The following is a 57277-nucleotide window of genomic DNA, read 5'->3' as shown; positions in this document are numbered from 1 at the left end:
GCAACGGTGGTTCACGGCCGAGTACCTCGAACAGAATCCCGAGTCGCGGAAGTACCACGAGGACATGGTCGCGTCGACGCCGGCGGAAGGCTACGCCTCCTGCTGCGAGGTGCTGGCCGACATGGACCTGCGCGCCGACCTGCCCGCGATCACGTCGCTGGTCCTCGCGATCGCGGGCGCCGACGACCCGGCCACCCCACCCGCCCGGCTCGAGGAGATCGCCACCTCTGTGCCGAACGGACGGTTGCTCGTCGTCGAGCACTCGGCCCACCTCGCGAATCACGAACAGCCACAGATCATCACGCCCGCCCTCATCGAACACCTGGAGCAATCATGACCCTCGACAAACTCGTCGGATCGGCCGCAGAGGCCGTGGCCGACATCCCGGACGGTGCCAGCCTCGCGGTCGGCGGCTTCGGCCTGGCCGGTATTCCGTGGTTCCTGATCGAGGCCCTCCTCGACCAGGGGGCCGGCGGCCTGACCATCGTCTCGAACAACTGTGGTGTCGACGGCGCCGGACTCGGACTCCTGTTGGAGGCGCGCAAGATCGACAAGGTGATCGCCTCCTACATCGGTGAGAACAAGGAGTTCGGCCGTCAGTTCCTGGCCGGCGAGGTGACCGTCGAGCTCACCCCGCAGGGCACCCTCGCCGAGCGGATGCGCGCCGGTGGCAGCGGTATCGGCGCGTTCTTCACGCCGACCGGTGTCGGCACGCTCGTCTCCGACGGCGGACTCCCGTGGCGGTACAACACCGATGGCACGGTCGCGATCTCGTCGCCCCCGAAGGAGGTCCGCGAGTTCAACGGACAGGACATGGTGCTCGAAGAGTCGATCGTCACCGATTTCGCACTCATCCGGGCGGCCGTCGTCGACAAGGCGGGCAACTGCCGATTCCATGCCGCCGCACGCAATTTCAATCCGCCGGCGGCGATGTCCGGGCGTGTGACCATCGTGGAGGCGGAGAAGGTCGTCGAGGTCGGCGAGCTCGACCCCGAGGACATCCACCTGCCCGGGATCTTCGTCAAACGCATCGTCGCACTGACACCGGAACAGGCTGCGCGCAAGGAAATCGAGCAGCGCACCACCCGCCCCCGTCCCGGCGAAGCCGCCGAATAACCCGACACCAGAACCACAGGAGAAGATCATGACCTGGACCCGCAAGGAGATGGCAGCTCGGGCCGCACGCGAGCTCAAGCCGGGCGACTACGTGAATCTCGGCATCGGACTGCCGACGTTGATCCCCGACTACATGCCCGCCGACTCGAACATCATGCTGCACGCCGAGAACGGCATCCTCGGCGTCGGCCCGTTCCCGTACGACGACGAGGTGGATCCCGACCTCATCAACGCCGGCAAGCAGACCGTGTCGGTGCTGCCTGGTGCGTCCTACTTCGATTCCGCCACCAGTTTCGCGATGATCCGCGGCGGCCACGTCGACGTCGCGGTCCTCGGTGGCATGCAGGTTGCCGGCAACGGAGACCTCGCCAACTGGATGGTCCCCGGCGCTCTGGTCAAGGGCATCGGTGGCGCAATGGATCTCGTCAACGGCGCCGGACAGGTGATCGTGCTGATGGAGCATGTCACCAAGAAGGGCGATCCCAAGCTGGTCGCCGAGTGCTCACTGCCGCTCACCGGCCTCAAGGTGGTCAGCCGGATCATCACCGACCTCGGTGTCTTCGACGTCAATGGCACAGGGTTCGACGTCGTGGAGCTCGCCCCGGGTGTGGACTTTGCGACCGCCGAGGCGAAGACCGGTGCACCGCTGGTGGATCGGACGTCGGAGACGGTGCCCGCTCGCTGAGCAGGTGCCCCTGCCGGTCGAGACCACACCCATTCGGCGACGGGTGTGGTCTCGATGCGCCTCGGGCTCGCTACGCTCGCACGAGGCTTACTCGACCAGCGGAAGAGCGTCGGGTTCGCTCCGCTCGCACGAGGCTTACTCGACCAGCGGAAGAGCGTCGGGTTCGCTCCGCTCGCACGTGGCGTACTCGACCAGCGGAAGCGCCTCGGGTTCGCTCCGCTCGCACGTGTCTGATCGGAAGAGTCCCCACGCCGCTGATCGAGTAAGCGAGCGAGCTTGCGAGCCCGCGCATCGAGATCTCCCGTCCGGCCGGCAGCGCTTCCTCAGCGCCGGAGCGCGGCCAACTCGGATCGCGAGCGGACGCCGAGCTTCGCGTAGATCCGGGTCAGGTGGTACTGCACGGTTTTCGGTGAGATGAAAAGCTCAGCGGCCACTTCGCGATTCGAGAGTCCCCGGGCGACGAGGGCGGTGACCGCCTCCTCCTGCGGGGTCAGGTCGACGGTGTCGCGGTCGGCGCGTGGGAGGTTGATGCCGCCTGCCTTGAGTTCGCGTTCGCAGCGCTCGACATACGTGGATGCCCCGAGCGAGAGGTAGATCTCGCGGGCGGTGTCGATGACGGAGTCGGCGGCGCGTCGCTTGCCCGCGCGACGCAATGTCTGCCCGTAGGCGAAGTTGACGCGTGCCACGTCGTATCGCAGGGACAGTCCGTCGAGCAGGTCGATCGCCTCGTCGAAAGTTCTTCGCGCCGGATTGATCTCGCCGATGGCGCCGAGGTATCGACCGCGGGCGTATTTCAGTCGGGCAGCCGCCGATCGGTGGCCGCGGTCGGCGGCACGTTTCTCGAACCGGGTCAACAGCTGGTCGGCGGCCTCGAGTTGCCCGTCGATGACCTGGGCGTTGGCGAGCATGTCCACCCACGGCCACCACCCGGGTTCGGTGAGCGCGGGCACGTCGGGCGCCATCCGCTCCAACGGCTCGAGGATGCGCCGCACCTTACCGTAATCGGCAGCGGCTTCGGCGATCTGGGCTCTGGCGAGGAGCGCCGGGATGCGCATGATCTCGTAGTCACCAGCATCGGTGCCCGATGCGGCGACCGCGCGTTCTGCCTCGTCCCACTCGCTGCGCAGCGAATGGATCTGCGCGGCAGTCCAGTTCAGGAGCGGCGTCGCGAGGGCGATGCCGCTGGAGCGAGCCAGCGTGCGCCCCTGCTCGACCGACTGCAACGCCAGTTCCCAGTCACCGGTGAGGAACTGGGTGCGGGCCAGCCATCCCAACGCCCACAGGGAGATCCGGGTGGAGCCTCCCAACTGGGCCATCGACACCGCCGTCTCCAGATTGCTGCGGGCGCCACCGATGTCGTCGAGACCGAGCTCGAGCCAGCCGCGACCCATGGTCGCCCGCTGGGCCTGTGCACCGAAGCGTATTCGTTCGGTCAATGCCGCGTACTCGGCGCTGGCCTCCGCCGGTCGACCCGACCACGCCAGACCCAGACCACGGATCACCGCGGCTTCGACGCCGGCCGGTGAATCGTTGCCGGCCATACCGATTGCCCGATCCGCCCACTCGACGAGTTCGTCTCCCTGGCACCGGACCAGGTTGTGCAGCACATACCGCTGCGCGATGAGCGCGGCGATGTCCGGCTCCCGGTCGAGGTTCACGATCGACCAGGCGCGGTCCAAACGGAGCCGAGCCTCCCCGGAACGTCCGCGCAGGATCGCCAGATAGGCGAGAGTGGCATTGCGCAAGGGTGTTTCGCGCAGACTCTCGACGATGGGCACCAGCGCGCCGGCGCCCACGCAGTCGCCGGCCGCGAGCAGCGCGTCGACGGCCAGCGTCACCCGGGTATCGCGGAGCAGAGGGTCGGCGGTCAGGCGGCTCGACTGACGGAACAGGCCCGCCGCCTCGGCCCAGGCGCCGTCGGCACCCCGGCTGCGTGCCAGTCGATCGAGATCGTCGGCCAGGTCCGGATCGGCGGTCGGCGTCGCCGCGACCCGATGATGGAGTCGCCGGGCCGGGTCGGTGACGATGTCGGCGGCACGGCGGTGCGCGTCGGCCACCGCGCTCATACCCATCACCTCGAGGACGCCCGCCCGAATCATCGGATCGGCCAGGCGCGGTTGGGCTTCCGACGGGGTGAGGGCGGCCGGTGAGGTCACCAGCCCACTCGCGCGGGCCGCGTCGATCGCCGGCAGCGGGTCACCGGCGATACCCGCGAGTTCGACGGCGACGTCGAGGGGTTCGTCGTCGTCGAGGACGGCAAGCGCTTCGATCAGCGCACGTTCGTCCATACCCGCCACCGCGAGCCGCATCCGGACGTCGTCGACGACCTCGGTCGGCGCCGGGATCGCGACATCGCTGCGCGACCACACTCGTGCAGGCACTTCGTCGAAGAGCGCCAGGACATCTCGCGGATTCCCGCGTGTGTGGCGCACAAGCGCCTCGACCATCGTGGGGTGCAACAGCAGGCCGCGGCGGGCGGCCAACTCGGCGACGGCCGGGGCGTCGAGTCCGTCGAGCCGGACCTCGTCGGTCAGCAGTCCGGGCAGGAGCGGGCCGCTCCGGGTCACCGAGGCGACGATGAGGACCGGTATCTCCCGATCGGTGCGGGTCATCGTCACCAGCGTCTGCAGTGATTCGGCGTCGGCCAGGTCGGCGTCATCGATCACGATCAGCGTCGGATGGGTGCGATCGAGTCTGTCGATCAGTGTTCCGTCCGCGTCGCCGAGCTGTCGCAGGACACCGCCGGGCGTGTGCGTTTCCCAGGAGGCTGCTTCGGCCCACAGCGTGTGGTCGTCGGCACCTGCCCGCACGCGGTGGGCATCGGTGAGGTGCGACAGAAACGTGCTCTTGCCGATCCCCGGTGCACCCCGCACGACGATGAACGTCGGACCGGTGGCGTCATGGCAGGCGGCGAGGATCTCCTCGGTCTCCGAATCCCGTCCGACGCTCGCGGTCACGACCTTCACTGTTTCATCGTAGGTGTTTGTTCAGCCCAAATCTCCACCCGCGACCGGCAGGACGGTGCCGGTGATGTAGGAGGCCTCGTCGGAGGCGAGGAAGCAGATCGCGGCCGCCTGCTCGTCGAGGGTTCCGTAGCGATGCAGGAACGACGACGAGATCGTCTGATCGATGTGGGCCTGGAACCAGTCCTGCTCGGTGGCGTTCGTGGGTTCCGGTGTGCCCCGGGAGATCCGGCGTGGCGGTGCCTCGGTCCCGCCGGGTGCGGTGGCGACCACCCGGATGCCGGCGTCGGCGTACTCCATCGCCAGCGACGCGGTGATCGCGTTGATACCGCCCTTGGCCGCCGAGTAGGGAATCCGGTTGATGCCGCGGGTGGCGGCCGACGACACGTTCACGATGACGCCGTGTCCGTTGTCGACCATCGACGGCAACGCGGCGCGGCAGGCGAACAGCGTGGTCATCAGCGACCGGTCGATTTCGGCGCGGATCTGCTGATCGCTGAACTCGGTGAACGGCTTGAAATTGATTGCTCCGCCGACATTGTTGACCAGCACGTCGACGCGCCCATAGGCGGTGATCGCCGCCTGCACCACCGATGCCGCGCCGTCGAAGCTCTCGAGGTCGGCGACCGCCGCCGTCGCCCCGGGCCCCGACTTGTCGAGCTCGTCGGCCAGATCGGTGACGAGTTCGGAGCGGTCGGCGAGGACGAGCCTGCCACCCTCGGCGCTGATGCGGCGTGCGGTCTGTTCCCCGATGCCCTGCGCGGCCCCGGTAACCACCACCACCTTGCCGGCGAAGCGGCCCGGTGTCACGAAACGCGGACGGCGAGAAGCCATCTCGTCGGCCATCGCCCGTCGCATGGTCTGCTTGGAGCGGTCCGCGTGCGCCGAGATCAACGCCCTGGCCGCATCCCGGTCGCCGGTCTCGAATGCGGCCACGATGTCGACATGGTCCTGGGCGCACAACGGGTGGCACCAGGTCGCGTTCCGCAGCACCTCCGACATCCGGCCCTTCACTCCGAGAGCGCCGTAGGCCTCGAGAAGGTGGCTGTTGCCGGTCAACGTGAACAGGTAGTCGTGGAAGTTCGCGTTGGTCTCCGTGTATTGCGCGGCGTCGGTGAACCGATCGTCCTCGACATAGGGGAGCGTCGTCTCTGCGAGTAGGCGGTAGCCGGCGAGTTGCTGGCTGGTGAGCCGTCCGAAAGTCAGCTCCAGGGCACCGAGTTCCAGCGCGGCCCGGGCCTCGAACAGGGCGTCGGACTCGTATACCCCCGGGTGTTCCTCGCCGATCTGGTAGCCCTGCGAGCCCACGGTGGCGTCGTCGGGGACCGGCTGCACGGCAGGCGTTTCCACGGATGCTACGGCCGCGACAGGCTCCGGTGCATGCAGCGGTTCGAGGTCACGGGTGCCGAACATCTCCTGCCCGGCAATCGCGCGAGCCTCGGACGAGGGCAACAGGCCGCTGTCGGCATCGAGCGCTGGTCGGGCGCCGGTCGACGACCACATCTGCTGCCCGGCGATGCGGATCGCCGAGTCGTCGTCGGCGGTGGTGCCGCTCGGCGTTGGCCACGGTGTGATCTCGCTGGGCGGCAACGTGATCTGTCCGGCGATCGACCGCGCATCGGCCGCGGGAATGATCGCTTCACCGACAGCCACGTCCGCCGCGGCCGCTGCCGATGCGGGTGCGGAGGTCGCCGTCGGAGGGGCCGCTTCGGTAGCGGTGTCGGCGACCTCGGGTTCGGGCGCGGCGACCGACTCGGACTTGGCGGGCACGGCAAGGGCGAACTTCTCGTAATAGAACCCGGTCGGTTCGATCCCCGCGTCCGCGACGTGCTTGCGGACCGACTCCACCATCGGCGGCGGGCCACAGAGATAGATGGCGACATCGCCGTCGTAGAGATGACGGGGCTCGATGAGACTCATCACGTAGCCCTTGTTGGCGGCGGTGCTGTTCGGGTCGGAAACGCAGTGATTCCAACTGAATCCGGGAAGCTCCCGGGCGAAGTACTCGATCTCGTCCAGTGCCACGAGGTCGGTGTCGGTGGACACCCCGTAGATGAGGTGGACCTTGCGGCGGCTGTTGTCGTCGTGCAGCTTTCGCAGCATCGACAGGATCGGTGCCAGCCCGGTGCCGCCGGCCAACAGCATCACCGGTCGCGTCGCCTCGCGCAGGAAGAACGAGCCGTGCGGGCCGGTGAAGGTGATCGACTCGCCCTTGTGCGCCCGCTCGGTGAGGTAGGTCGACATCGCGCCGCCGGTGGTCAGTTTGACCAGGAAGACGAGCTGCTCCTCGTGTGGACCATTGGCGAACGAGTAGGACCGGGTCAACAATCCGCCGGGTCGACTTGGCCCGCTCGCTTCGCTCCCGGCGCCGGCACCGTCATCGGTTCCCGGCACCTCGATGTTGACGTACTGACCGGGCAGAAACGCCAGATCGCCGCGATTGGGGATCTTCACACCCAGGCGCATCGTCGATTCCGACAGCCGGTCCAGCGCCACGATGGTGCCGGTGAACGTCGCCGCCTGGGTCTTGGCGATGTCGGAGGTGGCCGAGATCTGCAGGACCAGATCCGATTTCGGCTTCATACAGCACGGTAGGGCGTAACCCGCGGCGGATTCGTCGTCGGAGAGCGCATCCTCGATGTAGGTGCCGCCGTCATAGTCGCCGGATTCGCAGAACGCCTTGCACGTGCCGCAAGCGCCGTCTCGGCAGTCGAGTGGGATGTTGATCCGTTGGCGGTAGGACGCGTCGGCGACCGTCTGGTCTTCGCGGCAGGTGATGAATCTGGTGACACCGTCTTCGAATGCCAGTGCGACCTGATGGGTCTGGGCGTCGGCGCCGGCGGGTGCCGACGCGCCCCGATCTGTGGTGACAGTCATCTGCCGCCTCCTCAGAAGTGATAGATGTCGACGACGTGGTGGATGTAGTCGTTCTTGAGCACCACGGTCTTTCGGCGGATCAGCGGTTGGTCGCCGGAGAAGTCGATCGTGTAGAACGAGGTGCCGTAGTACGGGTCGACGGTGTTGTAGCGGAAATACATGGTGTGCCAGTTGAATCGGACGTCCACGAGATCGCCGCGGCGTTCGATGACCTCGACGTTGGAGATGTTGTGGCTGGTGCGGGGCTCCGGAAGTGACGTGGCCGAGGATCGTTCGGTACGGATGCGGAACACCCGATCCTCCAGGCCGCCCTTGTTGCCGTAGTAGATCAGCGAGATCTCGCGTTGCGGGTCCTCGGTGAGCCGGTCGCGGTCGTCCCACGACGGCATCCAGTAGATGACGTCGTCGGCGTAGCACTCGAGCCACTTCTCGAACTCGCGGTCGTCGAGGTAGCGGGCCTCGCGGTAGAGGAACTGCTCGATCGTGTTCTGGGTGATGAGTTTTGAGCCGGTGGTGGGGGTTGATTCGGTGGTGGTCATGGGGTGAATCCTTGTCTCGAGGTGGAAGGGGGTCTCGATACGCCCTCGGCTGGCGCCTCGGGCTACTCGACCAGCGGAAGTCGGCTAGCGCCTCGGGCTACTCGACCGGCGAGGGGCCCTCGGCTGGCGCCTTTCCCCGTGGATCGAGTAAACGAGGAGCTTGCGACGAGTGCATCGAGATCGACCGGCGAGGGGAACTCGCCTGGGGCCTTTCCCCGTGGATCGAGTAAGCGAGGAGCTTGCGACGAGTGCATCGAGATCGACCTACGACGTGGCTTGTTCGGCCAGTGTCTCCTCGGCCTCGGCGGCCTTGCGCATGACCTCCAGCCAATAGCCGTGCTGGATGGGGTAGAGACCCTCGTCCTCGTTCTTCACGCCGGCCGAGATGACACCGGGCATGTCAAGGCTTTTCGCGACGGGGTCGGGTCCGGTGAGCCAGTGCTCGGCGCCGCGGCTCATGTCGTTCCACGGGGCGGCCTCGGCGCGGAAGGTCAGTTGGCAGGACCGGAACTCCTCGAGATCGTCCGGCGTGGCCATCCCCGACGCGTTGAAGAAGTCCTCGTACTGCCGGATGCGATGTGCGCGCGCGGCATCGCTTTCCCCCTTGGGTGCGATGCAGTAGATGGTGACCTCGGTCTTGTCCGGGGCGATCGGACGGAAGTGACGGATCTGGGTCGAGAACTGGTCCATCAGATAGACATTCGGGTAGAGGCACAGGTTGCGTGAGCCCTTCACCATGAATTCGCCCTTGGCGTCGCCGAACTTCTCCTTGAGCTCATCCATCTTGTCCCACAGCGGGCGATCCTGCGGATTGGCGGCCCAGGTCCACAGGCACAGATGACCGTTGGGGTATGACCAGTAGCCGCCGCCGGACTTGCCCCAGCCGCCGGCGTCGAGTGCCTTCGTGTCGTTCCTGGACTCACCGGTGCTGCGCCGCGAGGTGGTGGCCGCGTAGTTCCAGTGGGTGGCGGTGACGTGGTAGCCGTCGGCGCCGTTCTCCGCCTGCACTTTCCAGTTACCGTCGTAGGTGTAGGTCGATGCACCGCGCAGCACCTCGAGCCCGTCGGGGGACTGGTCGACGAGCATGTCGATCACCTTGGTCGTGTCGCCGAGGTGATCCTCGAGTGACTGCACATCCGGGTTGAGGCTGCCGAAGAGGAATCCCCGATAGTTGCCGAACTGCGCGACCTTGGTCAGGTTGTGAGAACCGTTGACGTTGAACGTGTCCGGATAGCCGGCGTCGTCGGGATCCTTCACCTTCAGCAGGGTGCCGTCGTTGCGGAACGTCCAACCGTGGAACGGGCAGGTGAGCGTCATGCGGTTGTCGGTCTTGCGGCGGCAGATCATCGCTCCGCGGTGCGCGCACGCGTTGATGAGGCAGTGCAGTTCGCCGTCCTTGTCGCGGGTGATGACGACGGGCTGGCGGCCGATGTAGGTGGTGAAGTAGTCGCCCGGGTTGGCGATCTGGCTTTCGTGCGCGAGGTAGATCCAGTTGCCCTCGAAGATGTAGCGCATCTCGAGTTCGAAGATCTCCTCGTCGGTGAAGATCCGTCGGTTGGCCCGATAGACCCCGGCTTCTCGATCGTCGATGACGGCATCCGCCAAGACCGTGTTGACGTGGTGCAGGTTGTCGCTGATCGACGCGGTCATTCTCTACCTCCTGGATGTGGGCTGTACTTGAACTCTGTCACTGCGTGGTGGCGATCACACCCGGGCAATTGCTAGTCCTGACCAAGCATCAAATTGATCGATCAAATCAATCAATCATGGGAATCCATGTCCTTGTCTCGTATGTATCGAGCGCTTACGGTGGTTTCAGGCGTGGTGCCGGTCACAGGGGTGCACCATGAGTGAGACAGACAGGAAAGCGTGCTGACATGGAGTTACGGCATCTGCGGTACTTTGCAGCCGTTGCCGACACTTGTCATTTCGGGCAGGCGGCGGCCCTGCTGCACGTGGCGCAGCCAGCCCTGTCCTACGCGATCCGCCAGCTCGAATCCGAACTCGACGTCACGCTGTTCACCCGCACCACGCGCCAGGTCACGCTCACGCCGGCCGGCGAGTACCTGAAGATCGAGGCCGAACGAATTCTGGGCGATGTCGACACGGCCGTCACGGGTGTCCGACGTATTGCGGCCGGCCGAAGTGGCTTCATCCGACTCGGGCTCACCGGGATCGCTGCCTTCTCGCATCTTCCGCGCATCGCCCGGGTGGTGAAGCGGGAACTGCCGGACGTGGACCTGCAAGTGCAGTCCGACATGCTCACGCCCCAGCAATGCGACGGCCTGCGCAACATGACCCTCGACCTCGGCGTGCTTCGTCCGCCGCTGATCGGTGAGGGCATCGAGATGCGCACCATCGAGGTCGAGCAGCTGGTCCTCGCGGTGGCCGTCGACCATCGTCTGGCCGTCGAGCCGGTGGTCTCGGTCGACGACCTCCGCAACGAATCGTTCGTCATGTACAACACGCGGGACTCGGCGGTCAACGACGCCGCGATCCGGAGCTGCCGCGCAGCCGGATTCGTGCCGGACCGCGCACACGACGCCTCCGGTACCGCAGTCCTGCTCGCCCTGGTCGCCGCCGGTCTCGGCGTCGCGGTGCTACCCGCGTCGGTGCGATCACTACCTCTCGACGGCCTCGTCATCCGCGACCTCGTGGACGCCGAGACCATCGAAATCGCCCTGGCCTGGAGGTCGGGCGACGACAACCCCGTCGTCGACGCGGTCGCCGACGTCGTCGCCACCACCTTCGCACTCACAAACGTGGGAGAACATCTGTGAAGATCACTGCGATCGAAGCGATTCCATTCGCCATTCCGTACACCAAGCCGCTGAAATTCGCGTCCGGCGAAGTCCATGCGGCAGAACATGTCCTGGTGCGCGTGCACACCGACGACGGCATCGTCGGAGTCGCCGAGGCGCCGCCGCGCCCGTTCACCTACGGCGAGACCCAGGACGGCATCATCGCGGTCGTCACGAAGGTGTTCGCCCCGCAGGTGATCGGGCTGACCTTGCTCGAGCGTGAGGTGGTGACCGGACGGCTGGCGCGCACCGTCGGCAATCCGACCGCGAAAGCCGCGGTGGACATGGCGATCTGGGATGCACTCGGAAAGACGCTCGGCTTGCCGGTGAGCGACCTGCTGGGCGGTTTCACCGACCGGATGCGGGTCAGCCACATGCTCGGATTCGACGAGCCGGCCACGATGGTCGCCGAGGCCGAGAAGATGGTCGACACCTACGGAATCCGGACCTTCAAGGTGAAGGTGGGCCGTCGTCCGGTGAACCTGGACACCGCGGTGGTGCGGGCGTTGCGCGAGCGCTTCGGCGACGAGATCGAACTCTACGTCGACGGCAACCGCGGATGGACCGCCGCCGAATCGTTGCGCGCCATGAAGGAAATGGCCGACCTGGATCTCCTGTTCGCCGAAGAGCTCTGTCCCGCGGACGATGTGCTGGGTCGGCGGTGGCTCGTCGAGCAACTCGACGTGCCGTTCATCGCCGACGAGTCGGTGCCGACGCCGGCGGATGTGACCCGGGAGATCCTGGGCGGATCGGCCACCGCGCTGAGTATCAAGACCGCCCGCACCGGCTTCACCGGATCGCGGCGCGTCCACCACCTAGCCGAGGGTCTGGGCCTGGAGTTGGTGATGGGCAACCAGATCGACGGTCAGGTCGGCACCGCCTGCACCCTCGCCTTCGGGACCGCGTTCGAGTCGACATCGCGCAACGCCGGTGAACTCTCGAACTTCCTCGACATGAGCGACGACCTGCTGGCACACCCCTTGCAGATCCACGATGGACACCTCCATCGCTCGTCGAGTGCGGGGATCGGCATCGAGATCGACCCAGAGAAATTGTCCCGCTACCGAATTGATCTGTGACAGCCGGATAGGAGTACGACACGACCATGCTCTTCCACGTACGGATGGACGTCAACATCCCCGACGATCTCGACCCGGACACCCGCGCCGAGACCGTGGCCCGGGAGAAGGCGTACTCACAGGAGCTCCAACGGTCCGGCAAGTGGCCACACATCTGGCGGATCGTCGGCGAGTACTCCAACTACTCCATCTTCGATGTCGACGACAACGACGAGTTGCACGGAATCCTCTCCGGGCTACCGCTTTTCCCGTACATGACCATCAAGGTGACCGCCCTGGCCACCCACCCATCGGATATCGCTGCGGGCTGACCGGCCCTCACCCACAGCGTCAGCCCCTCCGGCCAATCACAAGAAGGAGTTCCCACCATGACCAACACCACGAGCTTCGATGCCGAAGTCACCGCGAAGGCCGCCGAATCCGGTGCCAACGCCTCGGCCCAGTTCGCCGAGCGCATGGCTGCGGCCGGCGGTCGCTCCGGCGTCATCGACACCGCCCGCGTGAATTACCTTGCCTCCAAGGTGATCAAGAGCCTCAACGACATCGTCCTCGAGGACAAGGTCAGCTACGAGGAGTACAACGCACTCAAGGCGTGGCTCATCAAGGTCGGCACCGACGGCGAATGGCCGCTGTTCCTCGACGTCTGGCTCGAGCACTCGGTGGAAGAGGTCGCCAACGCCGATCGCGAAGGCAGCAAGGGCACCATCGAGGGTCCGTACTACATCCCCGATTCGCCCGAATTGTCGTGGAACGGCACGATTCCGATGCGCGACGACGAGCCGGGCGACCCGCTGGTGTTCTCCGGTCAGGTTCGCGCGGTCGACGGCACACCGCTTCCCGGTGCCAAGCTCGAACTGTGGCACGCCGACGATCTCGGCTTCTACTCGCAGTTCGCCCCCGGCCTGCCGGAATGGAACCTGCGTGGAACCTGGATTGCCAACGAGGACGGCAACTTCGAGATCCACACCCTGCGGCCTGCGCCTTACATGATCCCGACCGACGGTGCCTGCGGGCAGCTCATCGCGGCGGCCGGCTGGCACGCCTGGCGTCCGGCTCACCTGCACTTCAAGATCAGCGCGCCCGGCCACCAGCTGATCACCTCGCAGCTCTACTTCCCGGGTGATCCGCACAACGGCGACGACATCGCCTCGGCCGTGAAGCCGGAACTGATGCTCGACGTCAAGGACAACCCGAACGGCGAGGGCTTCGTCACCGAATACGACTTCGTGCTCGATCCGGAAGCCTGAGCGCGACCTGAAACAACCGAGGACCCGTCCCAAAGTGGCGGGTCCTCGGTTGTCGTTTGCGTTCTTCCTCCCGAATTGTGTTCCTCCCCTGCATGCTTTGAGGGGAGGAACAGAAATCGGGGGGAGGAAGTGGTCCTACCGTCGCTCGGACGGGGCCACGTAGTGCAGCCCACGGAAACGCGCGCTCGCGGCGAACACCGCGGGGTCGGGTTCGGTGCCGCGGTGCTTGGCCATCCGGAGCGCCAGGCGCAGAAGCATTTTGATGTCGCGCGGGGTGATGTCGGGGAATCCGCCGACCAGGTCGTCGAGCAGGTCCTCGTCGAGCGTGACGTCGTTGCCGGCGGCGAGGATCTGCCAGACCTGACGCGCATCCTCGGGCCCCGGCGGCTGATATTCGATGACGGCGGCGCAGCGGGCCAGGATCGCCTCGTCCACGCCGTCGATCCGGTTGGTGGTCAGGAACAGCAGGCCGTCGAAATATTCGAGGGTGCGCAGGAATTCGGCGACGATCGCGTTCTGCCCGAGGTCCAGGCCGCGTTCCATGACGAAGACGTCGGCCTCGTCGAGGAGCAGTACCGCGTCCCACCGCTTTGCCCGATCGAAGATGACCTCGAGGTTCTTGCGGACCAATTCCGCTGTGATGCCCAGGGATCCGGAGTGGATGGAGTACAGGGGACGCCCGGTCACCTCGGCATAGACCTCGGCGGTCAGGGTCTTGCCGACGCCGGGCCGTCCCTTGGCGAGGATGACGTTTCCCGCGGACTTGCCGTCGATGATGTCCCCGGTGAACACCGAGATGTCGGTGGTGAGGATGTTGAGAAGTTCCCGCTGATCGTCAGGGAGGACCAGCTTGTCCTGCAGGTGGGGGTCGTAGACGTACTCGGTGAGGTCGCCGGTGTTCACGTCGAGGAAGTCTTGTGCGCCAAGGTCGAAGACGCGCACCGCGGTGATCACCGGCACCGGGCCGTAGGAGTCGCCGTCGAACAGTATCGACGGTCCGACCATCCGCAGGGCGGCGATCTCGCTGGGGGCCACATCGTGGACGACCTTGCGGTTCTCGCGTTTGTTGGGCGACCGATAGTCGTCGGTGCGGATGACGCGTCCCGTGAAGCGATACTGCGTGCCGAATCCGTCGTCGATGATCTGCTGATACGCGTCTCGACGTTCCTGGTATTCGGCCTTCAGGTCGGGGGTCTCCTTGTATGCCCCACCGGCGACGAGGACATCGGCGGGATTCTTGCCGACGATCTCGGTCTCCTCGAAGAACAGCACCCGCGGCTTGCGAGAGGGGCGCTTCACCGTGGCATTGTCGGCCTCCATGGTGAACTTGATGCGCGGCCCGTGTGTGCGATCGGCGTGCTCCATCACGATGTCCATCACGAGGTACGGATGCAGATAGCCGTCGGACTCGCGGACGTAGAGCCACCCGTCGATGAGGTCTTGGCGCAGGAAGCTGCGCATGATCTCGGTCGCCGCGTCGACATGCGGGATGGTCGGGAACTCCCCGGCGCGCGCCGCCTGGATCGCGGTGACCGCGCGCCCGAACGAGTCGTCGGCGATCGATTCGGCGGTGGCGATCAGATCGGCGAGCGCCGCGTCGGTGAGGTCGCGATCGACGATCGCCATCTCCGGTGAGCGCCACGATTGCGCTTGTTTGCGTGCTGCGGCAAGATCTTCCGACGACGTGGCGGCGACCAGAGTGGTGGGTGCGACGAGCATGGTTTCAGGCTATCCACCCCATTTGACCTGCGCCAGTATCCAATTTGCGCCCACTGAGACATGCTCTTTATCAATGCCGGGCGATGTCTAGGGTGGCAGGTGTGGATTATCGGTTCGAGATCGTTTCGCTGGTGGTGTCACCGGCGCATGCGTACTTCGGGCGGCCGAAGGACGGTCCGGCGGACGACGTCGTGACGTCGACGCCGGACTCGGTGGACGTGGTGGCCGACAAAGGGATTCGGGGCGACCGGTTCTTCGGGGTGCGTGCGCATACCGAGGCCGCGGTGACGTTTCTGGCGCTCGAGGCGTGGCAGGCGGCGGCGGGCGATGCCGACCCGGTGGTCGCGCGACGGAACGTGGTGGTGCGGGGGCTCGAACTCGATCCGCTCCGCGGGCACGAGTTCGCCATCGACACGGGCGACGGCGCGATCGTGTTCCGTGGCGGGCGGCCGGCCCACCCGTGCGCGTGGATGGACACGATGGCCGGCGATGGTGTCCGTAAGGCGCTCATCGGCCGGGGTGGTTTGCGTGCGCAGCCGCTGACCTCCGGGGTGCTGCGCGTCGGACCAGCGGTGCTGCGAGCCGACGTCGAGCTCGATCCGGCGCGGGCGGCGGATCACGTGCGCCGGGCGCAGCCGCTGGGCTGATCCTCAGCCCACCAACGACCGCAGGAAGAACGTCAGGTTGGCGGGCTTCTCGGCCAGGCGACGAACGAAGTAGCCGTACCATTCGGTGCCGAAAGGGATGTAGACGCGCACGCGCCGACCGTCGCCGGCCAGACGGCGCTGCTCGTCGGACCGGATGCCGTAGAGCATCTGGTGTTCCCAGGAGTCGGGGAGTCGACCGCATTCGGTCGCGAGCTCTCCGGCAGCGCCGATCATGACCGGATCGTGACTGGCCACCATCGGGTATCCGTTGCCCTTCATGAGGATTCGCAGGCAGCGGAGATAAGCCTCGTCGATCTGTGCGCGGTCACCGAACGCCACCGTCGGGGGTTCGGCGTAAGCGCCCTTGCACAGGCGGATGCGCGCACCGTTCTCGGCGGCCTCGCGGCAGTCGTCCTCGGTGCGGCGCAGATACGCCTGCAGGACGGTGCCGACGTCGTCGAACTCGGTGCGCAGCGATCGCACGATGTCGAGTCGCTCGTCGACGGTGGTGTGGTCCTCGGCATCGACGGTGACCAGGACTCTGGCATCGCGGGCCGCGCTGCAGATGGTGTGGGCGTTCTCCTCGGCGATCTTGCGGCCGTGCCTCGGAAGGGTCTGGCCCAACGCGGTGAGCTTCAGTGAGACCTCGAGGGCGCCCGGCAGTTCCGAGCGTAGCTGTGACATCGAGGACATCAGCGCGAGATAGGCGTCGACGGTTGCCGTGGCCTGCGCCTCATCGGTGGTGTCCTCACCCAGGTAGTCGATGGTCACCGACAGCCCATCGCGCAGTGAGGCTTCGATGGCGGCGAGGACGTCGGCCTCGGTTTCGCCGGGCACGAAGCGTTCGACGACTCGCCGGGTCACCGAAAGACGCTGCGATGACGCCTTGATGCGGTCGTTGGCGGCGGCCGACATGATCGCCGGACGGAGCGCGGTGTCGAAGAACTTGCTCATCTGGGGTTCACTTTCGGTGGGAGGGGGAGGTGGTCTCGATACGCCGGCTCGCTGCGCTCGCTGGCTACTCGACCGGCGGGTGGGGCGGGAGGTGGTCTCGATACGCCGGCTCGCTGCGCTCGCTGGCTACTCGACCGGCGGTTGGGCGGGAGTGGTCTCGATACGCCGGCTCGCTGCGCTCGCTGGCTACTCGACCGGCGGGTGGGGCGGGAGTGGTCTCGATACGCCGACTCGCTGGCTACTCGTCCGGCGGTGGGGGCTCCACCTCCGCTGATCGAGTAAGCGAGGAGCGCTAGCGACGAGCGCATCGAGATCACCAAGCGTGCCGTGGAGGTTACGATGCGATCTGGTCATCTCATGTGCGGGTATCCGGATTCGGTTGGCGGGACGAAGGTTTCCTTGATCGTGCGGGTCGAGGTCCACCGCATCAGGTTGGCCTTCGACCCGGCCTTGTCGTTGGTCCCCGACGCGCGGGCGCCGCCGAACGGCTGTTGCCCGACGACCGCGCCGGTCGGCTTGTCGTTGATGTAGAAGTTGCCGGCCGCCTGGCGCAAGGCGCTGCCCGCTTTGTCCACCGCGGCGATGTCGGTGGCGATGATGGATCCGGTGAGGGCGTACTTCGCGGTGGAATCCACCTGGGTCAGAACCTGTTCGAAGTCGTGGTCGTCGTAGACGTGAACCGTGAGGAGTGGCCCGAAGTACTCGGTGGCGAACGCCTCGTCGGTGGGGTCGTCGGACAGCAGGACGGTAGGCCGGACGAAGTAGCCGACGCTGTCGTCGCAGTCGCCGCCGGCCGCAACCGTCATGTGAGGTGCCGTCTTGGCGCGGTCGATCGCCGCGACCTGCTTGTCGAAGGCCCGCCGATCGATCATCGCGCCACCGAAGTTCGACAGGTCGCGCACATCACCGTAGGTGAGTTCGTTTGCCTCGGTGAGGAAGTCGTCGCCCATCCGATCCCACACCGATCGCGCGATGTAGGCGCGCGAAGCCGCCGAACACTTCTGGCCCTGGTATTCGAAGGCGCCGCGGATCAGCGCGGTGCGCAGCACATCCGGGTCTGCGGACGCGTGGGCGACCACGAAATCCTTGCCGCCGGTTTCGCCGACCAGTCGGGGATAGTTGCGGTAGAGGTCGATGTTCGTGCCGACCTCCCGCCACAGATGCTGAAAGGTCTTGGTGGAACCGGTGAAATGGATGCCGGCGAGATGCTCGTCGGACAGCGCCACATCAGAGACGGCGAGCCCGTCGCCGTGGACCAGGTTGATGACCCCGTCGGGAAGTCCCGCCGCCTTCAGCAACTCCATCGTCAGGTGCGCCGAATAGGCCTGTGTCGGTGACGGTTTCCACACGACGGTGTTGCCCATCAATACAGGTGCGGTCGGCAGGTTGGCGGCGATCGCGGTGAAGTTGAACGGCGTGATCGCGTAGACGAAGCCGTCGAGTGGCCGGTGATCGAGTCGGTTCCACACGCCGGGCGACGAGACCGGTTGCTCGGCAAGGATCTCGCGCGCGAATGCCACGTTGAACCGCCAGAAGTCGACGAGTTCGCACGGCGCGTCGATCTCGGCCTGCTGGGCGGTCTTGGATTGGCCGAGCATGGTGGCCGCGGCGATACGTTCCCGCCACGGTCCGCTGAGGAGGTCCGCCGCGCGAAGGATGACTGCGGCGCGATCATCGAAGGAGGTGGCCGCCCAGTCGTGTCGGGCGCTCATTGCCGCATCGACGGCGGCGCGTGCGTCGTCGTGCGTCGCGTTCGTCATCGAACCCAGCACCTCGCGATGCGCGTGCGGCTGGACGACATCGATGCGGTTGCCGTCACCGAGGTGCGGTGCACCGCCGATCACGTGCGGGAATTCCCGCGGTTCGGCAGCGGACTGGGCGGAGAGTTCGGCAGCGAGTCGTTCGCGTTCGAGTGTTCCCGGGGCGTAGGTGTGGATCGATTCGTTGATCGGGCGCGGCGGTGTGGTGACGGCATCCATGACCAGTAGTGCATCACGCCGCCCCACCGCACACCATGTTCTTCTGGTCAAACTGGAGGTCTGTGTGTTGTCTGATCCGACAAGCGTTCCGTGCGGTGGCGAACGTCCGAATCCGACTCATCAGTGCCGAGGTGATCAGCGCCGGCCCGAGCGGCGCCGACGTGCACGCCGGCGCCGAGGGAATCGGCAGTCCGTCCTCCGTCGCGGTCTCCTGAAGGGGCGGTGGGAGCCAACTGTTGTCGGATCTGACAAGAGAATGAGCAATACTTGTCTGCATGACCACACCTTCGGGCGTGACGCTCGGCCGACTGCTGCTTGCCCTGGATCGCACGGTGGCCACCCTGGTCAGCGCGCCGGGTGGACTGGATCGGCGTGTCTCGTCGGTCGCGCTGCTCGACGTCGACGACGTGCACCTCGGGGTCGGGCGCGCGGCGCGGGGTGCCGAGCTGTTCCTGCTCGTCGGCATCCCGGACGACGTCATCGTGACCTGGCTGTCCGGGCTGGGGACGCATGTGCCGGTGGCGATTCTCGTCAAGGCGCCGTCGGAGCGGGTGGCGGCCCGGGCGGAAGCCTCCGGCATCGCGGTGGTGGCCGTCGACCCGCACGCGCGGTGGGAACGGATCTATCACTTGGTGACGCGGGTTCTCGATCAGGCGGGTGCCGACTCCGACGCCGGCGGTGAATCCATGCGGTCGGGTGCGACCGGTGATCTGTTCGATCTCGCCGCCGAGGTGGCCAGGCGTACAAACGGTTTGGTCAGCATCGAGGATGAGCGATCACATGTGCTCGCATACAGCAGTGCCGGGGAGGAAGCCGACGATCTGCGGCGGCTGTCGATCCTGGGCCGTGAGGGGCCGGCGGAGATGATGGCATGGCTGCGGCAGTGGGGAGTGATGGATGTCCTGCGGACGACCGCGGAGGTCGTCGCCGTCGAGGAGCGGCCGGATCTGGGTGTGCGGGCCCGCCGGGCGGTCGCGATACGCACCCCGACGACCGCGGACCGGATCGGGGAGTTCCTGGGCACGATCTGGATTCAGGAGGGGAGCGGTGCGCTCGCCCCGGACACCGACGACGTCATCGTCGGTGCGGCGGCCGTTGCGGCGCGAATGATCTCGCGGCGCGGAGCTCTACGCGGGGGACACGACGAGGTGGTGCGCCGGCTGCTGGGTGCCCGCGGCGACGTGGTCGACGCGGACTACCTGGGGTCGCAGTTGGAGATCCCGGCCAGAGTGCCGGTCGCCGTCGTGGGCTTCGCCGCGACCGGGTCGTCGTCGGCATTCGCCGGTCAGGGCGAGGTGTCGGCGCTGACCTTGCATGCCAGTGCGTTCAGTCCTCTCTCGGTGACCTCCACGATCGGTGATCGCGCGTATGTCGTTCTCCCGCAGGTCAACATCGATTCCACCGTCTCATGGGCACACACCGCGGTGGAGTCCGCGGCGCGACAGTTCGGGGTGGCTCTGCGAGCGGTGGTGGCCGGTCCGGGAGATCAGCTGCGCGAGGTACCGGGACTGCGTGCACAGGTCGACCGGGTGCTCGACGCCGCCGAGCGGGAAGGCGAGCTCATCGCCGACGTGACAACGGTCGGACAATCGCAGACCGGAGTGCTGCTCGGTGAGATCGTCGCCTACCTCGCCGCGAATCCCGAACTCGTCGACTCCCGCATCGTCGGACTCGCCGAGATGGATCGCGAAACCGGTAGCGAGTTCACCTCGTCGCTCCGCACCTACCTTGATCACTTCGGTGATGTGCGTACTGCGGCAAGGGAGTTGCACGTGCATCCGAATACCCTGCGGTACCGGATCCGGCGGGTGCAATCGGTCACCGGCATCGATCTCGACGACCCGGCGACGCGGTTGGTGGTGGCGCTGAGTCTGCGGACCGTATGAGGCGGCGCTGCGAATCCATCCAAAATTGCGCAAGTTCAGAAAAATTGCGCATATCTATTTGTCTCGCGCAAATAGTGCTGTAGTGTGGGTCACATGACAGTCCAGTCGAGTTCGGAGTCACTGTATGAAGCGGTGAAGGGAGCCATTCTCGATGGGCACCTGCAGCCGGGGTCTCGTCTCCGGCTGGGGGCGATAGCGCAGCAGTTCGATTCGAGCGCCGGAGTCTTGCGCGAAGTTCTGCCGCGACTGGCGGCCGAAGGGCTCGTCGAATCGCGCGCACAGCTCGGGTATCGCGTGGTCTCCGTCAGTACAGACGACCTCGAGCAGATCACCGAATGCCGTCTGCTGGTGGAGTCGGACGCACTTCGACGATCCGTTCTGGCCGGGGATGCCGAGTGGGAAGCCGGGGTTGTCGCGGCCGCGCATCTGCTCGCCCGCACACCGGTCGCCGGCGACGACGGCGCGCTCGACCCTGCGTGGGCCACGGCCCATCGGCGATTTCATACAGCGCTCCTCGCCGCATGCCCGAACCGGAGACTGCAGGACATGGCCGTGGCCCTGAGAGATCAGAGCGAGGTCTACCGGCACTGGTCGCGCAGCACGGGCCTGCTTCGCGCCGATGACGTTGCGCGCGAACATGAAGCGCTCGCGCAGGCCGCAGTCGATCATGATGTCGATCGTGCCCTGGAGGTACTCTCTCATCACCTTCGCATGGCCACGGATGCGCTGCTCCTCGCGGGTGACGATTCCGGTCTCTCCTCGGATATCGCCTGACCGTTCGACCACACCAACGGCCGTGTCTTGCGCGGCCGCAATCACACCTTCAGGAACGAAACATGCAACTGACGATCCCGTCGTACGACCATGACATCTTCGCTTCCGAGGCGATCCTCGCCCCGTATGAGCACTACCGCGCAATCCGTGAACTGGGCCCGGTGGTGGCGCTGCCCGGGCTGGACATCCTGGCCGTCGGACGTTACGACGACGTGCGAGACGTGCTGTCACGCCCCGAGATCTTCAGGTCCGGGCGCGGTGTCGCGTTGACCGAACCGGTCAATCAGTTCACCAGCGGGACCACGTTGACCAGCGACGATGAGCTGCATGAGCACCTTCGGGGCCTGCTGGCACACCGTCTGACACCCCGTGCTCTGCGCAGCGAACGTGACCGGGTGGGGGCGGCCGCGGATCAGGTGGTCGACGCGGCCCTGGCGAAGGAATCGATCGACGGCGTCACCGATATCGCCAGGGCTATGCCGATGGAGGTGATTCCCGACTTCGTCGGCCTTCCGGAGGACTGTCGGCCGCACGTACTCCGCTGGGCGCAGGCGGCTATGGAGAGCTTCGGACCCGTCACCGAACGCACCCCAGACGCCATGGAAAACGTTGTCGCGCTGGGTGGTTACACTGCGTCGGTAGTCGCCGAGCATCGGACTCCGCACGGTTCCCTCGCGGACGATCTGGTCAGCGCCGCAGAGCGGGGCGAGATCCCGCTCGACCGATGCCCGGTGATCATGGTCGACTACTTCGCCCCGTCGATGGAAACCACGATCAGTGCGCTGTCGTCGGCGCTCGCTCTGTTCGCCGAGCACACCGATCAGTGGGATGCGTTGCGCGCCAACCCCTCCCTCGTTGGCGGTGCATTAAACGAGGTCATCCGTCTCGAGTCGCCGATCCGCGGGTTCACCCGATATGTGGGTGCCGACACCGAACTGTCCGGGGTCCGGATCGCCGAGGGATCTCGGGTGCTCGCGCTGTTCGCTTCGGCCAACCGCGACGAGCGGCGGTGGGAAGACTCAGACCGATTCGACATCTCCCGCGACAACACCGAACACCTCGCCTTCGGGCACGGCGTACACGGATGTGCCGGACAGGGAATGGCGCGTCTGGAAGTGGTCGCGGTGTTGCAACGACTCATCGACCGCGTCGAGCGGATCGAGTTCACCGGTGACCCGGTGCCCGCGGTGAACAGCATCACCCGGGGCTACGAATCGCTCCCGCTGCGACTGGTGCCGGCGAACTGACGCTGTGACGAACGTGAACCCAAACCAACGAGGACACGCAGGAGCCCGCGGTGCACACGACTCTGCCCCGCCACGCGCACGATATCCACAGCGGTGCCGCGATCATCGATCCCTATCCCACTATCCCCATTATCGCGCGATCCGAGATCTCGGTTCTGTTGTGGCACTTGTAGATTGCGATGTTCTGGCCGTCGCCCGCGACACCGAATATCCGGTACGTGCTGTCGCATCCGGAGGTGTTCCCGTCGGGCCAGGGGGTGGCGGTCTCGGAGACCATGAACCACGTCGTCCACGGCGGAATCCTCACCAGCGATGGGGACCTGCATGGCATGACCACCTCCGAGAGGCCTGATGGCGCATCGCCTGACACCACGCCCTGCGCGGTGAACGCCAGGGGATCGAAGCCGCCGCACGCCCCGGGATTGCCGAAACCCTGACAAGGACCATCCGCATCGTCACAAGGAGAAATCAATGATGCACATCGACGTCGACCGGGGCCGCTGTGAAGGGCACGGCCTGTGTGAGGAACTCGCCCCCGAGGTCTACGAGCTCGACGACGACGCCGTCGTCGAATTGGTTGTGAGCGGCGAGATCCCGGCATCGCTGGAGAAGAAGGCGCAAGCCGGCGCGCGCGCCTGCCCGGTGGCCGCGTTGAAAGTCGTCGGATGACCATGACCATGAACCGGGTCGTTGTCGTAGGAGGCTCGATCGCGTCGCTTACCGCGGTCGAGACCCTTCGGGTCGAAGGGTACGAGGGCCGGATCACGGTGCTCAGCGCCGAGGATCGCCCGTTCTACACCAGGGTGCCGCTGTCGAAGGAGGTGCTGGCCGGCAAGCCTCTCGACGACACCGCACTCGTCGCGGGAGACATCGGAGCCGACATCAGGGTCGGTACGCGGGCGACAGCGCTCGACGTGGAGCGTCGTGTGGTGGTCACCACCGCCGGCGACGTACCCTACGACGGACTGGTCATCGCAACCGGCTCTCGGGCCCGTCGGCTCGGCGGGGGCCGCCGACCGGAGAACGTGCTGAGAACCGCCGATGACTGTATTCGGTTGCGGGAGAAGCTTATCGATGCCGACTCTGTTCTCGTCGTGGGTGGCGGCGTGCTCGGCATGGAGATCGCCTCCACCTGCCTGACGCTCGACAAGTCGGTGACCGTCCTCGATGTCGCGCCACCCATGCAGCGATTCCTCGGCGCGCCGGTCGCCGCCCATGTCCGATCGGTCGCCGAGGCGGCCGGAGTCGAAGTGGTCGCGGACGCCGGCGGAGTGGAGTTGCTCGGCGACCACGCGCCGACGGGGGTGCAGACCGCCGACGGGCGCCGATTCGAGGCCGACCTCGTGGTCTCCGCGGTCGGCGATCTCCCGAATGTCGAGTGGTTGGCCGGGTCCGGTCTTGACACCCACGGAGCACTCGTCGTCGACGAACGATGCCGGGTGCGGCCCGGTATCGTCGCCGCCGGTGACGTGGCGGTGACCCGCGACGCTGCCGGAGCGTTCACGCGGATGCCGAGCTGGACCAACGCCGTCGAACAGGGCAGGACCGCGGCGCGCGCGCTGCTGTCGCCTGACGACGCCCCGGTGCACCGTCCGTCTCGCTATTTCTGGACCGAACAGTTCGGCCTGGACATCAAGATGATCGGAAGCGGTCCGACCGGGGAACCGGTGACCCTGGACGGGGATATCCGATCGGGTCGCGCACTGTTGTGCTGGCCGGACCCAGACGCGCCGAGCCACGTTCTGGCCCTGAATCATCCGATGCCGCCGGCCAAGCTCAAGCGGTTGGCGCGCAACGGCTGACGACGTCGGGCGCGGCGCTCTCGACCGGCTCCGCGCCGCCGGCGGCTCAGCCCAGGAGTTCGCGGCCTATGACCTCTTTCATGATCTCGTTGGTGCCGGCCCATATCTTGCTGACCCGAGCGTCCTTCCAGGCGCGCGCCACCCGGTACTCGTTCATGAACCCGTATCCGCCGTGAAGCTGGACGCAGTGGTCGAGCACCCGGTTCTGCACTTCGGAGACCCACCACTTGAGCTTCGCCGCCCCGATCGCATCGAGTTCTCCGGCGACCAGTTGAGTGAGGCAGGTGTCGAGATACGCGGTGGCCACCTCGACCTCGGTGACGAGTTCGGCGAGCAGGAACTTGTTGTGCTGGAAGGAGCCGATGGGCTTGCCGAAGGCTCGCCGCTCCCTGGCGTAGACGATCGTCTCGTCGAGAATCTGCCGGACCTGTCCGATGTTCGACGCGGATGAGATGACGCGCTCCTTGCTCAGCATGCGCATCATCATGGTGAAGCCGGCGTCCACCTCACCGATCCGATTGTCGTCCGGAACCCGGGCATCGGCGAAGAACAACTCGGCCGTGGCGGACTCGTCCTGCCCCACCTTGTCGAGCTTTCTCCCCTTGACGAATCCGGGAGTACCGGCCTCGACCGCGAACATGGTCAGCCCGCGGGCACCGGCATCCGGCGTGGTGCGCGCAGCGACCAGGACAAGATCCGATTGGAGCCCGTTGGTGATGAATGTCTTGGCGCCGTTCAGAACCCAATCGTCTCCGGACCGGATCGCACTGGTCGTCAGGTGCGCGACATCCGACCCGCCCGATGGTTCGGTCATGCCAAGAGCACAGATGACCTCACCTGCGGCCATCGCGGGCAGCCACCGTTGCTTCTGCTCTTCGGTACCGAATTCGACCAGGTAGGGCGGGCACACGTCGGAGTGGATCGAAAAGCAGGACCCGACACCGAGACTCAACGCACAGATCTCTTCCGCGGCGATGGCGTTGAACCGGAAGTCGTCTGCGCCCGCGCCGCCGTACTGCTCGGGGATGGACAAGCCGAGCAGCCCCTGTTCGGCCGCCGCCGTCCAGATGTCACGCGGCACCAGCTTCTCGGCGAGCATCTCGTCATGGCGTCCACGCAGCACACGGTTCACGAAGCCGCGAACAGTGTCCCGAAACATCTCGTGTTCGTCGTCGTAGCCGACTCGTTTCATGAAATCTCCTGGTGTGGCAAGTGGCCGGGTCAGGCGCCCGAACGCGCGACGGCGGACTGCTTGAGTTCGCGGCGCAGGATCTTCCCCGACGCCGACTTCGGTATACGGTCGATGAATTCGACCTTGCGGATCTTTTTGTACGGTGCCACTCGCGCGGAGACCCACTCCATGACCGACCGGGCATCGATTGCGGCGCTCGCCGGATCGGCGAGCACGACGTAGGCCACCGGGAGTTCGCCCGCGGCGGCGTCGGGAAGGCCGATCACCGCTGCATCGATCACGGCGGGGTGGCTCAGTAGCACGCCCTCGAGCTCTGCCGGCGCCACCTGATAGCCCTTGTACTTGATGAGTTCCTTGAGCCGGTCGACGACGAAGAAGTGGCCGTCGCGATACACGACGATGTCGCCGGTACGCAGCCATCCGTCGACGAGCGTGGCCGCGGTGGCCTCCGGCAGGTCGAGATAGCCGAGCATCACCTGCGGCCCGCGGATCCACAGTTCGCCCGGGGTGCCCGGTTCGACGTCGGCCGACGTCGTCGGATCGACGACACGCGCCTCGGTGTGTGGCAGTAGCGGCCCGATGGAATCGATTGGAACGGTGTCGAATTCGTCCAGCGGGACAGTATTCGTGCCGGGTCCGGCCTCGGTCATCCCGTACCCTTGGCGAACGGCGATACCCGTACGTTCGGCGACGCGCCGAGCGAGGGCGGCATCCAGGGGTGCCGCACCGGAGAGTGCTTTGGTCATCGTCGACAGGTCGTAGTCGTCGACCTCGGGTGCAGTGGCCAGCGCCAGCACGATCGGTGGTGCGAGGTGTCCGAGGGTGACTCCGTGCTCGGCCACCACGCGCAGGTAGCCGTCCAGGTCGAAATGAGGCATCGTGATCACCGTCGCGCCGGTCAGAATCGCGGAGTTCAGAATCACGGTGAAGCCGTAGATGTGGAACAGCGGCAGGGCAGCACAGACGACATCGGTGGTCGACAGCGGACATGCGTGGCGCAACTGCTGGAGGTTGGCGATCAGGTTGCGGTGGCTGAGCATGACTCCCTTGCTCACGCCGGTGGTCCCGCTCGAGAAGGGGAGGACCGCCACGTCATCACCGCTGGTGGGGATGTGGGGTCTGCTCGGGGGATGGTCATAGAGGACGGAGAAGGAGGTGCCGGCCGAGTCGGCACCGAAGGTGAACACCGACTGCACCGGGGTGCCCGCAGCAGCCTCGTTGATCAACGCCTCGTCGCAGCCGTGAATGACCGCCGTTGCCCCGCTCAGGACGAGCAGTTTGCGGATCTCGCCCGGGGTGAGGATCGGGTTGATCGGACAGACCACGGCGCCTGCCCGCAGAATCGCATAGACAGCGATCGCGTACGACGGCCGATTCCCGCTGATCACCGCGACCGGATCCCCGACCCGGATGCCCGCCCGGACGAGCCCGGTGGCGGCCCGGGCAGACAGGTCGTCGAGTTCTCGATAGGTGACCTTCTCCCCGGTGACCGCGTCGAGCAGGGCGGTCGCGTCGGGGCGTGCACCCACCTCGGCGAGCACGAACTCGGCCAGGTTGGTTTCCGGAATCACCAATTCCGGCACCACGGAGGTATAGACCATGCCGGCGTCAGCCGCCTACCGGGACGTTCTTCAGTTCCACGCGGATCAGCCGAATCGATTCGGTGTCACTCGGATTCGAGACGTAGTGCAACGCCTCGGGCTCTTTCCACGCGGTCGCCTCGATCGGAGTGAGGCCGCCGAACTCCCGGGTGTCGAGCACGACCTCACCGGTGGCTCCGTCATGGTCGATGAGATCACTTCCCTCGATCAGGCACAGGACGCTCGACCACCGATGGTGATGCGGGGGTTCGGTGGCGCCCGGGGCGAGGAACACCTCGAGTACCCGCACCTCGTCGTTCTCCAGCAACACGCGGTGGTGCTGCGGAGCGGCGACTGTGGCGTCGAGTTCGTCAGGCCACGTGGCCGGGTCTCCGGTCGCATAGGCGTACGGGGTACCGTCGGCCGATTTCCCCTGCGTGTGGGTGGTGTCTCCGGTGGTCATGAGCGTGGTCCCTTCTTCTCGGATCCTCAATGGATTCGTATTTCTTTGTATCGCTTGGCTTTCGGCTCTATGGAGCCACGGGTTCGTCCTCAGCTGGCCGCTTCCTCGGCGACGAAGCGCTGCCGCAGGGTTCCTATGCCCTCGATGCGAGACTCGAGTACCTCGCCGTCGGTGAGGAACCGGCGTGGTGTGGCACCCATCCCGACGCCCGCGGGGGTGCCGGTGAAGATGATGTCCCCGGGTGCGAGGGTCACGACCCGGGAGAGACGGGAGACGATATCGGCGACACCGAAGATCATGTCCGATGTCCGGCCCTGCTGTACCGACTCACAGTCGATCGTCGCGCCGATCACGAGGTCGTCCGGAGTGGGGAGCTCGTCAGGCGTGACAATCCACGGCCCCATCGGGCCGTAGCCGGGAAATGACTTGCCGAGGCTGAATTGCGGTGCGGGACCCGCTGTCTGGACGGTCCGATCCGAGATGTCCTGGCCCACGGTCAGACCCGCGACATATCCCCACCCGTCCTCGGTATCCACCCGACTCGCCTCGCGGCCGATCACCACCACGAGCTCGACCTCCCAGTCGACCGTCGGTCCGGACAGCGTCACGTCGGAGATCGGGCCGGAGAAGCAGGATGTGAATTTGGTGAACACGGTGAGGTCTTCGGGGATGTCGAGTCCGGCCTCGTCGGCGTGATCGGAGTAGTTGAGTCCGATCGCGAACACCTGGCCGGGATGCGGTGTCGGGGCGCCGAGATCGGCCTCGTCGAACTCCTCTCCACCGCGGTAGTCCACGGTCTCGGCCCACTGCCGGAACTCCGGCCATGCGGCGAGCACATTCTGCGGGTCGGGGCCGAAGGCTTCCGCGCTCAGCTTGGCGACGTCGTAGGCGAGGTCACCACGAAAGAGGGTGGCCCGGCCCGACAGATTTCCGAAACGCATGAATCTCCTTGAATGGGAAGGCTATTGGTAGGTGGGGCAGTTTGTGATCAGGACGGCAGCGTGAGGCTCTCCCGGCGCACCGCGAAGTCGACGAATCGGTCGAGACCCTCGCCGACCCGGGTGGGCGGGACGAGGAAGGCCAGATGTCGTTCGCGCTCTTCGGTTGCGTTCCAATTCCGGTGCGGTACGCCGGCCGGGAGCACGACGAAATCCCAGGGGCGCGCGACGAAACTCTGGTCGGCCACCTCGACGGTCAGCTCTCCCTCGAGGATGAAGTACATCTGGTCGACCGGGTGGATATGCCACGGCACCCCTGAAGAGTCCTTCTCTCCGTGCGCAACCGAGGCGTTGACCAAGATGAGCTCGGGAGAACCGAGATCGGGGGCGAGCATCAGGCGTGCTTCGAATCCGGGGACGACCTCACGTGGCTGTACCTCCTCCGCAGGGCGGATCGCCGGCGCGCGACCAGGCGCGGTGGAGGGCCCGTCAAGGGGTGCGGGCTCGGCGAGCGGCCCACCGCGGGTCGGCGGTGGCACGAGGAAATCGAGGTGGATCTCCGGTTCGTCACCCGGATACCAGTTCCGGTGTCCGGCGCCCGCCGGAATCACCACGGCCGTATCGGCCCCCACGGTGTACTCGGTGGACTCGAGTTCGAGCTGCATCGATCCGGACAGGATGTAGTACACCTGATCACTCGCCGGATGTCGGTGGCGCTGAAAGCCTTCGCCATGTGCGGGGGCCCGGCATCCGACCACCAGGCAGCTCTCGAGATCGGCCAGCACCTGGTAGTCGAAGACGTCCTGATCGAGACCGCTTGGGTCGAAATGTCTTAAGTAGTCCATGCTTCAGTGCTCTTTCATGAAGTCGGGAAGTCGTGTGCCGACCCCGAAAATGGGGTGTGTCAGCGGGCTGTCGTCGCGGCTGTCGCCCTACCGAGTAAGCGGTGCAGTTCGTCTCGAAGGCGAACGCCCTCGTCGGCCTGCGGCACAGCGGATTTCGCAAGGATGTGGCCGTCGGGCCGGATCAGCAGCGCGCCACCGCCGGCGAGGCCGGTGAGTTCGTTCCACCAGCGGTCGGCCGGGTCATCCGGCGCGACGGCGACCACCCGTGCGGGTACGCCGGCCTCGGTGAGCAATGCCGACCAGGCATCTGCGTGTTCGGGTTCGACCAGCAGCGTGAACGCATCGACTCCGATCACATCGCGCAGAGCGCGTGAACCGGACGCGGTGCGGACGGGGACATGGGGCACATGGTCGCCGACCTCTGCCGTGGGTTCGTGGCCCACCGTATCGATCGTGCGGTCGGGCACATCGCCGAAGCGGTAGCCGAGTTGCAGACCGACCGTGCTGACGGCCGGCCACTGGCGCCCGATGATTGCCTGCATCTGCTCGTCATCGCGATGCACGGCCTGCTGTGCGATCACCTCGAAGATCGCGGTGACGTCGTGCAGATTCGACAGACTCTGCGTGCAGTTGCGTTGCCCGACAGGTCGCCGTTCGGCGTCGTAGCTGTCGAGCAAGCTCACGTCTGCCCATCCGCGAAGGACCGCGGCCAGCTTCCACGCGACGTTGCTCGCGTCGCCCACTCCGGTGTTCAGGCCGAGTCCGCCCGACGGCGGGAAACGGTGAGCGGAGTCGCCGGCGAGGAAGAAGCGTCCGCTCCGGTAGGTCTCGGCGACCTCGGCGGTCACCGTCCAGGGCAGCACACTCTTGATCTCGAACTCGGCCTCGGTGCCCAATGCGGCCCGGATGATTTGTGCCGCAGCATCTTCGGGAGCGTCGTCGGGCAGCGGTGGTCCGATGAACGCCCATGTGGAGGCGGGATCGTAGGCGAGCAGAGTGCCGACGGCGCCGGGATTGGCGATCCAGTACATCATGCCCGGCCGGTCGCCGATGAGATCGGTCAGATCGGCCTCGAAATGGATTGTGCTGCGTGCGGCCGGTGGCGGCGGCCCCTGCATCGGAATGCCGAGGGCATTGCGCACAGCGCTTCCTGCGCCGTCCGCGGCCACCACGTACTCGGAGCGGATCTCGTAGGTTTCCTCGCCGGTCTCGACGATCGACACCACCTCGTCATCGGTGCGATCCTCGTACCCCGCCCATCGATGGCCGAGACGGAGGTCGCAGCGATCGTCGCCATCGGCCTTGTCGCGCAGGATGCCCTCGAGCAGCGGCTGCGCGAGATTGATCCGATGCGCGAACTGTCCTCGCTCACAGCCGGGTTCGTATGGCAGAGACCCATAGGCCTCGCCGGCGAGCGCAGAGACGTACCAGGACCGCTCGGAAGCGGCGCGGGGTGGGGCGGCGGATTCGATCTCCTCGACCGGAATCCCTGCGGAGGAGAAGATCTCCAGGGTGCGGGGGCTCAACATGTGCGCCTTGGGCGCTTCCATCAGCGTGGCACGGCGGTCGATGATGATCGAGTCGACGCCGGCTCGGGCGAGCAACAACGCGGTCGTGGTGCCGATCGGCCCCGCGCCGACGATCAGCACCGACGTCGATTCGGATCGTCGGGTCGGAGGTGTCGTGTTCATGTGTGTCTTCCTTGTCGGCCGGTGAAGCGGGTGGTTGCGAGCCGTTCAGACGGCGGGCTCGACGTCGGTTGATCCGTCTTCGCCACCTGGTGTGAGAAGACGTCGGGTGGTGGTGGCGATGTGTGCGCGCAGGCGATCGACCGCGAGATCGGTGTCGTGGGCGACCGCGGCTTCGCAGATCAGCCGATGCTCCTCGGCCACATCCCGCCCGAGCCATGACGCGGGCTGGGACCAGGCGCGGAACATCTCACCGCGGTCGCGCAACGATGTCGATTCATCTCGCAGGTAGGGATTGGGACACGCGGCGACGAGTGCGCTGTGGAAGCGCAGGTGAATCCGAGCCCATTCGGGTGACGGATGTCCGTCGACGGTCATCGGCGCCTTGCTGAGCAGGTAGTGCGCGCCGACGACCTCGGCCTCCCACTCGCTGTCCCCGTGCGTCACGGACTGCCGGAGGGCCTCGAGTTCCACCAGGAGTCGGAACTCGGTCAGGTGGGCCAGCTCCGTCGGGTCGAGCTCGACGACCCGGAAACCGAGTTGTGCCCGTGACTCCACGAAGCCCTCGGCCACGAGTCGAGGCAATGCCTCGCGGAGCACCCCGGTGCTGAAGTCGAAGCGCTGGGAGAGTTCCGCGAGGCGCAGCCGCTCTCCGGGTGCGAACTCGCCGCGCACGATCGCACTTCGCACGATCTCGTAGGCGAGATCACTATTCGTCTGCGCTGCCATGCGACTCACACTACAGAAGAAAAATCGCAATGCAACCAGAAAATCGATATTTTGGCTCGATGTAGATAATGAGTGCCCTCTGCGGCGTGACATCCAGATGCCCCAGGCGCATGACAAAAAGGCCGAGTGGGCGCTGAAATTCAGCGCCCACTCGACCTTTGTCGAGCGAGTTGGGTGGTGCCTAGAGGATCGTCAGCATCTCGTTGTAGGTCGGCAACGGCCAGAGGTCGTCGGCGACAACACCTTCGAGCTTGTCGGCGATGGTGCGGACATCCGTCATCGCGGGGATGAGGGACTTCAGGGCGTACTCGGACTCGGCCTCGACGGTGTCGCCTTCGTAGCCGTCGACGGCCTCCTCGAGGGTGAGCATCGCGGCGTAGAGATCCTTGATGCTCTTGGTCAACGACATCAGGACCGGATGATCGGTCTCGACACCGGCGGCGCGCAGGCTCGCGACGGTGCTGGCCAGCTCACCCTGGTACCGGTTGGCGGCGGGGAGGATCAGGGTCTTGGCGATCTCGAGGGTCTCTTTCGCCTCGACGAGCAAGGTGTGCGCGTAGTACTCGAGCACGACGTCCTTGCGGGCCTCGAGTTCCCGGTGACTCAGGATGCCGTACTTGCTGAGCACCTCCTTGATCTCCGGGTCGTCGTACTGGGCCATCGCGTCGACGGTGGTGCGCAGATTGAGCAGTCCGCGCGCGGCTGCCTCCTCCTGCCACTCGTCGGAGTAGCCGTTGCCGTTGAAGACGACCTTGCCGTGCTCGACGATGATCGCCTCGAGGACCTTCTGCACCGCGGCGTCGAAGTCGGTGCCACCGGAGATCTCTTTCTCCAAGAAGGTGGCGACATAGTCGAGCGAGTCGGCGAGCATGGCGTTGATCGCGACCATCGGATCGGCGATCGACTGGTTCGAGCCCGGGGCCCGGAACTCGAAACGGTTGCCGGTGAACGCGAACGGGCTCGTCCGGTTGCGGTCACCGGCATCGGCCTTCAGCGGCGGCAGGGTGTCGACGCCCAACTCGAGCACACCGGTTTCCTTGCTGGACTTCGCGCCACCCTTGGCGATCTGGTCGAACACGTCCATCAGCTGCTCGCCGAGGAAGATCGAGATGATCGCGGGCGGTGCCTCGTTCGCACCGAGCCGGTGATCGTTCGACGCCGAGGCGATCGACGCGCGCAGCAGACCACCGAACTTGTGCACACCGCGGATGATGGCCGCGCAGAACACCAGGAACTGCTCGTTCTCGTGCGGGGTGTCGCCCGGGTTGAGCAGGTTGCCCTGGTTGCCGTTGCCGAGGGAGAAGTTGACGTGCTTGCCCGAACCGTTGACGCCGGCGAAGGGCTTCTCGTGCAGCAGACAGACCATGCCGTAGCGCTCGGCAACCTTCTTCATCGTGGTCATCATCAGCTGCTGATGGTCGTGCGCCAAGTTGGACTTCTCGAAGATCGGGGCGAGCTCGAACTGTCCGGGCGCGACCTCGTTGTGCCGGGTCTTGGCCGGGATGCCCTGCTTGAACAGCTCGCGGTCGAGTTCGATCATGAAGGCGAGCACCCGATCCGGGATCGCGCCGAAGTAGTGGTCGTCGAACTCCTGCCCCTTGGACGGCTTGGCGCCGAACAGGGTGCGGCTGGTGGTCATCAGGTCAGGGCGGGCGAAGTAGAAGTGGCGGTCGATGAGGAAGTACTCCTGCTCGGCGCCGGCATAGGACACCACGGTGTCGATGTCGGCGTGCCCGAACAGCTTCAGCACGCGCATCGCCTGCTTGCTCATCGCCTGCTGGCTGCGCAGCAGCGGCGTCTTCTTGTCCAGCGCCTCGCCGGTCCACGAGATGAAGATCGTGGGGATGCACAGGGTGTTCCCGTTCGGGTTCTCCAGGATGTAGGCGGGGCTGGTCACGTCCCACCCGGTGTATCCGCGGGCTTCGAAGGTGCCGCGCAGGCCACCGTTGGGGAAGCTCGACGCGTCGGGTTCGCCCTGCAGCAGCGTCTTCCCGGCGAACTCCGCCAGCGATGCGCCGGAACCGTCGGGTTCCAGGAACGAATCGTGCTTCTCCGCGGTGAAGCCCGTGAGCGGGTAGAAGACGTGTGCGTAGTGCGACGCACCCATCTCGATGGCCCAGTCCTTCATCGCGGAGGCGACATAGTCGGCGAGCGTCGGATCGAGCGGCGCGCCCTTGTCGATGGTGGCCGCGACCGCCTTGAACACGTGCTTCGGAAGACGCTGCTTCATCACGCCCAGTGTGAAGACGTTGCGGCCGAAGGTGTCTGCCAACGGTTCGGGGAAGCCGTCGGTTTCCACCGAATAGGTCGTCACGGCCTCGATGGCTTGACGGCGGGACATGCTGCCACTCATTGGTTCTCCTGGGTTCGCGTGGTCGATCAAGCGATACGACGCTATGAGTGATACGTGCCCGTGCCGTTTCGCCCGTGTCACGGGCGTGCTAACAGGTGTCGCTCAGATCAATTCTGTGGAGGTCGCCGCGGGGGATGGTGAGGGCGGCGATGCCGCACCCGACGACCTGCGTTCGGTGTCTGCGGGTCGGCGGAGGGTGTCGCCTCCGCGGCAGGGATAGTGGAGTGCATGGAACTCACCGATGTGATGCGCGCCACCTTCGCGGCTCGAGAGTTCACCGACGACCCGCTGCCCGACGAAGAGCTCTACCGCATCCTCGACAACGCGAGGTTCGCGCCAAGCGGGGGCAATCGGCAGGGTGCGCACGTCGTCGTCGTACGCGACGACGCGACCAAGCAACGCATCGCCGAACTGGGCGAGCCGTGCGTGCGGCGCTATGTCGCGCAGCGTAATGCGGGAGAGAAGCCGTGGAATCCGGTGCACCCGACGGCGGTGCCGCAAGAGGTCATCGACGCCACCGAGGTGCCGGCCAGCTTTGTCGAACCGATCCGGACGGCCCCCGTGGTGCTGGTGGTCAGCGTCGATCTCGCAGTGGTCGCGGCCGTAGACCAGGATCTCGAGCGGGTCGGGGTGGTCAGCGGTGCGTCGGTCTATCCGCTGGTGTGGAACATTCTGCTCGGCGCGCGGGAGGCCGGGTTCGGGGGAACGTTCACCACGATGGCGGTGCCGCAGGAATCCGAGGTGCGCAAGCTTCTCGAACTGCCGGCCACCCACGCGCTCGCCGCGGTCATCCCGATGGGGAAACCGGTGCGCCAGCTGACCAAATTGCGCAGGCAGCCGGTCGAGGAGTTCGTGACCGTCGGTACGTTCTCCGGCCCTGCGTTCGAGGTCTGAACAGGGGAGAACTGGGTAAGGTCGGGTACACGACAGAGGGGGAGACATGGCGAAGGTTCAGCACAAAGCGGTCGTCGATGCGCCGCGTGATATCGCGTTCGGATACGTCAACGAGTATCCGAACGTCCCGAGGTTCATGTTCGGGATCTCGAGATTCGACCCCATGACCCAGCACACGGAGGGACTGGGGTCGCGGTTCTCGGCCGAGATGGTCATCGGACCCAAGTCGCTCAAGGCGGTCGTCGAGACAACCGTGTGGGTCGAGAACGAACGAATCCACCTCGACGCGGTCGACGGTTTCGCCGCCAGCACCCGCTGGTGCTTCGCCGACGTGGATGGTGGCACCGAGATCGACGTCGAGTTCGACTACAAGCTTCCGGGCGGTCTGGCCGGCCGTGCTCTGGGTGTGCTCCTCGAACCGTTTGTGGGACAAGCGATCAGGCACACCGAGCACAACCTTTCCACGCAGATCAGAGCGCTGACCTGAGCAGAGCGGTCACTTCTCGGAGGAAGTGTCGGTCGAACCGCAGGTGCAGTTGCTGCCGCAGGTGCAGCTCTCACCGCAGGTACAGTTCGGATTGTCGCAACCGGGGGTGACATGTGGATACATCATGTGTCGATTGTAGGTCGCAGCGCGACGGTGATCACCCGACCTGAGCGCGGAGCATGCGCAGGAAATCCTCCACCATCGGTTCGGGGTCCTGCCCCACCGCGCGCAGGACGCCAACCGGTTCTTCGGTGCCCGCCGTCGACACCGGCAGGCGGGTCAGGGCGCGGCGCGCGACATCGTCGGCGATCGTGCGTTCCGGGATCACCCATACCGCGTCCGACGTCAACGTCACCTGTCGTGCCACGGACACCGAAAGGGTCTCGAGTCGGCCGTGCGGGATGTCGAGGCCGTTGTCCCGGAACAGTGCTTCAGCGTGTGCGCGCGGCACCGTGGAGGCCGGGGACACGATCATCGGGTGGGCGATCACCGACGTCATGGCGACGGTGCTCTTCGTCGCAAGCGGGTGTTCGGTGCGCACGGCCAGCGCCAATGATTCGGCATAGAGGAGTTCGAAGGTCAGCCCGCCACGGGTGCCCACGGCCTGCGGATCGGGGATACGCCCGACGACGCAATGGTGGTCGCCGGACAGCAGCGCCTGGCAGAGGGCGGCGTTGGTGTCGGTGACGACGATGACGTCGGTGTCGGGATGGGTGCGGCGGAACTCGCTCAACGCGCCCGGCAGGATGCCGGTGGCCACCGTCGGCAGCGCGCCGACGCGCAGGGTCGCCCGCGGGGTGACGCCGCCGGCGAGCAGTTGCGCGGACGCATCGAGCTGCGCCAGCGCGTCGGACACCTCGAGCGCGTGGCGGAAGAACTGCTCGCCCGCACTGGTCAGGGTGGCGCCGTGCCGGCCCCGGTCGAAGAGGCGTGCGCCGACGAGCACGTCCAGTTCGGACAGGGTCTTGGAGACGGCCGGTTGGGTCAGGTGGAGTTCGTCGGCGGCGCGTCCGATGTGTCGGTGGCGTGCGACGGCCAGGAAACAGGTGACATGCCGGAGCTTGAGGTTGTCCAGGAGCCGCGATTGCATGAGAAAAAGTTATGGAAAAACCGATGAGACGTCAATATACATAACCTGGAATCGCCAATACTCTGTGTGTCAGCCCACAGTTTGGAGGACGACATGACAGTCGACAACACCACCTTGATCACCCCGAGAACGGTCGGGTTCGGCCCGGTGACCCGCCGGGTCTCGGAGGTGCATCCGCCGGCATACACACCCGGATACAAGACGAGCGTGCTGCGCTCACCCAAGAACGCGCTGATCTCCACGGCCCCCACGCTCTCGGAGATCACCGGTCCGGTGTTCGGCGACAACGAACTCGGTGAGCTCGACAACGATCTGATCCTCAACTACTCCAAGAACGGCCTGCCGATCGGCGAGCGCATGGTCATCCACGGCTATGTGCGCGACGAGTTCGGCAACCCGGTGTCCGGGGCGCTGGTCGAGGCGTGGCAGGCCAACGCCGGCGGACGCTATCGCCACAAGAAGGACCAGTACCTCGCACCGATCGACCCGAACTTCGGTGGATGCGGCCGGATGGTCACCGATGCCAACGGCTACTACATGTTCCGCACCATCAAGCCGGGACCGTACCCGTGGAAGAACCGCCACAACGAATGGCGTCCCGCCCACATCCATTTCTCCGTCAACGGCGATGCGTGGGCGCAGCGACTGATCACCCAGATGTATTTCGAGGGTGACCCGTTGATCGACCGCTGCCCGATCGTGGCCACCATCCCGACCCGCGAGCAGGTGCAGGGCCTGATCGCCCGTGAGGACGTGGCGAACTTCATCGGCATGGATTCACGCACCTACCGTTTCGACATCACGCTGCGCGGTCGCGCGGCAACCTTCTTCGAAGATCACATCCCGGGAGCCCGCCGATGACCTCGCAATTCACCCAGCAGCAGTCCTTCGCCCCCACGCCGGGTTTCGACTTCCAGCCGGTCTCCTATGCGCCGGCCGCGCAGTTCAACAAGCCACAGAACTTCCCTGAGACGGCGTCGCAGACCGGTGGGCCCTACGTGCACATCGGGCTCGCGCCGAAGCAGGCCGGATTCGACATCTTCGAGAACAACTTCGACAACGTGCTCGTCACCGACGAGACGCGTGGCGAGCGAATCACCCTTGAGGGCAGGATATTCGACGGTAGCGGTACCCTCGTCCGGGACGGTCTCATCGAGATCTGGCAGGCCAACGCGGACGGCAAGTACTCGCATCCGGCCGACGGTCAGGATCGTCAGCTCGACCCGACCTTCCGCGGATGGGGGCGCACCGGCGCCGACTTCGACTCGGGCGTCTGGTCATTCGAGACCGTCAAGCCGGGAGCCGTTGCGGGACAGGGTGGGCCGCAGGCGCCGCACATCCTGATGATCGTGTTCGCCCGCGGCATCAACATCGGCCTGAACACCCGTATCTACTTCGACGACGAGGCCGAGGCCAACGCCACCGATCAGGTGCTCAACGCCATCGAGTGGGAGGTTCGTCGGGACACGTTGATCGCCAAGCGTTCCGAGCGGGACGGAAAGGTCGTCTACACCTTCGACGTGCGCATCCAGGACACGCCGGATGGTGGCAAGGAGACGGTGTTCTTCGACGTGTGAGCGAACGAGCGGGCCGGGGGAGCGTCAATGAGCGTGATGCCCGGCCCGCTGTCGTCGTGCGTCATGTCCGGGGCGCCGCCCATCATCCGGGACGTTGCCGATCGAGCACACGAAGCTGGCGATCGCGATGATCGGACCGATGATCGGCCCCCATACCACCGACAGCGCGGCGTGATCGTCGAGAAACAGGCTCTGCCAGAACGAGTCCGGTACCCAGGCGGCCAACGTGCACTGCCCGAATCGCTCATGCACGGCGGATAACCTGAACTTCATGCACCACTTCGTCGGCCAAGGACGCTGTGGCGGCGAGGAGGAGACTGCCACAGTCGAGGATGACGTCAGCATCGCTGAGGTCATGACGGAGCGTGTGGAGCAACCGCTGCGCTCTGTCGCGTGAGCCTGCGAGTGCACGGCGTCGAAGGGCAAGGTCGAATTCACCTCGGTAGGCACATTGCCAGATCGACACCCGACTGCCGTAGACTCCACACGTCGGCAACCACGCGCAGGTGATCGCCGACAGGGCTGGTATGGAGAGAACCCCGGGTAGAAGCCTCGCGTAGGGTAAGCGGCGGGAACTTCTCCATCACTTCACCCAGTCCCCGCTCTCGTAGCTCAGGGGATAGAGCACGGCTCTCCTAAAGCCGGTGTCGCAGGTTCGAATCCTGCCGGGAGCACAAGCAATACCGCGAGTAGGCGGTGATGAGGCAGAATGCGCCTCGGCTCAGGGTGTCGATTGCGAAGTTCACAATCGGCCCCCGAGCATCCCGTTCCACACCGGTTCGCGACGCCCCGGGTGTGTGATCACGGCGGTCACCCAAACGTAGCCCCGACGGTTGGCATGACCACGAAGAAGGGCTCTGTCCACTCGTCGTGAGTTGTGCCATCGATCTGCATTCGCCACTGATAGCCCTTGCCTGCGGTGAGTGGCAGGCCCGATCCGAAGTGCATCACGAACTGAACGCGTGGCCGTACTGCGGAGTGTGGAATCACCAGACCGGTAGGGATATTCGCCCGTAGCGGCTCCGCGGCTCCAACTCGCAGGAATTGCGGTTGCGTCCGCGGCGGACCGGGCACGTCGACGAGGACGCCGTCGTCCCCCTCGAGCCACAGTTCGACCGCCGGGGACTCGCCCGTGTATTGGGGATCGAAGCTCGCTGAGGCGATCACGCCCATCGGTGCGGTGTGGCCCGTGGCCGCATTCAGCGGGAAGTAGGTCGCACCTCCGCCGATCATGTTTAGTTTCTGGGCCCCGTCCACTGCTGCGTAGTCGGCAAGCATGATCCGCACGTGCGCTGAATCAGCCGCAGCGCTCATGCAGCACCGGGCGTCAGGGAGGCGAGTGGGCTTATCGGCTCTACGATCCCGGACTGAACTCTTTCCACCAAGTCGCCGGGCGAAAGTCGTTCCGCTGGAGCCAACTCGGACCAGTTGACCGCCAGGTAAATCAGCTGATCGGAATCGTCGACCCTGGTGACCGTGGCAAAGCCAACGACGTCGGTCTCCTCGACCGTGACGATCACTCTGTCGCCCTCGGCTGGGCGCGGGCCACGGATATCCTCGAAGCCAGAGAAGGTTTCATTACCCGCGACACGTACGTTCGGGTCGATGGCAACCTGTGTTGTCACTATTGCTCACCTTCTTTCCAGCTCGAATGCTTCGATGAAGCGCTCGGCATCCTCGAAAGTCGGCTCCGCCGCGCTTAGAACGACAGAGTAATGCTCCTTTGGCTCGTCGGGGTAGTCATCCTTCTCGAACGTGAAGCCACGGTCCAGTAGTTCCCGGGCCGACGTGCACACCCAGTACTTGGGGTTTCGCGCCGCATCCAGTCCCCCCAGTTCAGCTGCTTCGAGCAGCCTCGCCACAACTTCACCTCGCGACTCACCAGGGCGGGGTGCGGATACCCATACAGAAGCCGTGTGGTGCCCCTTCCCGCCAGAGCGTCTCGCATCCAACCGAGCGCGTCTGAGCACACCTTCGGGAGAGTTCGGACTGAACCGAACGACAATCGCGTCGTGGGGGACTTCGCACACCTACTGCTCTCCTAGGTCGCCGAGAGCCTCACCCTACAGCGACGTTCCGTCACATCTTCGGTGTTGCTGCCCCGGAGAATCGATTCGTTTGGTGCTGTCGCCGACGGCGAGCGCGGGATGGTCTTCCTTCGCCATTTCCCCGGCGTGGCCGTGCTTGTCAAGACTCTGATGGACACGATTGAGTACCACTTGGCGGATTCGCGTATGTCCGGGTACGCCATTCGGGCAGATTGAACCGTTGGGCGGGGACACCGCCGATCCAACACACGACAGGTCGAGGTGGGATGACTACTTCAGCGACACGACGACGTTTCCGGGCCACCGGTCTGGCCTGCGGCTTCACCGCCGCAGCAGGTACCACACTGGCGGCGGCGCCACTCGCATCAGCGGACCCGAGGCTCTCGAATATCGCGGCCGGCGATGCGAGCGGCTTCGGCTGGTGGTGGCTGATCATCCCACTGTTGCTCATCTTTGCCGGCATCCTGTTCGCGTGGCTGCTGCGTCAGCGCAAGCCCAAGATCAGCCCGACAGAACAACATCTGAGTCAACCCGTGGTGCCGAGCGAGCCGGCGACCCCGGATACAGACCTGAAAACGACCACCACGGGAACCGCGGCAGCTGCGGCCGCCGGCGCAGCCGCGGCGGGTGCCGCCATGAAGTCGCGTGGCGGCGGCGACGCACCCGAGGCCGAGTCCGGCGCCCCCGAGGCCGAACCCGGCGGAGCCGCCGGACCGGCGACGTCGACCGAGCAGAGCCCGGCATCCGACGACGCGGTGCCGCAACTGGATGCGAACGCCGTCGCGGCCACCGAGTCCGTCCAGCCGGTTGCGGATTCCACTCAGCCGGCACCGGCAGATGCGGTCGACGCGCCGGTGGCCGCACCGACGCCCGATGAGAGCGCGCCGCCGGTGGGGGTCGGCAGAGGCGACGGCGTCGGCCACTATCTCAAGGATGGTGCCGCGACACCCGTGCCGATCGGTGCGCACCTCCCGGTACCCGACAGCGATCGGGCTCCCGAGGGTTACCCGATCAAGGGCATCGCGAACGCCGGCGTCTACCTCACGCCGGACCTGGACTCGTATCACCAGACCGCTGCCGATCTGTGGTTCGCCACCGAATCCGCGGCAGAGTCCGGTGGTTTCCGACGGGCCGAGGCCTGACGCACGCGGGGCCACTTCGTCGGCGACGACCACGCCCATAGTGTGTCGGCCGCGCACGCTACGGTGTGTTCGTGAGTGCAACGGCAGCGAGTGCGCCCAAGGTCGTCCTGGTCACCGGCGCGTCGAGCGGTATCGGAGCCGAGGTCGCGCGGCAGTTCGCCAACCGCGGACACACGGTCTACGGCACCAGCCGACACCCCGACACGATCACCGACCCGGTGGCCGCGGTGCACTACGTGCGGCTCGACAACCCCGACTACGCCAGTGCGGCCGAGTGTGTCGAGACGGTCGGTCCGATCGACATCCTGGTCAACAACGCCGGACAGAGCCAGGCGGGTGCATTCGAGGACACGCCGATGAAGGCCACCGAAGATCTGTTCGCCACCAACGTGTTCGGGCCCATCGCGCTGACCAAGGCGGTGCTGCCCGGGATGCGGGAACGTCGTCGCGGCACGATCGTGATGGTCGGGTCGATGCTCGCCAGCTTCCCCGTCGCTTTCCGGTCCGATTACGCCGCAACCAAATCCGCGCTCAAGGCCTACGCGCTGACCACCCGCCGCGAGGTGGCTCCCTACGGCATCCGGGTGATCGCAGTGGAGCCCGGCACGATCGCCACCGGCATCGGGGACCGGCGCAACGTGTACATCGGTGACGATTCGCCCTACCGCGCCGAATACGAGACCCTGGCCGCGGCCACCCGGCGCAACGAGGACGAGGGGATCGACGCCGCCACGATGGCCCGGGTGATCGTCGACGCGGCGCTCGCCGAGCATCCGAAACCCTTCTACGCCAAGGGGAATCAGGCGGGTGTGGTGTTCCTGCTGCGTCGGCTCGCGCCCCGGCAGGTGATCCTCGACATGGTCGCCCGCAAGCACGGACTGCGCAAGGTCAAGGTCTGAACGCTCGTGCGAATCACCCTGCGCGTCATCGGAATCGGCCCCGGAAACCCGCGGCAGATCACCGTCGAGGCGATCGACGCGATGGCCGGCGTCGACGTATTCCTGATGTTGGACAAGGGAACCGGCAAACAGTCACTGGGGGATGCGCGGCGGGAGATCCTCGCGCGGTACGCGGGGCCTGACCACCGCGTCGTCGAGATCGCCGATCCGCCCCGAGACCGGCATCCCGCCGACTACGACGCGGAGGTCCGCCGATGGCACGCCGCCCGCGCCATCGTGTTCGCCGACGTGTTGCGCGCCGAGGTGCCCGACCGTGGAGTGGCCGCGTTCCTTGTCTGGGGTGATCCGGCGCTCTACGACAGCACGCTGAGGATCGTCGACGACCTCGTCGCACACACCGATCTCGACATCACCGTCGAGGTGATCCCGGGCGTCACCAGCGCCGCGGCCCTGACCGCCGCGCACCGGATCCCGGCCAATCGCATCGGCGAATCCATCCACATCACCACCGGGCGTCGGCTGGCGGACACCCCTCCCGGTGCCGACGGAAATCAGATCGTCATGCTCGACGGCGACCTCGCGTTCCGGCGGACCGCCGATCCGGACGATCACATCTGGTGGGGCGCCTACGTCGGTACCGACGACGAGATCCTCATCTCCGGGACGGTCGCGGAGGTCGGCGACCAGATCGCCGCGGCGCGCGCCGCCGCACGTGACCGGATCGGCTGGATCATGGACATCTACCTGCTGCGCAAAGCTCATTGATCAGCAGAGGCGTTGTGCCGCTAGCGGTCTTGATGCGTTCGTCGCCATCGCTCCTCAATTACTCGACCAACGAAGACTGCGCGCTGAGCTGTCACCACACGTCGGCCAGCGCCGCCATCGTCTCGTCGCGAATCTCCTTGCGGCAGATCACGAAATCGGGCATGTACGGCTGCGGCTGGTTGTAGACGATGGGTGAACCGTCAAGCCTGCTGCAGTGCAGACCGGCGGCGAGCGCGACACCGACCGGGGCGCAGTTGTCCCATTCGTACTGTCCGCCGGCGTGCACGTAGGCGTCGACGTCGCCACGGACCACGGCCATCGCCTTCGCCCCGGCCGACCCGATGGCGATCATGTTCAACGAGAGCCGTCGAGACACCCATGCACTCTCATACGACCCGCCATAGCGGGATGCCGCCATCCGTCGCGTGAGCTCACCGGTCGGCGGCTTCACGGTGTCGGCGCGGAACACCTCGCCGAGGGCGGGCAGCGCGACGGCGGCCGCGGTGACCTCGCCACCCTCGGTGAGTGCCACGTGCACCGCCCAATCGGCGGTTCCGTTCGCGAACTCGCGGGTGCCGTCGAGCGGGTCGATGATCCACACGCGGTCGGCCGACGCGCGGTCGCCGACATCGTCGGCCTCCTCGGAGAGCACCGCGTCGTGCGGCCGGTGCCGATGCAGCACGTTCGCGATCCACGCCTGTGCCATCGCATCGCCGACATCGCCGAGGTGACGTCCGGTCAGCAGGTCGCCGTGGCGGACGCCGAGCAGGATCTCTCCGGCACCGGTGGCCATGTGGGCCGCCAGGTCGGCGTCGGAAAGACGGGAGATCATCCCCCTACTAGAGCACACTGGAGGTATGCCTGAGCTTCCTGAGGTGGCGGCGATCGCGGACTACGTCGACTCACGCGCGGTCGGATTCCCGATCCGCCGCGTCGACATCGCCTCGCTGTCGGTGCTCAAGACCGCGGACCCGCCGTACTCCGCACTGACCGGACGCATCGTCGAATCGGTCGGCCGGATCGGCAAATACCTCGTCATCCACACCATTCCCGGCTCTGACACCGACCCCGAATCGTCGATCGATCTCGTCATCCACCTGTCGCGCGCCGGGTGGCTGCGATGGAGCGACCAGCTCTCGCCGACGCCACCGCGGCCCGGCGGGAAGAGCCCCATCGCCATCCGGGTGCACTGCGGAATGCCTGGTGAGGGCTTTGACGTCACCGAGGCCGGGACGCAGAAAAGGCTTGCCGTGTGGATCGTTCGCGATGCGGCCGAGGTCGACAAGATCGCGACGTTGGGGCCGGACGTGCTGTCGATGTCGCGGGGCGACCTCGGGGAGATCCTGTCGCAGACCACCGGACGGATCAAGAATGTCCTCACCGATCAGCGGGTGCTCGCCGGGATCGGCAACGCCTACTCCGACGAGATCTTGCACACCGCGAAACTCTCGCCGTTCGCATCGGCGAAGTCGCTGACCGGCGACCAACTCGACACCCTCTACGACGCGATCCGATCGGTGCTCAGCGACGCTACCGGGAGGCTGGAGGGCCAGGCGGTGGCGAAACTCAAGTCGGAGAAGCGCACCGGTCTTCGGGTACACGCACGGACCGGGCTGCCGTGCCCGGTGTGCGGCGACACCGTCCGGGAGGTCTCGTTCGCCGACCGTTCCTTCCAATACTGTCCGACCTGCCAGACCGGCGGGAAGGTGCTCGCCGACCGGCGGATGTCGCGCCTGCTGAAGTGACACCGTGGCAGCCTCCTGACCAGCGGAAACCGGTGTGGAACTCGGCCGGGGCGTAGGGTCGACTCAGGGTCGGGATGGGCGAGACATGTGCTTTCATGAGGGCTCTTGGTGCCTGTGCACCTCGGGCTCACCGGGAGCCGCAGAGTGAGGTGCGGTGTGCGAGTACTGGTGGTGGATGACGACGTGCGCGGGGCGGAGACGGTGCGTCGCGTCCTCGAGAGCGACGGGTGGAGTGTCGTCGTCGCCGGAGACGGCACCGACGGGCTGTGGCGCGCGACGGAGGAAGAGTTCGACGCCGTTGTTCTCGACATCATGTTGCCCGGACTGAACGGTTTTCGGGTCGTACAGGAGATGCGGGCGCGCGCGGTCTGGACGCCGGTGTTGATGCTCAGTGCCAAGGACGGGGAGTACGACCAGGCCGAGGCATTGGACTACGGCGCCGACGACTATCTGGTCAAGCCGTTCTCGGTGGTCGTGCTCAAGGCGCATCTGCGCGCCTTGCTGCGGCGCGGTGTGCGTGAACGTCCCGCGGTGCTGGTTGCGGGAAGCCTGACACTGGACCCGGCGGAACACAGCGTGGCACGGGGCGACACACCGGTGAGCCTGACACCACGCGAGTTCGCGCTCCTGGAGTTCCTGATCCGGAACAAGGGCACCGTCGTATCCAAAAGCCTCATCCTGAAGGCCATTTGGGACGAGAACTACGACGGCGACGAGAACATCGTCGAGGTCTACATTCGCTATCTGCGCAAGCGTATCGACGATCCGTTCGGGCTGCGGTCGATCGAAACGGTCCGCGGCGCCGGCTACCGACTCTGCGAGGTCTGAGTTTTCTGGAGCGGTTCGCCGACGGGGGCCGCCGGTGGTCTGATGTCGTTGTGCTGCACCGTATCCGGGGCGGCATCGACGGGCGATGGGAGGGGCATGGTCAGGGTCACCGCAGCCCCGCCGGTGTCGCTCTCGCCGACGCTGACCGAACCACCGTGCGCGGCAACGATTTCCGCCACGATCGCGAGGCCAAGTCCGGCGCCGGTCTGACTTCGACGATCGACGTCGAGTCGCGCGAACCGGCGGAAGACCACCTCACGATCCTCGAGCGGAATTCCCGGGCCGTCGTCGGAGACGGTGACGCTCGCATTCCCACCGGTGACCTGCATCGTCACCGTCACCGTCGAGGAGGCATGGCGAACCGCGTTGTCGATCAGATTGCGCAATGCCCGTGCGACCTTGTCGCGGTCGGCGCACAGGCGAACAGGAATGACGTGCGCGCGGATTCGCGCGACGCCGAGGGACCGGACACGGAGGACCTCGGTGCTGACGATGTCGTCGAGGTCGACGTCCTCCACGTTGAGGATGAGTCCCTTTTCATCGGCGCGGGCCAGCATGAGCAGGTCATCGATCATGACCTGCATGCGACGGGCTTCGGGGAGCAGAATCGTGCGGACGGTGTCGAGGTCGACCGGGGAGTCGGTGTCGTCGGCGAGGTCGAGAATGCCGACGATGGTCGTCAGGGGGCTGCGGACCTCGTGCGATGCGTCCGCGACGAAGCGCAACTGGGCATCCCGGCTGCGCTCCAGGCGGCCGAGCATGTCGTTCATCGTGGTCGCCAGCGTGTGGATCTCATCCTCGGTCTGCGGGACCGACACGCGCTGTTCGAGTTCGGTCGCAGTGATCTCGTCGACCTGCTTCGTGATTCGCGACACCGGCCGCAGCGACAACCCGACGAGGAGGTAGACCGCACCCGCGGCGATCGCGACGAGGATCGGAATTTCCGCCAGCAGAATGGCACCGGTCATCCACTCGCTGTGCCGGATGCCGCTCGCGCGATCGAGAGCGAGGACGGTGTAGTAGGTGTCCTGGTGTTCGGCGCCGACAGCGGTGGCACAGAACACGCCGGCATAACCGGGGATTCGCACGTTGTCGAAGTAGCTGTAGCTCTGTGGCGCCTGATGGGCAGCGATGATCGGCGTCGTCGGTGCACCCGGCGACCGGGCGACCACCGTGCCGCCGGCATCGATCACCTGTATCAGGTCGACTCCCGCCCCGGGGGCCAGGTCATCCGGATCGACGCCCTTGATCCCGTGGCGATCGATAGCCGTCGCGATCTGGTAGGCCTGTCTGCCCGTCGACCGGTACATCGCGTCGTTGTTGGCCCGATGGAGCATGAACAGCATCATGATCGCGCCGACCACCAGCGCCACCGTCACGACGGCCGTGGCGATGAGCGTCGCGGTGACGCGGACGCTGCCGCGCGGACGCCCGATGTGTCGCAATTTCTTTCCTACCGCCATGCTTTGAACAACTCGTCCGGGGTGACCTCTGCTGGTCACGCCTGTAGTCCGATGGTAGGCACCCCGGCGTGCTGTGACCAGATGACGTTTTCAGCGAACCTTCAGGCGGCGACCCCCATCGTGGGCGCATGACAGAAATCCAGTCGGTGGCGCACTACCTGATGAGGGTCCTGCGCGAACACGGGGTGCGGGTCACCTTCGGTGTACACGGTGCCAACATCGAGGACCTGTACGCCGCCGCACCGGCTTGCGGGGTCACCGCGGTCGTCGCCAAACACGAGTTCGCGGCGGGCGCGATGGCCGACGGCAGCGCACGGATCACCGGTCACGTCGGTGTGGTGACCACAACCTCGGGCGGTGGCGCGATGAACGTCATCCCGGCGCTCGCCGAGGCGTTCGACAGTCGCGTGCCGGTGCTCGCGATCATCGGCAGTGCCCCGACCCCGCTGGTCGGTAACGGAGCCTTCCAGGACATGCTCAACCCGCCGGACACCATCGATCTGATGAGCCTCCTCGCGTCGGTGACCGGATCGTGTTCGCTGGTGTCGTCGACCGATTCGATCGATGCCGCGCTCGACACGGCATTCGCCACGCTGGACCGCGGACTGCCTGCCGCGCTGGTGATTCCGAAGGATGTGCAGGCGGCACCGATGCCGCGGGCGACATCGGTGCACCACCATCGGCGCGGCCGGCACCATGACGCCGACCCCGACACCGACCGACGACTCGAGAGGCTGGCCGACCGACTTGCGGCGGTGGCCACGTCTCCGGGTGATGTGTGTCTGTGGGTGGGGGAGGAGGCCTCGACGTGTCTGCTCGGTCGTGAGGTCGATGATCTGGCAACCCTTCTCGGCGCATCCGTGGTGGCCTCGCCCGGAGGTCGCGACGTCGTCGCCGACTGTGCCGGGATCACCGGGGTCATGGGTCACCCGAGCGCGCACTCGGCGGTGCGGACTGCCCGTGTCGTCCTCGCCGTCGGGACACGTTTGTCGGTCACCGACCGGGCCGGTCTCGACGAGGCCCTTCGGGGCAAGGAGGTGACCGTCGTCGGCAGCCACCGCCCGCGAGTCGACGGATGCGTGACCATCGGCGTCGGCGATCTGGCCGAGTCGATGCGGTTGCTGTGCAAGCTCGTTGATGCGCGGATCGTCCGCTCGCCGGCGCGCCCCGTGATCACCGTCGAGTATCTGCCGACGCCGTCTCGCGCCTCGGGGATGCCGGATCTGCGCAGCGTCGTCGAGACCATCGGGCGGCATCTGCCCCGTGACTGCGCGGTTTTCGCGGACGCCGGCAACGCGGGTGCCGGTGCGCTGCACCATCTTCCGTTTGCGCCGTCGCAGCGGTTCGTCGTGGCACTGGGGATGGGCGGCATGGGCTACGCCATCGCGGCCGGTGTCGGCAACGCGGTCCGTTCCTCGCTCACCGGTGAGTCGGCGAGGACGATCGTCATCGCGGGAGACGGCGCGTTCTTCATGCACGGCATGGAGATTCACACCGCCGTCGAACACGCGGCGGACGTGACACTGATCGTGCTGAACAACGACGCCCACGGTATGTGCGTCACCCGAGATCATCTGTATTTCCCCGATTCGCAGACGGTCAACCGATTCAAACCCAGTGCCATCGCGGAAGGCCTGGACGCGATGTTCGCCGATCTCGACGTCCGCCACCCGCGCACCGCCGACGAGCTCGATGCGCAGTGCGCCGAATTGTTCACCGCGACAGGACCGAACGCGTTGGTGATCGACGTGGACCCCGACGAAGTGCCCCCGTTTGCCCCGTTTCTCCCGAAAGGATAACCATGACAACCCTTACGCCGCTCGCCGACCTCGGTGAGGTCGCCGTCGACCTGCCCGGGCTCACCCGGATCGAAACCCATCCACGGCCCGTGGCCACCCCCATCATCCTCGAGTCACTGCGATCGGTGTACCCGCACGACAGGATCTACGGCGAATTCTGCCCGGTGCAGGGGTTTGTGGACGCACCGCCGCGCGACGTGTACAACTGGCTCGCCGACACGAGGTCCCTCGAGGAATGGACGTACAGTCTGCGCGGCTTCACCGAGACCGACGAACCCGGACTGTGGGTGGCCCGGGATCGGTTGGGCGACAACACGATGATCTACACCCGCACGATCGCCAACCCGGCGGCCATGACCGTCGACTACCACTGTGCCTGGGACCAGGGTCGGCACTTGTGGATGATCTACCTGATGCGAGTGGTCGATGCCCAGATCGTCCTCGACAAGCCCGGATCGGTGGTGCTTTGGAACAACTGCCGCCACCCGTTCTACGACGAGAATCCGTATCCGGAGACCGCGCCGCCCGAACGTCCCGTGTGGGTCGGCGACTTCTGGGAGATGTTCTCCGCCGGACACGAACTCGAACTCGACAACCTGAAGGCCATCGCCGAATACCGGCACCACAACGACCTGCCCATCACCCCCGATTGGATGCGCTCATGATCACCGCCGCCCCGCTCAGTCTCCTCGACCTGGCGTCTTATCTTCCGGAAAAGCGAGTCCCCGCAGAGTATTTCGCGGAGTTCGCGGAGACCGACGATCTCGCTGACAACATGATGTTCCGCGCTCCGGCCTTCCGGCATCACGCCGCCGACGGTGAGTCATCCGCGGACATGATCGGCGCGGCCGCACGAATCCTGCTGCAGCGCAACGGCGACGACTTCCTCGACGACGTCGACGTACTCCTGACGCACAGCCAGCTGCCGGAGGTGCCGGTTCGCGGATGTGGCGGCGAGGTGGCACACCGACTCGGCCTGCGCCCCGACACGGTTCTCGACGTCCACAACGGCGGTTGCGCGGCGTTCATCCACCTGATCGACGTCGCGGGTGCGTTGCTCGCGGCGGGTGGTGGCCGCAAGGCGCTCATCGCCCTCGCCCAGAACAGTGCATCGCAGGTCTTCACCCAGGAACAGGTGCGCGGCAAGCCACAGGCGGCCATCCCCGGCGATGGTGCCGCCGTCGCCGTGGTGGCCGTCGACGACGACCACGGAAACCCGATCCTGGGTACCACCTGCCGCTCCTACGGCGAATACTCCGGCGACATGACCGGTGTGTCGTATCCGCCGCGCAAGTACTGGGAGGCCGGTCCCGGGCAAATCCACATCGGCTTCACCGAGGCGAAGATCGCCAAGGTGCTCGCCCGCGGCAACCGGATGGTGCCCGAGGTGGCGATTGAGGTCGCCGATACCATCGGCATCGCCCCGCCCGATCTCGATTGGCTGATCACCAACCAGCCGAACCGGATCTTCTTGCGGAATTGGCGTGAAGCACTGGAACTTCCGGTCGAACGCCACCCGGACACCTTCGACGAATGCGGCAATCTCTTCGCCGTCGGCATCCCGCACACCCTCGACACCGCCATTGCCGACGGTCGCATCGCTCGCGGTGACGTGGTGATGACCGCGGCCTTCGCCCACGCCGGCGACTTCGCCGCCGCCGCCGCGCTGCGCTGGGAAGGCCGGCCATGAGCCCGCCGCTGCACCCGGGCGCCGGCTCTCGCGGTCCCCGTCTTGTGCCCGTCACCCGACTCGACCTCAACGAGTCCGCGTATCCGCCGTTGCCCGCGGTGGCCGCGGTGTTGCGCGCCGGAATCCCGGAGACGAACCGCTATCCGGACTTCCTGCCCGACCGGACTCGCGGCCACATCGCCGACCATCTCGGGCTGGCACCGGAATGTGTCACCGTGGGCGCGGGTGCGACCGGGGTGGCATTGTCCACGTTGCAGGCGGTGGCGCGACGCGCGGCCGAGCGTGGAATCGCCACACCCGCCATGGTCACCGCCACACCGACCTTCGACGGCTATCCCATTCTCGCGGACATGGTCGGTCTGCGCATCGACGCGGTCCCCCTCGACGCCGAAGGCGGGGTGGATCTGGATGCGATGCTCGCCGCGGTGACGACGGAAACCGTTGTCGCCGTGCTCTGTTCACCGCACAATCCGACCGGATCGGTGATCGGCGAACGAGCCCTTCGAGACTTTCTCGACGCGGTACCCGAACACGTGACGGTCCTGCTCGACCAGGCCTACGTCGAGTTCTCCGACAGTCCGCCCGACCTGCACCGCATCATCGGCACCTGGGACAACGTGCTTGTCCTGCGCACGTTTTCGAAGGCATACGGGCTGGCGGCACTGCGGGTGGGATACGGCATCGGCGGTGGCATCGCGGCACAACTCAGGCGATTCGAGGTGCCCTTTGCCGTCGGGCCGGCGGCCATGGCGGCAGTGCCCGTCGCGCTGTCGGCGAACAACCAACTTGCGCAACGTGTTGCGACGACACGTTCCGAACGCGCCCGGATGGCGGCGCTGCTGGACAGCATCGGATGTCCGGTTCTGCCCAGCCAGGGGAACTTCCTGTTCCTGCCCGGCCGCGACGGCGTCGCCATCGGCCGGCTGCTGCGCAGCTGCGGAGTCGCGACCAAAGAGTGCGGCGATGCCGGCACCCGGATCACCATCGGTGACCGCGCCACCACCGACCGTGTCCTCGCGTCGCTGCGGACGACGGCCCTGACGGCGTGAGGCGGTAGGTTGGACTGCCGTGACAACACGGCAGAAGATCCTCATCACCGGAGCCAGTTCGGGACTGGGCGAGGGCATGGCCCGCCGATTCGCGGCACAGGGACGGTCATTGGCCCTGTGCGCGCGCCGGACCGACCGACTCGACGTACTCGCCGACGAACTGCGCGCCGACGCCGCACAGGTCGCCGCCGCCGGCCTCGACGTCACCGACACCGATGCCGTGCCCCGTGTGTTCGGCGAGTTGGCCGACGCACTCGGTGGGCTCGACCGGGTCATCGTCAACGCCGGACTCGGCAAGGGCGCCCCCATCGGGACGGGCAAGGCGAGCGCCAACATCGAGACGGTGCAGACCAACCTCGTCGGCGCACTGGCCCAGGCCGAGGCCGCGCTGGAGATCTTCCGGGCGCAGGACGCCGGCCACCTCGTCCTCGTCAGTTCGATGAGCGCGATCCGCGGCCTGCCCCGGGCGCAGGCCGCGTACTCGGCATCCAAGGCGGGACTTCTGGCACTCGGACAGGGTTTGCAGGCGGAGTTCGCCGGATCGCCCATCACCATCTCCGTACTGCTGCCCGGCTACATCGAGACCGACATCAACCGTGGCGTGCGGACAGCGCTGATGACCGACATCGACACCGGCGTCGACGCCATGGTCGCCGCCATCGAACGAGAGCCCGGATGGGCGCCGGTGCCGCGGTGGCCGTGGCTGCCCATCGCGCTGGCGCTGCGACATCTGCCTGGCTCGCTGACGCGGCACCTGATCTGACGCCCATCCGAACGAATGACTTTCTGCCACGGTGACCGCGCACTTGTGCGGTGAGGTTGGCGTCACCCCGGACGGGTGCGACGATCAGATCAGTGGTCGGTCGCGGGGTCGGCCCGACGGGCGGAAGTGGGAGCGCAGGGCACGTGACACGGCGAATCATCCATTCTCTGATCGCGATGGCTGCTGTCGGCTTCGGCCTGGCCGCCACGCACCCGGTCGCCGTCGCCGAGCCGGCCAAGGTGTCGATCGCCGACACCGTCGGACCGTCGCTCGTCTTCATCTCGACCGAGTACAAGGGTCGCGTCCAGATCCCGTTCACCTCGGGTGCGACCTGGACCGACGAGATGACTCTGACGTCATCGTGCACCGGTTACATCGTGGACCCGACCGGGTACATCGCCACCGCAGGCCACTGCGTCAACGCCGGCGATCCGGAGATCGCCGACGCCTTCCGGCAGGAGGCCGTCGTCGCGATCGCCAAGGCGCAGAACCGTGACATCACGTGGGCGCGGGACACCCTCGAACTGGCCAAGACCGATGCCTGGCCGGTCAAGGGCGACGCGCAGACGAGCAACGTGCCCGACCGCAGTGTCAGCATCGAACAGCCGTCCGGCCCCAAACGCATCTTCGCCGACCCGACCACCGTCCAGGTCATCGACTTTCAGGAGTTCAAGGAAGGCGACAACGCGGTCCTGAAGGTCAACAACACCTCTGGTCCGCTGCCGGCGCTGGTGATCTCGTCGGCCGTCCCGGAACCCGGTGATCCGTGCACCAGCATCGGCTTCCCCGCCGCGGTGCAGGGCACCAACGACACGTCGACGATCGCCCAGCCGTCCTACAAGACCGGCACCGTCTCGTCCCGCCAGACCGGCGACGCCGGCATCGCCCGCACCGAGGTCTCCGCCGAGATGGGCAAGGGAATGTCGGGCGGACCGACCGTCGATCCCGACGGTGCGGTGATCGGCACGAACTCGTCCGGCTCGTCGCTGGCCGACGACAACGCCACCTTCAACTTCATCACCGACAACATCGCACTGCGGTCCTATCTGCAATCGCATGGCGTGCAGCTGCAGGCCGCGAAGGCCGATGACTCCTCGGGTGCCGGCATCTGGCTGTGGCTCGGTCCGGTGATCGGGGTCGTCGTCGTGCTGGTGATCATTCTTGCGGTCATGCTGGGCCGCCGCGGTCGGCAGCGTCCCGTGCCACCCCAGTACGGGCCGCCCGGATACGGCCCGGGGGGCGGGCCCCAGTTCGGGTCGTCTCCGTATGGGACGCAAGGTTTCTCACCGACCGGGCCAGCGCCGTCGGGGCCGAGCCGGAGTGCGCCCGGTGGACCGCCCCAGCCGAGCTATCCTCAGCCACCGGTGAATCGCCCTGCCTCACAACAGTTTGCGCAACCCCAACGGCAACCGCAGGCGCAGCCTCCTGGTCCACGACCGGCCGCGCCGATGCCGCCGGGACCGCAACGGCAGCCGCCGGTGACGCCGGGACAGGCTCCACCGGGAAGTCCCCATCCTGGCTCCCCGCCACCCGGCGCGACCCCGCAACGTCCTGGGGGACAGCAGTATCCGCCGCAGAACCCGTATCCGGGTGCGCCCGGCGGCCAGCCGCCGCAGGGGCCGTATCCCGGACCGCCCCGGCGCTGACGGCAGTCGTCTCCAGATCGACCGGCCGTCTACCGCTGCGCCGCGCGCCCCGATTCTTGTCGTACCCCTGGTTTATGGTGGTGTCAGTTCGTTCGGGTGATGGTTGATGCGGCTGAAGTGCTTGGGCACGTGCGTTTTTCAGCGACTGTGACGGTGGGTGCCGATCGGACTGTTCCCTGTCGGTTTGTCGTGGAAGGGTGTCGTCGGTGGCGGTCGAGTCGTTGGCTGACTGGTGGCGCGAGGCGTCACCGTGGCCGGACCTGCCACCCCGATTCACCGGCTACGTCGACGCCGACGTGCTCGATCACGCGGAGGTCAATGATCTGGTCGGCGGGTTCGTGTCCACCACGCGGGGCCGGTCGTTTCTGGCGTGGCAGGACTATCGGTGCGCCGCCGAACTCCATCGCCGACTCGTCGGTGTGGAGTCTCGTGAGGATGATCTGTTCCTGGTCGACGGGGTCGCCGATTGCGCCGCCCGCATCGCGATGGCCCTGGCCATCTCGCAGAGTGCTGCGGAGACGCTGCTGCACGAGGCCGTGGCGTTGCGGGATCGGCTGCCTCAGGTGGCGCAGCGGTTACGGCACGGCCGCATCAGTGCCGAGCGGATCGGGACGATCATCGCGCGCACCGACCTGATCGACGGCGCCGCGGGCGCCGCGTGGGTGGATGCGGAGATCGCCGCCGAACTCGATGCGCATCGGGGTGGTTGGTCGGCGCATCGGTTGCAGGTGATGGTGGATCGGATCGTGTTCCGCCACGACCCGGACGCGGTACGCGAATCACGCCGCCGCGCGAAACAGGCCCGCCGGTTCTGGAGTAAAACGACCGACGACGGGATGGCGCAGGTCGCCGCGACAATGTCGGCCGAGGACGCCCAGATCGCCGATGCGGCGGTGACCGCGCTGGCCGCGAGCGTGTGCGCGCACGACCCGCGCACGACACAGCAGCGCGCCTCGGATGCGGTGTTCGCCCTGCTGACGGGACACCCGTTCGAGTGCCTGTGCGGCACCGACGACTGCACCGCCGACATTCCCGAGCCGGGCACCACCCCACCCTCGACGGCGGTGGTCATCCACGTGGTGGCCGACGAGTCCACCGTCGCGGGCACCGCCCGGCACGCCGGGTTTGTCGCCGGAGCCGGTGTGATCGGCGACGAACAGGTGCGGGACCTGGTGGCCCGCCCCGACGCCGTCCTGCGGCCACTCGTCCCCACAGGCACACCAATGAATCCGGATGGCACCTACACCCTGCTCGCACATTCCGCAGGCAATCCGTATCGGCCGTCGACCGCGCTGGACACGTTCGTGCGGTTGCGCGACGGGTTCAGTGTGATACCCGGTGATGGCACCTCGGCGTTCGACGCCGACCTCGACCACGTGGCCGAGTTCGACCACATCGACCCCGCGGTCGGGGGTCAGACCACCGCGGAGAACATCAATGCCAAGGGACGGTTCGGGCATCTGCTCAAGACGTTCGGGCTGTGGGTCGACGATCAGTACCCCACTGCAGACGGCGATATGGTCACCGAGTTCACCACGCCCGAAGGTCTGATCATCCCGGGTGAGCCGGAAACCCTGGAGAACCTGCTGCCCGGGCTGCGGCGGATTCGCTTCAAAACCCCACCGGCACCGGCTGATCCGCACGATCACGGTGCACCACCACAGGACTCAACCCCACCCGCCCGCACGCAGAGCCGGGTGGCGAACAAGCACGCCCGACGACGCCACGAACGAGAACGCAACCGCCGCCGGCGCTGACCTGTTGTGCCGCACGCACATCGGCGTCACCGACCCGGCTAACCCGGCGCGGGCGAACTCGGGCTGCTCGTCGGCTCGCCCGGTGCGGACCACACGACCGGCGACGATTTGAAATCGAATGCCGGATCGCCGGTGGTATCTGCCCAGTAGATGACCTGATGCAGCTTGGTGCCCTCATCGGCCACCGACACCAGGCACGCGACATAGGATTCCCCGCGGCGCATCGTCGTCGGTGGGGTCACGACGGGACATTTCCCCAAGCCGGCGGTGGGGGACAAGGTGAGTGCGGGTGTCTTGCCGTCCGCGCTGCCGGCCAGCCCGACCACCGAGGGGGCCGGTGCCGGACGCGCGGCGAGCGAGGTCACCGTGACGTAGAAGAAGTAGGGGACGCCGCCCTTCGTCGTCGAATCAGGTACCCCTTCGGCCGGTGTGATGCCGGTGACGGTGAACATCGCGGTCGAACCCGCTGCGGCAAAAGCGTTGGCCGGCAGCACCGCGCTCTGCCCGAAGGTCAGGACGGAACCGGGGGCGGTGCGGACCGGGGCGCCCGGGGTCGGTGTCACCGTTGCGGAGGTGGGCACCGAGGTCGGGGTTTCCTCATCCGAGGACGACGACGAACTGCATGCGGCGGTGATCGCGACAATGCTCGCGAGAACACACAACGGCACACCCACCCGACGACGCCTTACCCGCGGCCACTGTGTCACGTGCGTAAGGTAACCCATGTGTCGGCAAAGCAAGGGCAAGTGGTCGCGAATGGCGCGTTTCAACTGTTCGGTCGACGCCGGCGCGACGAGGTCACCGAGGTGCTGACGGATGTCTTCGGGCGCGACGACGTGTCGGCACTGGCCGGCGACTGGCGCGGCATCGTCTACTTCACCCTGGCCGACGACGACGAGGTCAACGACGACACGGTCATCGGTTTCGATCCGTCCAGCGGCGATTCCGGACCATTGACGTCGGTCGGTGACGTGCTCGCCGCGATCCGTTCCGGGGACATCGCCGAGGCGGTCGATGTGACGAGCTTCGACGCGTGGCGCAGCGCCACCGGTTGCCGCGCCCTCGACATGGGCGACTGCGTGCCGCCTGTCGTACTCGAGTTCCTCGGCGGCGATCCGGCCGAACGGACCACGGAGCCAACCGATCTCGTCACCCACATCGCCGTGGCGGCAGCGTTGATGGGTCGGCTCGAGGCGCTCGGCGTCCAACCCGGCGATGAAATCCCCGACGAGGTCTTCGACGCCGAACGCTGGGAGTAGTCGGCTACGTCGCGCGGCCGCGGTGCGACCGATACCACCGCACGAGCTCGTCCGTCGACGAATCCGATTGCGGTGCAGGTGATCCGGATTCGATGATGACCCCCAGCAACTCCTTGGCCTGGGTCTTCCCGAGCTCCACACCCCACTGGTCGAACGGGTTGATGCCCCAGATCGAGCCCTCGACGAACACCTGGTGCTCGTAGAGCGCGATCAGTTGTCCGACCACTGACGGCGTCAGCTGCGGCGCGAGGATGGATGTGGACGGACGGTTTC

Annotated in this window: 53 protein-coding genes, 1 tRNA gene and 1 pseudogene (2 of these 55 only partly in view); 31 read left to right on the top strand and 24 right to left on the bottom strand. The window is 66.4% G+C overall.

The features are described 5' to 3' along the window. The 3 genes in view from pcaD to ACWDTI_RS09600 are tightly spaced (at most 28 nt apart) and all read left to right on the top strand, a layout consistent with a single transcriptional unit that may run on beyond the window. On the top strand, nt 1-337 hold the 3' portion of the coding sequence (pcaD, locus tag ACWDTI_RS09610; protein WP_449737843.1) for a 3-oxoadipate enol-lactonase. It extends 434 nt beyond the left edge of the window; 337 of the gene's 771 nt are visible here — the last part of the coding sequence; its start codon lies beyond the left edge, outside the window; the stop codon is at nt 335-337. Further along, entirely contained in the window at nt 334-1116 is a 783-nt protein-coding gene (locus ACWDTI_RS09605) for a CoA transferase subunit A (protein ID WP_449737842.1), read from the top strand. The genes pcaD and ACWDTI_RS09605 overlap by 4 nt, the downstream gene beginning before the upstream one ends. Before the next feature lie 28 nt (nt 1117-1144). After that, nucleotides 1145-1801 (top strand): 3-oxoacid CoA-transferase subunit B, encoded by a 657-nt coding sequence (locus tag ACWDTI_RS09600; RefSeq protein WP_449737841.1) that lies wholly within the window; start codon nt 1145-1147, stop codon nt 1799-1801. A 323-nt stretch (nt 1802-2124) separates the two neighbouring features. Here the strand turns inward: ACWDTI_RS09600 and ACWDTI_RS09595 are convergent, their stop codons facing one another. From ACWDTI_RS09595 to benA, 4 genes are all read right to left on the bottom strand, one after another. Beyond that, the gene (locus ACWDTI_RS09595; RefSeq protein ID WP_449737840.1) at nt 2125-4767 is read right to left on the bottom strand and encodes a LuxR C-terminal-related transcriptional regulator; all 2643 of its coding nucleotides are present in this window, start codon (nt 4765-4767) and stop codon (nt 2125-2127) included. A gap of 21 nt (nt 4768-4788) precedes the next feature. After that, on the bottom strand, nt 4789-7641 hold the full coding sequence (benC, locus tag ACWDTI_RS09590) for a benzoate 1,2-dioxygenase electron transfer component BenC (protein ID WP_449737839.1): 2853 nt from the start codon (nt 7639-7641) through the stop codon (nt 4789-4791). Between the two features lie 11 nt (nt 7642-7652). Next, nucleotides 7653-8180, bottom strand: a complete 528-nt coding sequence (benB, locus tag ACWDTI_RS09585; protein WP_449737838.1) for a benzoate 1,2-dioxygenase small subunit — start codon at nt 8178-8180, stop codon at nt 7653-7655. A 264-nt stretch (nt 8181-8444) separates the two neighbouring features. Beyond that, nucleotides 8445-9830: a benzoate 1,2-dioxygenase large subunit gene (benA, locus tag ACWDTI_RS09580; RefSeq protein ID WP_449737837.1), complete on the bottom strand. Its 1386-nt coding sequence runs from the start codon at nt 9828-9830 to the stop codon at nt 8445-8447. A gap of 227 nt (nt 9831-10057) precedes the next feature. Here benA and ACWDTI_RS09575 point away from each other — a divergent pair, with 227 nt between their 5' ends. Genes ACWDTI_RS09575 through catA form a run of 4 tightly spaced genes read left to right on the top strand, consistent with a single transcriptional unit; the run spans nt 10058 to nt 13307 of the window. Next, the gene (locus tag ACWDTI_RS09575) at nt 10058-10960 is read left to right on the top strand and encodes a LysR substrate-binding domain-containing protein (protein WP_449737836.1); all 903 of its coding nucleotides are present in this window, start codon (nt 10058-10060) and stop codon (nt 10958-10960) included. Further along, nucleotides 10957-12060, top strand: a complete 1104-nt coding sequence (locus ACWDTI_RS09570) for a mandelate racemase/muconate lactonizing enzyme family protein (protein ID WP_449737835.1) — start codon at nt 10957-10959, stop codon at nt 12058-12060. Before ACWDTI_RS09575 ends, ACWDTI_RS09570 begins: the two co-directional genes overlap by 4 nt. A 26-nt stretch (nt 12061-12086) precedes the next feature. Next, the gene (gene catC / locus ACWDTI_RS09565; RefSeq protein ID WP_449737834.1) at nt 12087-12371 is read left to right on the top strand and encodes a muconolactone Delta-isomerase; all 285 of its coding nucleotides are present in this window, start codon (nt 12087-12089) and stop codon (nt 12369-12371) included. A 57-nt stretch (nt 12372-12428) separates the two neighbouring features. Further along, nucleotides 12429-13307 (top strand): catechol 1,2-dioxygenase, encoded by an 879-nt coding sequence (gene catA, locus ACWDTI_RS09560; protein WP_449737833.1) that lies wholly within the window; start codon nt 12429-12431, stop codon nt 13305-13307. Nucleotides 13308-13442: 135 nt separating this feature from the next. Here catA and ACWDTI_RS09555 read toward each other — a convergent pair whose 3' ends face one another. Beyond that, nucleotides 13443-15026, bottom strand: coding sequence for an AAA family ATPase (locus ACWDTI_RS09555; RefSeq protein ID WP_449737832.1), 1584 nt, complete (start codon nt 15024-15026; stop codon nt 13443-13445). Between the two features lie 101 nt (nt 15027-15127). On the opposite strand from ACWDTI_RS09555, the gene ACWDTI_RS09550 reads away from it, so the two are divergent. Continuing rightward, nucleotides 15128-15673, top strand: a complete 546-nt coding sequence (locus ACWDTI_RS09550; RefSeq protein WP_449737831.1) for a molybdenum cofactor biosysynthesis protein — start codon at nt 15128-15130, stop codon at nt 15671-15673. A gap of 3 nt (nt 15674-15676) precedes the next feature. Here ACWDTI_RS09550 and ACWDTI_RS09545 read toward each other — a convergent pair whose 3' ends face one another. Continuing rightward, entirely contained in the window at nt 15677-16627 is a 951-nt protein-coding gene (locus ACWDTI_RS09545; protein ID WP_449737830.1) for a proline dehydrogenase family protein, read from the bottom strand. 350 nt (nt 16628-16977) lie between these two features. Further along, a complete protein-coding gene (gene pruA, locus ACWDTI_RS09540; RefSeq protein ID WP_449737829.1) occupies nt 16978-18606 on the bottom strand; it encodes an L-glutamate gamma-semialdehyde dehydrogenase in 1629 nt (542 codons plus the stop codon). Nucleotides 18607-18881: 275 nt separating this feature from the next. Between pruA and ACWDTI_RS09535 the strand changes: the two genes are divergently transcribed. The 5 genes from ACWDTI_RS09535 to ACWDTI_RS09515 all read left to right on the top strand — a co-directional run bounded on the left by ACWDTI_RS09535 (nt 18882) and on the right by ACWDTI_RS09515 (nt 24315). Continuing rightward, nucleotides 18882-20492: a PucR family transcriptional regulator gene (locus tag ACWDTI_RS09535; protein ID WP_449737828.1), complete on the top strand. Its 1611-nt coding sequence runs from the start codon at nt 18882-18884 to the stop codon at nt 20490-20492. Nucleotides 20493-20585: 93 nt separating this feature from the next. Next, nucleotides 20586-21266 (top strand): GntR family transcriptional regulator, encoded by a 681-nt coding sequence (locus tag ACWDTI_RS09530; protein WP_449737827.1) that lies wholly within the window; start codon nt 20586-20588, stop codon nt 21264-21266. 62 nt (nt 21267-21328) lie between these two features. Continuing rightward, nucleotides 21329-22513, top strand: coding sequence for a cytochrome P450 (locus ACWDTI_RS09525; protein WP_449737826.1), 1185 nt, complete (start codon nt 21329-21331; stop codon nt 22511-22513). A 471-nt stretch (nt 22514-22984) separates the two neighbouring features. Next, complete coding sequence (locus ACWDTI_RS09520) at nt 22985-23182, top strand: ferredoxin (RefSeq protein ID WP_449737825.1); 198 nt, start codon at nt 22985-22987, stop codon at nt 23180-23182. Further along, nucleotides 23179-24315, top strand: coding sequence for an NAD(P)/FAD-dependent oxidoreductase (locus tag ACWDTI_RS09515; protein WP_449737824.1), 1137 nt, complete (start codon nt 23179-23181; stop codon nt 24313-24315). Before ACWDTI_RS09520 ends, ACWDTI_RS09515 begins: the two co-directional genes overlap by 4 nt. A gap of 46 nt (nt 24316-24361) precedes the next feature. Here ACWDTI_RS09515 and ACWDTI_RS09510 read toward each other — a convergent pair whose 3' ends face one another. From ACWDTI_RS09510 to ACWDTI_RS09475, 8 genes are all read right to left on the bottom strand, one after another. Continuing rightward, nucleotides 24362-25507: an acyl-CoA dehydrogenase family protein gene (locus ACWDTI_RS09510; protein WP_449737823.1), complete on the bottom strand. Its 1146-nt coding sequence runs from the start codon at nt 25505-25507 to the stop codon at nt 24362-24364. A gap of 29 nt (nt 25508-25536) precedes the next feature. Then, nucleotides 25537-27108, bottom strand: coding sequence for an AMP-binding protein (locus ACWDTI_RS09505; protein WP_449737822.1), 1572 nt, complete (start codon nt 27106-27108; stop codon nt 25537-25539). A gap of 7 nt (nt 27109-27115) precedes the next feature. Further along, nucleotides 27116-27550, bottom strand: coding sequence for a hypothetical protein (locus ACWDTI_RS09500; RefSeq protein WP_449737821.1), 435 nt, complete (start codon nt 27548-27550; stop codon nt 27116-27118). 89 nt (nt 27551-27639) lie between these two features. Beyond that, nucleotides 27640-28491, bottom strand: a complete 852-nt coding sequence (locus ACWDTI_RS09495) for a fumarylacetoacetate hydrolase family protein (RefSeq protein ID WP_449737820.1) — start codon at nt 28489-28491, stop codon at nt 27640-27642. Between the two features lie 47 nt (nt 28492-28538). Beyond that, nucleotides 28539-29333, bottom strand: coding sequence for a cupin domain-containing protein (locus tag ACWDTI_RS09490; RefSeq protein ID WP_449737819.1), 795 nt, complete (start codon nt 29331-29333; stop codon nt 28539-28541). Nucleotides 29334-29392: 59 nt separating this feature from the next. Beyond that, nucleotides 29393-31024, bottom strand: coding sequence for an FAD-dependent monooxygenase (locus tag ACWDTI_RS09485; protein WP_449737818.1), 1632 nt, complete (start codon nt 31022-31024; stop codon nt 29393-29395). 45 nt (nt 31025-31069) lie between these two features. After that, on the bottom strand, nt 31070-31750 hold the full coding sequence (locus tag ACWDTI_RS09480; protein WP_449737817.1) for a GntR family transcriptional regulator: 681 nt from the start codon (nt 31748-31750) through the stop codon (nt 31070-31072). 181 nt (nt 31751-31931) lie between these two features. Beyond that, nucleotides 31932-34103, bottom strand: a complete 2172-nt coding sequence (locus ACWDTI_RS09475) for a glutamine synthetase III family protein (RefSeq protein ID WP_449737816.1) — start codon at nt 34101-34103, stop codon at nt 31932-31934. A gap of 228 nt (nt 34104-34331) precedes the next feature. On the opposite strand from ACWDTI_RS09475, the gene ACWDTI_RS09470 reads away from it, so the two are divergent. Both ACWDTI_RS09470 and ACWDTI_RS09465 read left to right on the top strand, forming a co-directional pair. Continuing rightward, entirely contained in the window at nt 34332-34997 is a 666-nt protein-coding gene (locus ACWDTI_RS09470) for a nitroreductase family protein (RefSeq protein ID WP_449737815.1), read from the top strand. 46 nt (nt 34998-35043) lie between these two features. Beyond that, entirely contained in the window at nt 35044-35484 is a 441-nt protein-coding gene (locus ACWDTI_RS09465; RefSeq protein WP_449737814.1) for an SRPBCC family protein, read from the top strand. A gap of 157 nt (nt 35485-35641) precedes the next feature. Here the strand turns inward: ACWDTI_RS09465 and ACWDTI_RS09460 are convergent, their stop codons facing one another. After that, nucleotides 35642-36574 carry a LysR substrate-binding domain-containing protein gene (locus ACWDTI_RS09460; RefSeq protein ID WP_449737813.1) on the bottom strand — a complete coding sequence of 311 codons (933 nt, stop codon included), beginning with the start codon at nt 36572-36574 and terminating at the stop codon, nt 35642-35644. 93 nt (nt 36575-36667) lie between these two features. On the opposite strand from ACWDTI_RS09460, the gene pcaH reads away from it, so the two are divergent. Together pcaH and pcaG are read left to right on the top strand one after the other, a co-directional pair. After that, on the top strand, nt 36668-37435 hold the full coding sequence (gene pcaH / locus ACWDTI_RS09455; protein WP_449737812.1) for a protocatechuate 3,4-dioxygenase subunit beta: 768 nt from the start codon (nt 36668-36670) through the stop codon (nt 37433-37435). Then, nucleotides 37432-38151: a protocatechuate 3,4-dioxygenase subunit alpha gene (pcaG, locus tag ACWDTI_RS09450; protein WP_449737811.1), complete on the top strand. Its 720-nt coding sequence runs from the start codon at nt 37432-37434 to the stop codon at nt 38149-38151. Before pcaH ends, pcaG begins: the two co-directional genes overlap by 4 nt. A gap of 87 nt (nt 38152-38238) precedes the next feature. Here pcaG and ACWDTI_RS09445 read toward each other — a convergent pair. Then, nucleotides 38239-38376: pseudogene (locus ACWDTI_RS09445) on the bottom strand (permease); the annotation flags it as partial. 376 nt (nt 38377-38752) lie between these two features. On the opposite strand from ACWDTI_RS09445, the gene ACWDTI_RS09440 reads away from it, so the two are divergent. Then, a tRNA-Arg gene (locus ACWDTI_RS09440) sits at nt 38753-38825 on the top strand. 136 nt (nt 38826-38961) lie between these two features. Here ACWDTI_RS09440 and ACWDTI_RS09435 read toward each other — a convergent pair. Genes ACWDTI_RS09435 through ACWDTI_RS09425 form a run of 3 tightly spaced genes read right to left on the bottom strand, consistent with a single transcriptional unit; the run spans nt 38962 to nt 40013 of the window. Then, nucleotides 38962-39465 carry a hypothetical protein gene (locus ACWDTI_RS09435; RefSeq protein WP_449737810.1) on the bottom strand — a complete coding sequence of 168 codons (504 nt, stop codon included), beginning with the start codon at nt 39463-39465 and terminating at the stop codon, nt 38962-38964. Beyond that, nucleotides 39462-39776 (bottom strand): hypothetical protein, encoded by a 315-nt coding sequence (locus tag ACWDTI_RS09430; RefSeq protein ID WP_449737809.1) that lies wholly within the window; start codon nt 39774-39776, stop codon nt 39462-39464. Before ACWDTI_RS09430 ends, ACWDTI_RS09435 begins: the two co-directional genes overlap by 4 nt. Nucleotides 39777-39782: 6 nt before the next feature. Continuing rightward, a complete protein-coding gene (locus ACWDTI_RS09425) occupies nt 39783-40013 on the bottom strand; it encodes a hypothetical protein (RefSeq protein WP_449737808.1) in 231 nt (76 codons plus the stop codon). Nucleotides 40014-40465: 452 nt separating this feature from the next. Here ACWDTI_RS09425 and ACWDTI_RS09420 point away from each other — a divergent pair, with 452 nt between their 5' ends. From ACWDTI_RS09420 to cobF, 3 genes are all read left to right on the top strand, one after another. Beyond that, the gene (locus ACWDTI_RS09420; protein WP_449737807.1) at nt 40466-41341 is read left to right on the top strand and encodes a sunset domain-containing protein; all 876 of its coding nucleotides are present in this window, start codon (nt 40466-40468) and stop codon (nt 41339-41341) included. 71 nt (nt 41342-41412) lie between these two features. After that, nucleotides 41413-42240 carry an SDR family oxidoreductase gene (locus ACWDTI_RS09415; protein WP_449737806.1) on the top strand — a complete coding sequence of 276 codons (828 nt, stop codon included), beginning with the start codon at nt 41413-41415 and terminating at the stop codon, nt 42238-42240. A gap of 6 nt (nt 42241-42246) precedes the next feature. After that, entirely contained in the window at nt 42247-43005 is a 759-nt protein-coding gene (gene cobF, locus ACWDTI_RS09410) for a precorrin-6A synthase (deacetylating) (protein WP_449737805.1), read from the top strand. A gap of 91 nt (nt 43006-43096) precedes the next feature. Here cobF and ACWDTI_RS09405 read toward each other — a convergent pair whose 3' ends face one another. Next, complete coding sequence (locus ACWDTI_RS09405) at nt 43097-43837, bottom strand: 3'(2'),5'-bisphosphate nucleotidase CysQ (protein WP_449737804.1); 741 nt, start codon at nt 43835-43837, stop codon at nt 43097-43099. A gap of 25 nt (nt 43838-43862) precedes the next feature. Between ACWDTI_RS09405 and ACWDTI_RS09400 the strand changes: the two genes are divergently transcribed. Further along, nucleotides 43863-44750: a DNA-formamidopyrimidine glycosylase family protein gene (locus tag ACWDTI_RS09400; protein ID WP_449737803.1), complete on the top strand. Its 888-nt coding sequence runs from the start codon at nt 43863-43865 to the stop codon at nt 44748-44750. A gap of 156 nt (nt 44751-44906) precedes the next feature. Then, the gene (locus tag ACWDTI_RS09395; protein ID WP_449737802.1) at nt 44907-45578 is read left to right on the top strand and encodes a response regulator transcription factor; all 672 of its coding nucleotides are present in this window, start codon (nt 44907-44909) and stop codon (nt 45576-45578) included. Here the strand turns inward: ACWDTI_RS09395 and ACWDTI_RS09390 are convergent. Next, complete coding sequence (locus tag ACWDTI_RS09390; protein WP_449737801.1) at nt 45557-47041, bottom strand: sensor histidine kinase; 1485 nt, start codon at nt 47039-47041, stop codon at nt 45557-45559. The genes ACWDTI_RS09395 and ACWDTI_RS09390 overlap by 22 nt on opposite strands. Before the next feature lie 128 nt (nt 47042-47169). On the opposite strand from ACWDTI_RS09390, the gene ACWDTI_RS09385 reads away from it, so the two are divergent. From ACWDTI_RS09385 to ACWDTI_RS09355, 7 genes are all read left to right on the top strand, one after another. Further along, the gene (locus ACWDTI_RS09385) at nt 47170-48840 is read left to right on the top strand and encodes a thiamine pyrophosphate-binding protein (protein WP_449737800.1); all 1671 of its coding nucleotides are present in this window, start codon (nt 47170-47172) and stop codon (nt 48838-48840) included. Nucleotides 48841-48842: 2 nt separating this feature from the next. Then, complete coding sequence (locus ACWDTI_RS09380; RefSeq protein ID WP_449737799.1) at nt 48843-49505, top strand: SRPBCC family protein; 663 nt, start codon at nt 48843-48845, stop codon at nt 49503-49505. After that, entirely contained in the window at nt 49502-50530 is a 1029-nt protein-coding gene (locus ACWDTI_RS09375; RefSeq protein WP_449737798.1) for a 3-oxoacyl-[acyl-carrier-protein] synthase III C-terminal domain-containing protein, read from the top strand. The genes ACWDTI_RS09380 and ACWDTI_RS09375 overlap by 4 nt, the downstream gene beginning before the upstream one ends. Next, on the top strand, nt 50527-51579 hold the full coding sequence (locus ACWDTI_RS09370; RefSeq protein WP_449737797.1) for a pyridoxal phosphate-dependent aminotransferase: 1053 nt from the start codon (nt 50527-50529) through the stop codon (nt 51577-51579). The genes ACWDTI_RS09375 and ACWDTI_RS09370 overlap by 4 nt, the downstream gene beginning before the upstream one ends. Nucleotides 51580-51598: 19 nt before the next feature. Continuing rightward, nucleotides 51599-52342, top strand: coding sequence for an SDR family oxidoreductase (locus ACWDTI_RS09365; protein WP_449737796.1), 744 nt, complete (start codon nt 51599-51601; stop codon nt 52340-52342). A gap of 176 nt (nt 52343-52518) precedes the next feature. Further along, nucleotides 52519-53988, top strand: a complete 1470-nt coding sequence (locus ACWDTI_RS09360; RefSeq protein ID WP_449737795.1) for a S1 family peptidase — start codon at nt 52519-52521, stop codon at nt 53986-53988. Nucleotides 53989-54194: 206 nt separating this feature from the next. Next, nucleotides 54195-55745, top strand: coding sequence for a DUF222 domain-containing protein (locus ACWDTI_RS09355; RefSeq protein WP_449737794.1), 1551 nt, complete (start codon nt 54195-54197; stop codon nt 55743-55745). Between the two features lie 38 nt (nt 55746-55783). Here ACWDTI_RS09355 and ACWDTI_RS09350 read toward each other — a convergent pair whose 3' ends face one another. Further along, complete coding sequence (locus tag ACWDTI_RS09350; RefSeq protein WP_449737793.1) at nt 55784-56452, bottom strand: hypothetical protein; 669 nt, start codon at nt 56450-56452, stop codon at nt 55784-55786. Between the two features lie 18 nt (nt 56453-56470). On the opposite strand from ACWDTI_RS09350, the gene ACWDTI_RS09345 reads away from it, so the two are divergent. Further along, nucleotides 56471-57004, top strand: coding sequence for a hypothetical protein (locus ACWDTI_RS09345; RefSeq protein ID WP_449737792.1), 534 nt, complete (start codon nt 56471-56473; stop codon nt 57002-57004). Nucleotides 57005-57008: 4 nt separating this feature from the next. Here ACWDTI_RS09345 and pgi read toward each other — a convergent pair whose 3' ends face one another. Continuing rightward, a protein-coding gene (gene pgi, locus ACWDTI_RS09340) for a glucose-6-phosphate isomerase (protein ID WP_449737791.1) crosses the window boundary here: on the bottom strand, nt 57009-57277 show its end. It continues 1420 nt past the right edge of the window; only the last 269 of its 1689 coding nucleotides appear in the window; its start codon lies off the right edge, out of view — the gene reads right to left on this strand; the stop codon is at nt 57009-57011.

Source organism: Gordonia sp. NPDC003424, assembly GCF_053588655.1.
This window is presented reverse-complemented; position numbering and strand designations above follow the sequence as displayed.

Coding starts and splice junctions, on each gene's coding strand:
- ACWDTI_RS09605 (WP_449737842.1), top strand. CDS start 334: ATGACCCTCGACAAACTCGTCGGATCGGCCGCAGAGGCCGTGGCCGAC.
- ACWDTI_RS09600 (WP_449737841.1), top strand. CDS start 1,145: ATGACCTGGACCCGCAAGGAGATGGCAGCTCGGGCCGCACGCGAGCTC.
- benC (WP_449737839.1), bottom strand. CDS start 7,641: ATGACTGTCACCACAGATCGGGGCGCGTCGGCACCCGCCGGCGCCGAC.
- benB (WP_449737838.1), bottom strand. CDS start 8,180: ATGACCACCACCGAATCAACCCCCACCACCGGCTCAAAACTCATCACC.
- benA (WP_449737837.1), bottom strand. CDS start 9,830: ATGACCGCGTCGATCAGCGACAACCTGCACCACGTCAACACGGTCTTG.
- ACWDTI_RS09575 (WP_449737836.1), top strand. CDS start 10,058: ATGGAGTTACGGCATCTGCGGTACTTTGCAGCCGTTGCCGACACTTGT.
- catC (WP_449737834.1), top strand. CDS start 12,087: ATGCTCTTCCACGTACGGATGGACGTCAACATCCCCGACGATCTCGAC.
- catA (WP_449737833.1), top strand. CDS start 12,429: ATGACCAACACCACGAGCTTCGATGCCGAAGTCACCGCGAAGGCCGCC.
- ACWDTI_RS09555 (WP_449737832.1), bottom strand. CDS start 15,026: ATGCTCGTCGCACCCACCACTCTGGTCGCCGCCACGTCGTCGGAAGAT.
- ACWDTI_RS09545 (WP_449737830.1), bottom strand. CDS start 16,627: ATGAGCAAGTTCTTCGACACCGCGCTCCGTCCGGCGATCATGTCGGCC.
- pruA (WP_449737829.1), bottom strand. CDS start 18,606: ATGGATGCCGTCACCACACCGCCGCGCCCGATCAACGAATCGATCCAC.
- ACWDTI_RS09535 (WP_449737828.1), top strand. CDS start 18,882: ATGACCACACCTTCGGGCGTGACGCTCGGCCGACTGCTGCTTGCCCTG.
- ACWDTI_RS09530 (WP_449737827.1), top strand. CDS start 20,586: ATGACAGTCCAGTCGAGTTCGGAGTCACTGTATGAAGCGGTGAAGGGA.
- ACWDTI_RS09525 (WP_449737826.1), top strand. CDS start 21,329: ATGCAACTGACGATCCCGTCGTACGACCATGACATCTTCGCTTCCGAG.
- ACWDTI_RS09520 (WP_449737825.1), top strand. CDS start 22,985: ATGATGCACATCGACGTCGACCGGGGCCGCTGTGAAGGGCACGGCCTG.
- ACWDTI_RS09515 (WP_449737824.1), top strand. CDS start 23,179: ATGACCATGACCATGAACCGGGTCGTTGTCGTAGGAGGCTCGATCGCG.
- ACWDTI_RS09510 (WP_449737823.1), bottom strand. CDS start 25,507: ATGAAACGAGTCGGCTACGACGACGAACACGAGATGTTTCGGGACACT.
- ACWDTI_RS09505 (WP_449737822.1), bottom strand. CDS start 27,108: ATGGTCTATACCTCCGTGGTGCCGGAATTGGTGATTCCGGAAACCAAC.
- ACWDTI_RS09500 (WP_449737821.1), bottom strand. CDS start 27,550: ATGACCACCGGAGACACCACCCACACGCAGGGGAAATCGGCCGACGGT.
- ACWDTI_RS09495 (WP_449737820.1), bottom strand. CDS start 28,491: ATGCGTTTCGGAAATCTGTCGGGCCGGGCCACCCTCTTTCGTGGTGAC.
- ACWDTI_RS09490 (WP_449737819.1), bottom strand. CDS start 29,333: ATGGACTACTTAAGACATTTCGACCCAAGCGGTCTCGATCAGGACGTC.
- ACWDTI_RS09485 (WP_449737818.1), bottom strand. CDS start 31,024: ATGAACACGACACCTCCGACCCGACGATCCGAATCGACGTCGGTGCTG.
- ACWDTI_RS09480 (WP_449737817.1), bottom strand. CDS start 31,750: ATGGCAGCGCAGACGAATAGTGATCTCGCCTACGAGATCGTGCGAAGT.
- ACWDTI_RS09475 (WP_449737816.1), bottom strand. CDS start 34,103: ATGAGTGGCAGCATGTCCCGCCGTCAAGCCATCGAGGCCGTGACGACC.
- ACWDTI_RS09470 (WP_449737815.1), top strand. CDS start 34,332: ATGGAACTCACCGATGTGATGCGCGCCACCTTCGCGGCTCGAGAGTTC.
- ACWDTI_RS09465 (WP_449737814.1), top strand. CDS start 35,044: ATGGCGAAGGTTCAGCACAAAGCGGTCGTCGATGCGCCGCGTGATATC.
- ACWDTI_RS09460 (WP_449737813.1), bottom strand. CDS start 36,574: ATGCAATCGCGGCTCCTGGACAACCTCAAGCTCCGGCATGTCACCTGT.
- pcaH (WP_449737812.1), top strand. CDS start 36,668: ATGACAGTCGACAACACCACCTTGATCACCCCGAGAACGGTCGGGTTC.
- pcaG (WP_449737811.1), top strand. CDS start 37,432: ATGACCTCGCAATTCACCCAGCAGCAGTCCTTCGCCCCCACGCCGGGT.
- ACWDTI_RS09435 (WP_449737810.1), bottom strand. CDS start 39,465: ATGAGCGCTGCGGCTGATTCAGCGCACGTGCGGATCATGCTTGCCGAC.
- ACWDTI_RS09420 (WP_449737807.1), top strand. CDS start 40,466: ATGACTACTTCAGCGACACGACGACGTTTCCGGGCCACCGGTCTGGCC.
- ACWDTI_RS09405 (WP_449737804.1), bottom strand. CDS start 43,837: ATGATCTCCCGTCTTTCCGACGCCGACCTGGCGGCCCACATGGCCACC.
- ACWDTI_RS09400 (WP_449737803.1), top strand. CDS start 43,863: ATGCCTGAGCTTCCTGAGGTGGCGGCGATCGCGGACTACGTCGACTCA.
- ACWDTI_RS09390 (WP_449737801.1), bottom strand. CDS start 47,041: ATGGCGGTAGGAAAGAAATTGCGACACATCGGGCGTCCGCGCGGCAGC.
- ACWDTI_RS09385 (WP_449737800.1), top strand. CDS start 47,170: ATGACAGAAATCCAGTCGGTGGCGCACTACCTGATGAGGGTCCTGCGC.
- ACWDTI_RS09380 (WP_449737799.1), top strand. CDS start 48,843: ATGACAACCCTTACGCCGCTCGCCGACCTCGGTGAGGTCGCCGTCGAC.
- ACWDTI_RS09375 (WP_449737798.1), top strand. CDS start 49,502: ATGATCACCGCCGCCCCGCTCAGTCTCCTCGACCTGGCGTCTTATCTT.
- ACWDTI_RS09370 (WP_449737797.1), top strand. CDS start 50,527: ATGAGCCCGCCGCTGCACCCGGGCGCCGGCTCTCGCGGTCCCCGTCTT.
- ACWDTI_RS09360 (WP_449737795.1), top strand. CDS start 52,519: ATGGCTGCTGTCGGCTTCGGCCTGGCCGCCACGCACCCGGTCGCCGTC.